Below are 55,521 nucleotides of genomic sequence, written 5' to 3'. Positions count from 1 at the left end.
TGACCATGTCAGAAAAAATTTACTGTGTTGCCGGTTTTAAGCCCAAACCTGGCAAAGAAGAAGCGGTATTCAAAGCGCTTCAGTCGTTAGAGCCGAACACCCACCGGGAAGATGCGTGCATTCACTACACCGTAACCCGGCAGATTGATAACCCCTTCGCCCAGGGCACCAGTTATCCGATTGTTTTTCATGAAATCTGGGCCAGTCGCGAAGAGTTTGAAGCCCATTGTCAGCGCAAAGAGATTCAAGACTTCTTTGCCAAGCACGTTGAAGCGCCGGATGGCGATATCGAAGATGCCAACGTGTGTGTTTATACCGACGAACCATGGAATTTTGACGCGCCCAAGGTTTAAGCGAATCAAGGTTTCAGTGAAAAAGGAGCCAACATGACCGATAAAAAGATGAACGTCGAGAGCTTTAACCTGGATCACACCAAGGTAAAAGCCCCGTACGTTCGGTTAGCCGATATTAAAGAAGGCCAGAACGGCGACCGTATTCATAAATATGACCTGCGTATCTGCCAGCCCAATAAAGAGCATATGGAGATGCCGGCGCTGCACTCCCTTGAGCACTTGATGGCTGAGCTGTCGCGCAATCACACCGATAAAGTGGTCGATATCAGCCCCATGGGCTGCCAAACCGGCTTCTACATCGCAATGATTAACCACGACGACTACGACGGTGTGATCACTATCATCGAACAAACCCTGAACGATGTGCTAGAAGCCACCGAAGTACCTGCCTGCAACGAGATGCAGTGCGGCTGGGCCGCCAGCCACAGCCTGGAAGGCGCTAAAGAATTGGCCAAAGGCCTACTGGCCAAGCGTAGTGAGTGGACTGAAGTGTTCGCCTAAGCGCTATGTGGCAGCAAAAGGTCGTTAGACGGCGCCTCCCCCTTGTTACATATAGCAAAGGGGAGGCGTTTTTATTGAGCGTGCTTTAACGAATGGAAAACGCCGACCAACAGTGACATGCTGGCGCATTGAAAGCATTTTTTCATGGGGGAGGCGTTACTATGCTGTTGGACACGTGGCTTTTATACCTAATCGCCTGCCTTGGCCTTTCGCTTTCGCCTGGGCCAAACGGCCTGCTGGCGCTGACCCACGGCGCGCTACATGGCAGCCGTAGAACCCTGTTTACCATCGTAGGCGGCGCCACAGGATTTATGCTGATTATTGCCCTGTGCATGTTTGGCATTGGTGCGCTGCTTAAGTCGTCGGTGGTGTGGTTAACAGTGCTGAAATGGGTCGGTGGGGGGTATCTTATTTGGCTGGGTATCCAGGTATGGCGCTCGCCGCCGATTACGGGCGAGGTGGATGTGAGCGCAAGCCAAGCGAGAGGGTGGCATCTGTACCGCCAGGGGGTGCTGGCATCGGTTACCAACCCCAAGGTACTGTTATTTTTTAGCGCTTTTCTACCTCAGTTTATCGACCCACAGCGCAGTTTGATGCTGCAATATTTCGTGCTGGCAGGCACCTTTGTGGCTATTGAATGTATGGTTGAAGGCCTGCTCGCCAATATGGCTAACCGCATTCGCCACTGGCTGAAGCGTGTTGGCCGCGGCTTCAATCGCACTTGCGGCGGCATCTTCGTTGCCATCGGGACTGCGTTGCCGCTGCGCCCATGAATGCGGCTTTGCGTGGTGGCGAGCGCACGATAGAGAACCATTGACTTCCGCTTATGATGCCCCTATAAACTGGGTACAACCCATCACTCTAGGCCCTCATGTTCCTCCTAATCACGATTGCTACCCTTTCAATCGCGTTCTCGTTTTTATGTTCCATCCTTGAAGCGGCGCTTCTTTCAATTACACCCAGCTATATTGCTAAGCAGAAAGAAGACAACCCCAAGCTGCACGCCTCGCTTACGCGCCTGAAGGCTAATATCGACCGGCCCCTAGCCGCTATTTTGACGCTCAATACGATTGCCCATACTGTGGGTGCAACTGCTGTGGGGGCTCAAGCGGCGGTCGTGTTTGGCGAAGCCTCTATTGCCATCGTTTCGGCAGTAATGACAATGGCGATTTTAATACTGTCGGAAATTATTCCTAAAACCATAGGCGCGACGTACTGGCGCGGCTTGTCACCGTATTTGCCACGCCTGTTAAACCCGATGATCATTGGCTTGCTGCCTTTTATCTGGATGTCGGAGCAGATCACCCGCCGGCTAGGTAAGTCAGAGCATGATGTCGATCTGCGTGATGAAATTAAAGTACTTGCCCGCGTCGGCCTGGAAGAGAAGGTTCTGGACGAGGACGAGTCGCGCACCATTATCAATATGCTCAACTTGCACGATATCGTCGTCAGCAAAGCGATGACGCCGCGCACGGTGTGTGAAACCGTTTTGCCTGACATGACCGTGAAAACGTTCGATGAGCAGTATGGCAAAGCACCGTTTACGCGCTTCCCAGTGATGGACAACGGTGAGCAGGCCTTTGGTTATGTGCATAAAGCAGATATGTACCACGCTGACGATGCCAAAACGATGCGCGAGTTGATGCATCCGATTGGCAGCGTGGACGTCTCACATAACATCGAGCAGGTATTCACCTCTATGCTAAAAGATCACCTGCACATGCGGGTTGTCTACGACGAGCATGGCACTTTTGTAGGTTTAATCACGTTAGAAGACATTATCGAAACCATTCTGGGGCAAGATATTGTTGATGAGACCGACAATGTGGCCAATCTACGCCACTATGCTAAACAGCAGTGGATCAAGCGGGTTAAACGGGAAGATAAAGCTGCCAAAGCAGCCGAGTAATCCCAAAGAAGGTGCTCTCTGTTGTTGATTTAAAGCGGCGCCTTGGGGCGCCGTTCTGCTTTTACAGGCATTTATATTCAGGCTTTTACGCCGTTAGACTACGCTTGGCAGAGCGAGTGAACGTTGTACTACGACTCGCTGTCTTAGCGCTAAATGATCTATAGTGAAGGTGTTGAAAGTCAAATAAGCTATTAGGGCGTCTAACGCCCATTAAGGAGGAAAGCATGTCATTACGTATTAATGCAGTCGTGCCCGATTTCGAAGCGGAGACGAGCCAAGGGCCGATTCGTTTTCATGACTGGATTGGCGACAGCTGGGCGATCCTGTTTTCGCATCCTAAAGACTTTACCCCGGTTTGCACGACAGAATTCGGTGCCGTCGCGCAGCTGAGCGCAGAGTGGAAGAAACGTGGCACCAAAGTAATCGGTGTTTCCGTGGATGGTGTTGAAGACCACAAACGCTGGGGCAATGACATCCAAACCGTCAGCGGCAGCGAAGTCGATTTTCCGATCATCGCCGACGACGGTCTTACGGTGTCAAAGCTGTATGACATGCTGCCGGAAGATGCCTACCTGCCCGATGGCCGCACGCCAGCAGACAGCGCAACGGTGCGCTCGGTGTTTATTATCGGGCCGGATAAGCAGTTGAAGCTTTCCATGACCTATCCAATGACCGTAGGGCGTAACTTTGCGGAAATCCTACGCGCCCTGGATGCATTGCAAACCACGACGAAACACGGCGTTGCCACCCCAGCCGATTGGACGATAGGTCAGGACGTGATTATTCCGCCTAGCGTTTCTGACGCCGATGCCAAGCAGAAGTATGGCGAGTATGAAACGGTTCTGCCTTACCTGCGTAAGACGCCACTGCGTTAATTGCGTTAGTAGAATAGTGTAAAAAGCGAAAAGCCAGCGCCTATGCGCTGGCTTTTGCATGGGCCATCAAGTGGACTCTATACAATGTTTTTGTCGGGCGTACGTAGGAGTTCGCTGACGGAGAAGCGAAGCAGGAGAGAGTAGTGGTTTGCAGCACTTAGCCGAAAAAGCTAATCGTCTAGCGTTTTGCGGGAAGAGATTCGCGAGGCGGGGTGGTGGTCGCTAATGTTGTGCAACAGATCGAATTGGCGGGCGCAGTGACGGCAATCCCGGCACATCGACAGGTGAAGACGAAGAGCCATCTTTTCACGCAATGTTAATATTTTGTCCTGTTTTAAAGACATCAACCTCGTGGCTTCGCGGCACATAAGCATATCAGGTTCCCCTCAGCTAATTTAACCAACCATGATCCAAGCACTCTCTTAGCCGTAAACGCGCACGGTGTAAGATGACCCAGCAGTTGGTTTCAGTAATGCCGGTTTCCTTACAGATCTCTGTGGTGGAGAGCCCCATGAGTTCACGCAAGGTAAATACGCGTGCGATATTCTCCGGTAAGGCTATCAAGCAGGCATCAAATACTTGCCAAAAACGCTGGTTTTCTAACACCTGCTCAGGCTCTCCCCAGTGGCTGGGGCGGGCAGCGCTTTGCCAGTGCCCATCCTGTTGAAATAGGCGGTCAAGGGTGTCGTCATCTAAGTCCAGGCCTAACGGTTGCCAAGTACCTTGACGGCGCTGTTGACGCAGTTGGTTCAGAATTTTGTATTTCAAAATGCCAAATACCCAGGTCTCGAACTCGGAGCGCCCTTCAAAGGTGGCGCTTTTCTCAAAGGCGGTGAGCAGGGTCTCCTGTACAGCATCTTCAGCGGCGGTAGAGTCGCGTAACTGCAGGCGCGCAAAGGCTACTAAGCGGGGGCGTAGCTGGGTAAAGTGGGCAGCGGCGAACGTAGCGGAATGAGGCACGAGAATCCCCTTTTAATGTTCCCAAGGCGCACTACTGACATCGCGCTAATGAAAACCATCGTTATTTATTCATTAGGCATTAATGCGTTAAAGTACGTGTTGATACCACGTTAGACAACAACGTGTCGTTCTCTTTGATGCCTTTCTGAATGCCAACCGAGTTTATGCTGTCCATGGAAAATACGTTGTTATTAGGGTTTTTGGGCAGCTTAATTGCTGGATTGTTGACGGCGGTAGGTGCGCTACCGGTGCTGCTAGGTAAAACGCCTAGCCGTGGCTTTCGTGATTTGGCGTTAGGTTTTGCGGCGGGGGTAATGCTGGCAGCGTCATTCTTTTCGCTGATTATTCCAGCGCTTGACGCTGCGGAAATCTATTATCCCGGTGGCCCAGTGCCCGCCGCGATTGTTTGTGCGGCTATTTTGTTAGGGATGGGCGCGATTGCGCTGCTTAACGAGCATCTGCCCCATGAGCATTTTGCCCAGGGCCGTGAAGGGCCGGAGGCTGCATCGCTTCGCCGGGTGTGGCTGTTTGTGTTTGCGATTACTATCCACAACCTGCCGGAAGGCATGGCAGTGGGCGTCGGCTTTGGGGCCAATGGGTTAGAGGGCGGTATGCCCCTGGCGATCGGTATTGGCCTACAGAACATGCCAGAAGGACTCGCCGTTGCGGTCGCCTTAATGGGCGAGGGCTACTCAAAGTGGCGCTCCTGGTCGATTGCTGCGCTAACCGGCCTAATCGAGCCCGTTGGCGGGCTATTTGGTGCCAGTATTGTCAGCGTTTCCCAAATACTGCTGCCCTGGGGCCTGGCCTTTGCCGCCGGCGCGATGCTGTACGTGATCAGCCACGAAATCATCCCCGAAACCCACCGCTGCGGGCACCAGAAAAAAGCCACCTTTGGCTTGGCGATGGGGCTGGTGATTATGCTGTTCTTGGATGTGTGGCTGGGTTAATTGCGCGTTAACCTATGACATCCGCGCCACCGTGAGGCCCCGTTTGATGGCACAACCGGTGGTCGCTGAGTACGTCAATAATATGGCACTGGCCAACATTGCCCCCCGCACATTGATTGATCATGCGTTTGAGCTCATCGCGTACCGAGGTGAGTCGTGCAAGTCGTGCCTCGACCTCGGCTAGGTGACGCTTCGCTAGCGTGTCTACCTCTTCGCAGGGCATAGTGGGGTAATCCGCCATTTGTAACAGCTCCCGGACTGCCTCCACCGAAAAGCCAAAATCCCGCGCATGGCGAATAAACGTCAAACGGCGGATAGCAGCAGTAGTGTAGCGCCGCTGATTGCCTTCGTTGCGCGGTGCTGAAGGCAGTAGCCCAATCTGTTCGTAGTAGCGCACCGTTTCTGGCTTGCAGCCGGACTCGCGTGCCAGCTCACCAATGCCGATATAACGCTCAGTGGCAGTTGGCTCAGGGGTTTGATCTTTCATTACTTGAACCTCTAGTGACTACAGGTATTACGCTGCTCCTAAGATAGACTAACTTGGAGCAAAGAGCGATGAGTACGACCACACCGGCTAAAACCTCTGCAGTTTCTCCGTCGCCGACCACCCTGCGCGTGCAAGGTATGGACTGCGGTGGCTGCGAACGTAAAGTTGAGGCGGCGCTAAATCGTTTAAACCATGTTGAACATGTTTCCGCGAGTTCTGTCACCGGCTCGGTGCGATTAACCGCACCGCCCGGTAAGACCCTGCCACATTCCGATATTGAGTCAACGATCACGGCTCTGGGCTACCAGGTAATCGATGAGTCGGTGAACACAACTGAATCGGAAAAGTCGTCCTCATGGTGGCAGTCGCCTAAAGGGCGTTTGGTGATTGTCAGTGGTGTATTGCTGGCGCTTGCCTGGGGGCTTAAATTCGCCTGGCCCACCCTGGGCAGTTGGCCGTTCATCGCCGCAACGGTCGTTGGTCTTGTGCCGGTTATTCAGCGTGCTTGGCAGGCGCTTAAGATGGGTAACCCTTTCACCATTGAAATGCTGATGAGCATCGCAGCCCTAGGGGCACTGGCGATAAACGCCGCCGCTGAAGCGGCAGTGGTGGTGTTTCTATTTGCAGTGGGGGAGATGCTGGAAGGCGTTGCCGCCGCTCAGGCGCGCCGCAGTATTTCGGCGCTTTCCAAGCTGACTCCCTCTACTGCGCGGTTGATGGAGCAGGGCGAAGCTCGGGAAGTTGCTGCCGCGTCTCTGGTGCCGGGGCAACGAGTGCAGGTACGCCCTGGCGACCGTCTGCCCTGTGACGGGCAAATTATTGCCGGTCACTCCTCGATTGATGAATCGCCTGTGAATGGTGAGTCGGTGCCACGGGAGCGTAGCGAAGGCGAGTCAGTATTTGCTGGCACCGTCAATCTGGATGGCGTGCTTGAAGTTGAGGTAACCCGCAGCGCTGAAAACAACACCATCGCCCGAGTGATTAAGCTCGTGGAGGAGGCTCAGGCGGCCAAAGCACCAGTGGCGCGTTTTATTGACCGCTTTGCGTTTTACTATATGCCTGCGGTCGTCGGGGTGGCGCTGCTGGTCGCTATCGTACCGCCGCTGGTATCGACGATGCTGTGGTCGGAATCCATCTATCGCGCCCTAGCGCTACTGCTTATTGCTTGCCCCTGTGCGCTGGTGATTTCGACGCCCGCGGCCATTGCAGCCGGGTTATCGGTGGGCGCTCGCAACGGTCTGCTGATGAAAGGCGGTGCGGTATTAGAGCAGTTAGGCAAACTCAAGCGGGTCGCGCTGGATAAAACCGGCACGCTAACCGCGGGCAAACCCTCCGTGACGGATGTAGAGAGCCTTGAAGCTGGTAGCCGTCTTGATAAAAGCCGTTGCGCTGAGATAGTGCGTCTTGCTGCCGCTCTGGAGCAGGGCTCGAGCCACCCCCTCGCTGTGGCGATCAGTGACTATTATGACCGGCAGGAGGGGGCTTCGGTACCTACTGTGCAAGGTGCTCGTGCGCTAGCAGGGCAGGGCGTTGCCGGACATGTCGAAGGACGTGAGTTAATGCTGGTGAGCCCGCGCTATTTACAATCTTTCACCCAGCACACCGGTGAGATAAAAGCCCGTATTGCGGCGTTGGAAGCGCAGGGCAAAAGCCTGGCCGTACTGATAGAAATAGGGATAGAAGGAGAGGACGGGATAGAAAGTGAGCGCCTATTAGGACTAATCGCTCTGCGTGATGAACCCCGTGAAGATGCTCGCGAAGGTCTTCAAGCGTTAGAGCGCCTAGGTGTGCAAGCCGTGATGCTCAGCGGTGATAATGCCCGCACCGTGGCGGCCATTGGTGAACAGTTGGGCATTGAAGCAGAAGGCGAGCTGATGCCGGAAGATAAAGCCCAGCGCGTGCGCGAGTGGCAGGCGCAAGGGCTTGGGCCAGTGGGTAAAGTGGGCGATGGTATTAACGATGCACCGGCACTCGCAGCGGCAGAAGTGGGTATTGCCATGGGTAGCGGTACCGATGTGGCGCTTGAAACCGCCGACGCCGCGCTGCTTAAAAACCGCGTAGGTGGGATAGCCGAGATGATCGCACTTTCCCGGGCGACCATGCGCAATGTAAAAACCAACGTGGCCTTGGCGCTTGGCTTCAAGGCGCTGTTTTTGGTCTCTACGGTGCTGGGGATTACAGGGATGTGGGTCGCGGTAATGGCTGACACTGGGGCGACCGTGCTGGTCACCCTCAATGCATTGTACTTATTGCGTTACCGCTTTAATGAAATTGGCTAGAAAGCGATCAGCTAGAAAGAGTCGACTAGTGGCTCTGTACGTACTCAACCAACGCCTGGGCGAAGGAGTCGGTAGAGCCAGTGCCGCCCATATCGGGGGTGACCATATCGCGGCGGGTTTCCAGCACGGTACGGATACCCTGGCGGATGGCGGTGCCTTTCTCTGTCATGCCCAGGTGATCAAGCATTTGTGCTGCGGCGAGCAGCAAGGCGCAGGGGTTAGCGATGTTTTTGCCTTCGATATCCGGCGCTGAGCCATGCACAGCTTCAAAGATCGCTGCTTTTTCGCCGATGTTCGCCCCTGGAGCCAAACCCAAACCGCCGACTAAGCCAGCGCAAAGGTCAGAGAGAATATCGCCAAACAGGTTGGTAGTGACCACCACATCAAACTGATGTGGGTTCATTACCAGCTGCATGCAGGCGTTATCGACGATCATCTCTTGGAATTCGATCTCGGGGTACTCTTTGGCAATCTCCCGCGCTACGTCCAGAAATAAACCCGAGCTGGTTTTGATAATGTTGGCTTTGTGTACCGCGGTGACTTTTTTGCGACCGTTGTTTTTGGCCAGCTCAAAGGCGTAGCGCACAATGCGCTCGGAGCCTTTGCGAGTCACTTTGATCACCGAAATGCCAGTATCGCCGTCGTCGATCATCTCCTGGCCGTCGGAAAGATACGCGCCTTCGGTGTTTTCGCGCACGGTGATCATATCAATATCGTCGTAGCGCGAACGAGTACCGGGGAAGCTAATCGCCGGGCGCACGTTGGCATAAAGGTCAAAGTGACGACGTAGCTGTACGTTAATCGAGGAGAAGCCCTTGCCAATCGGCGTGGTTAGCGGGCCTTTCAGCGCGATGCCGTATTTTTCGATGGCATCCAACGACTCTTGAGGAATCAGCGTGCCATGCTTTTCAAGGGCACCTAAGCCAGCATCGATGTGCTGGTAGGTTAAGCCACAATCCAAGGCGTCGAGTACTCGCAGCGTGGCCTCCATAATTTCGGGGCCGATACCGTCGCCCTTGATGACTGCAATAGATTGGCTCATTGACTGCTCCTCTTTAAATCGGCAGGCGTGTTCAGTAAAGAATAGCGTGCCGCTTCAACGTGCAAAGTTGGGATTTAATATCCTGTTAGTTAGCGGCGCAATGGTACTTCAGAAAGGGGGCAGAGGTCACTTTACCTATCGTAGTGGTCTATTACGTAGTGGTAGAACCTGACTAGCGGTGTTAGACGTGAGGTGCAATGCAGCAGAATTCCTGGTAGGATACGGCACTTTGTCGCACCTTGCTTGCCTACAATATGCTTTTTTGCGACACGTTTTATGCACGACTCTTTCTTTTCGCAACTGTAAAAGAATCTCTGCCAATGAATGTATTCAAACATTGCTTTTCAGGGCTGATGACTCCGCCCTAGCCCCTCGCTTCCCCTAAAGGTGCTGATAGTGCATTCATTGTGCTGTCATCGCTTTCTGGTACTTGTTTCTAGTGCCTTCTTTTAAAGTGCTTATGTTTTCAGTACTCAAGTTTTCAGTACCTGAATTTAGCGGCACCTAACGCTAGCTCACCACTATTTAAAATAAAAAGCTGATTATCCCAGCGTGCCAATGTGTTGGCGGTGCTTCCTCTTGTTGGCTGCGCTGTTTGACCGCTTTTGGCCTGTTATTAACCTAAAACCATGGATCCCTTGCATGTACGAAAAGTTTAAACAATCCTGGCTCTCCAACCTCAAGGGCGACACCCTTGCGGGGATTGTCGTGGCTCTTGCGCTAATCCCCGAGGCCATTGCGTTCTCGATCATCGCTGGCGTTGACCCGAAAGTCGGCCTTTACGCCTCCTTCGCTATCTGTGTGATTATCGCCTTTACTGGCGGCCGCTCCGGCATGATTTCAGCGGCAACCGGCGCCATGGCGCTACTCATGATTACCCTGGTGAAAGAGCACGGTTTAGAGTACCTGCTGGCCGCCACGCTGTTGACCGGTGTGCTGCAGATTGTGGCAGGATATCTAAAGCTTGCTGAGTTGATGCGATTCGTATCGCGCTCGGTGGTGACTGGGTTTGTCAACGCGCTCGCTATCCTGATCTTTATGGCCCAGTTGCCTGAACTGACGGGCGTCACTTGGCACGTTTATGCCATGACCGTTGCGGGCTTAGCCATCATTTACGGCTTCCCCTATGTGCCGGTAGTTGGTAAAGCCATTCCTTCGCCACTGGTATGTATTGTCGTGCTCACCGCTGTGTACATGCTGACTGGCATGGATATTCGCAGCGTTGGCGATATGGGCGAGCTGCCCGATAGCCTGCCGATGTTTTTGTGGCCTGATGTGCCGCTGAACGTTGAAACCCTAATGATCATCCTGCCCTATTCGCTAATGTTAACCGTGGTGGGCCTGCTTGAATCGATGATGACGGCGACCATTATTGATGACTTAACTGATACCAAGAGCGATAAAAACCGCGAGTGTAAAGGCCAGGGTATTGCCAACATTGGCGCGGGTTTGATTGGCGGTATGGCGGGCTGCGCCATGATTGGCCAATCGGTGATCAATATTAAATCCGGTGGTCGTCGTCGTACCTCGACGTTAATTGCCGGTATCGCACTACTGCTGATGGTGGTCTTCCTGGCGGATTGGGTATCCCAGATCCCCATGGCCGCGCTGGTGGCGGTAATGATTATGGTCTCTATCGGTACCTTTAGTTGGGAATCGATTCGCGATCTGAAAAAGCACCCCATGAGCACCAATATCGTCATGGTGGCCACCGTTATCGTTACGGTAGGTACTCACAACTTGGCGATTGGCGTGTTCGTTGGTGTGCTGTTGGCGGCGATGTTCTTTGCCAACAAAGTCGGCAACATCATGTATATCGGCTCCAAAGAAATAGAGCCGGGGAAAGAGCGTGAATACGAAGTCGTCGGTCAGGTATTTTTTGCTTCCTCCGAACGCTTTATCGGCGCGTTCGATTTCAAAGAGAGTATCGATAAAGTCACTATCAACCTCTCCCGGGCGCATTTCTGGGATATTACCGCCGTGCAGGCGCTGGATCGCGTGGTGATTAAATTCCGCCGTGAAGGTACCGAGGTAGAGCTTGTGGGCTTGAGCGAGGCCAGTGCGACGGTCGTGGATCGCTATGCGGTACACAACGACCCCGAAGCGGTTGAAAAGCTGATGGGCGGCCACTAACCAACGCAAGGAGAGCGACATGACAGATCAAGTATTAGCCGCTATTGACGGCTCCCAGTTTTCTGAAGGCGTCTGCGATTATGCTGCCTGGGCAAGCTTGGCTATGGATGCACCGTTAACCTTTGTGCATGTGGTCGACAACCACTCAGCAGTACCCGAAGAGCAGAACCTTTCCGGCAACCTGCGTTTCGGTGCCCGCGAAAGGCTGATGAAAGAGCTTTCCGAGCTTGATGAGCAGCGCGCTAAAGTGAATCGCGAGCATGGCAAGCTGATGCTGGAAGCAGCTAAAGAGCGCGCTATCGATGATGGAGTCAGCAACCCCACCACGCGCCAACGCAATGGCACCCTGGTGGAAAGCTTGTTAGAGCTTGAGGAAGACATACGGTTGCTGGTGGTGGGTAAGCGCGGTGAAACCGCCCACCAGGCCAGTGGCCACCTTGGCTCTAACCTTGAACGGGTGGCGCGTGAATTGCACCGTCCGATCCTGATGGTGCCGAAAACCTTCAAGCGACCTGAAAAGATATTGATGGCCTTTGACGGCAGCAAAACCGCCCGTAAAGGCGTCGAGATGCTGGCTCGTTCGCTGCTTTTTGCTGGCACTGAGTGCCATGTGCTGATCGTGGGTGCGGAAACGGCTGAACGCCGTTCCGAGCTTGAGTGGGCGTTAGGCATATTGCGCGATGCGGGCCACCAAGCCGAAGGCGCCATTCGTGCAGGCGAGGTAGATGAAGCCCTGCAAGCTTACGAAAAAGAGCATGGTATTGACCTGCTGGTGATGGGCGCTTATGGGCACTCGCGTATTCGCCACTTGCTGGTAGGTAGCACCACAACGGCTATGCTACGTGGTAGCCGCATACCGGTGCTGATTTTGCGCTAGGGCTCAATAAGCTAAAACTCAAAAAAAGCAGCAGCGCATAACCGTTTAGCTCGCTGTGCGTATTACCTTCGCAGCCGGCCCTCTTTCTTGAGTGAGCCGGCTTTTTAGTCTCTGCAGTGCATAAATGATCTCCATCAAATGATGCTAATGTTGCCATGCGCTTCTATGCTAGTAGTCAGGTTGTAACCTATTCACCCACTGGAATAGCGTAAGGAGCCTGCTGTGAACATGCCTATGTTGGAAAAAAAGCCTGTTGGCTTCGACGAAGCCTCTACTTCCCACCGTTTTGTTGCTGAGCTACTGGCCCAAGCCGATATTCATTTCGACGGGCACCGCCCCTGGGATATCCAATTGAATGCCCCCGGCGTTATTGATAGCGCTCTTTCGCGAGGCAATCTTGGGTTTGGCGAAAGCTACATGAAGGGGGACTGGAACGCCGATCGGCTTGATGAGCTGTTTTACCGCTTAATGCGTGCCCAGCTCGGGCAGCGTATCAAGCCCACTCAATTGATTTATCACTCTCTGCGTTCGCGCCTGCTGAATCGGCAAACGGTGAAGCGTGCCTGGGAAGTGGGCGAAAAGCATTACGATCTGGGTAATGACTTCTACGCGGCCATGCTCGATCAGCGCATGACCTACACCTGCGGCTACTGGAAAGATGCCAAAACCCTGGACGAGGCCCAGGAAGCCAAGCTCGATCTCGTCTGCCGTAAATTGCAATTAAAGCCAGGCATGCGCGTGCTGGATATTGGCTGCGGCTGGGGAAGCTTCATGGCCTACGCGGCTGAGCACTATGGTGTTGAGTGCGTGGGCCTGACTATCTCCAAAGAGCAAGCGGAGTTTGGGCAACGATTGATCAAAAAGGGCTTGCCGGTAGAGTTTCGACTGCAGGATTACCGCAATGAAAGCGAGCAGTTTGACCGTATTGTCAGCATCGGCATGTTTGAGCATGTGGGGCATAAAAATTATCGCGAGTATATGAACGTGGTTAACCGCTGCTTAAAGGATGACGGCCTGTTTTTGCTACATACCATCGGCAAAAACTTAAGCAACACGGTGACTGACCCCTGGATTGATAAATATATTTTCCCCAATGGCGAACTGCCCACCTTGGGGCAAATAGCTGATGCCGCCGAAGCACTGTTTGTGGTGGAGGATGTGCATAACTTTGGGGCTGATTACGACCGTACTCTGATGGCATGGCACAATAATTTCGAGAGGCACTGGCCCACATTCGAAAGCCAGTATGGCGAGCGTTTCTATCGCATGTGGCGCTACTACCTGCTGAGTTGCGCCGGTGCTTTCCGAGCCAGAGAAATTCATCTTTGGCAACTGGTGATGAGTAAGCAGGGGGTACTGGGCGGTTATTCCCGCGTTAGCTAATCGCTATCTAACACAAGCTAGGGATCTGGCAGTAGCTTATTGGGCACCCAGCGTAAGAGTGTCACCATACCAAATAGCTCTACCAGTGATTGAAACACCACCACCACAACCGCCGCCTGCCAAGCGCTGGGTAGCGTCAGGGCGATGGGCAACATCATAAAAGAGTTACGTGTACCAAAGCTAAACGCTAGCGTTCTAGCGCTGGCGGTGGGTAGCTTAAACAACTTGCCAAGCCCCTTACCCAATAGAGCTGCAAAGAGTAAAAAACCAATAAAAATAAACACCACCTGAACCAACACTTGGCTAAGGCCGAACACAGTGTTGACCTGGGAAGCGGCGATCATAAACACCACTAAGGCCAGTAAGGGCACTGGCAGTATTCCCAGGTAATACACGGTGCGTTTAACTGCCTTGTGACGCTGGGCTATGTACTCGGTTAACCAGGCGAGTGCTAAAGGCGTGAGAATAAGCCCTGCAAAAGCGCTCAATAGTTCTTTAGAGAGCGTTAGCTGAAACCACTCACTGCCCAGGAACAGCCACAAATAAACGGGTAACGCGACTAACTGCACCAGCAGCAGTAGTGGGGCGGCGGCAACGGCCCGAGCGCTATCGCCCTTGCCTAAATGCGTGAAGGTGATAAACCAATCGGTGCAGGGCACCAGCAGTACCAGTAAAACGCCTGCCAGCACGGCGGGGGAGAGTGGTAGCCAAATAACGGTAAGGGCTAAAAAGGCTGGAATGGCAATAAAATTACCGACCATCAACGCGGCCATAAAGCGTGTGTCAGCGAAGCTTCGGGCAATATGCAGCAAAGGAATTTGCGTAAAGGTGGCGTAAAGCAGCACCGCTAACAGCGGCCATAAAAAATGCGCTAGCGGCTCAGCGAATTGCGGTGCTCTGATGCCTAACGTTAGGCCTAAGCCAATGAAAATCAGGTAGAGCCAAGACTGATGCTTTTCCATCTGATCGCGCATGCTGGCACATCCTGTCGCTAACGGTTTTGCAATCGGGGCTGTTTACTAACGAAAAAGCGCCATGCGCTCACCCATCACGGCAGCGCCCAGCCAAAGGGGAAGGCTAACCACAATGTAAACCAGCGCAATCCCCGGGCGGTCTAACTGCACCAGATGTAGCGTCTCTAAGCTAAATAGCGAAAAGGTGGTAAAACCGCCGCAAAAACCGGCCACCAATAATGGCTGAAAACGCGCTAGCTGGCTGTGGGGGGAGCGCGAGAGGGTGGCGGCCAACCAACCGATTAAGCACGAACCCAGTACGTTAACAATGAGTGTTCCCCAGGGGAAATAGCCCCCTAGTGCTGCCTGGGATAATAGCGAAACGCCGTAGCGCAGCGCGCTGCCCACGCCGCTACCGACACCTACCGCAAGGTAAGCCTTCCAGGCGCTCATAAGGTCGCTCCTGACAGAGAAGCCCCTGATAACAACCAGCCCAGGGTGACCATGACTAAACCAAGCAGCAGCGTGGTGCCCACATTAATGCCTGCGCGGAGTTGCTGGCCGCCCTGCCATAGCTCAATGGTCTGCAAGCTAAAAGAGGAGACAGTGGTGTAGCCACCTAACACACCTCCGACGGTGAACAGCCATACAGAAGAGGGGGCGCTAGCGATACCTAGGCTGCCGAGCAGCCAGCCCGCTAGAAAGGCTCCGCTGGCGTTAACCGCCAGGGTTCCCCAGGGGAAGGCCTTGCCGAGATAGCGGGCGAGTAGATTTGAAACCGCAAATCGTCCCATCCCGCCCAGCGCGCCGCCTAGTGCGACTAACAGTACGCTTGTTAAGCCATGCCCCATGCTTTCCTCCGAGTCGCCAACTTCAATAGGCCGCTAAGTTTAGCATGTGCGTTTTATAGCGTCCGAAGCACGCAAGAACGTTTTAGGGTGTCGTGGGGTAATGAGTTCGTGTAGAAAAGGGTGAGAATATAAAAATAATGTTGATGCTCAAGGAGAAGTACCTCATGTCAGATCGCGTGTTGGCAGCTATTGATAGTTCTCAGTTTTCAGAAGGCGTGTGTGATTATGCGGCTTGGGCCGCCCAAGCCCTGGATGCTCCGCTCAGTTTTATTCATACCGTGGATAACCATGCCCAAGTAGCTGAGCCGGATTTAACCGGTAACCTGGGACTAGGTACTAGAGAGCACCTGCTGGAAAAGCTGTCAGCTATTGAAGAGCAGCATGCCAAAGTCTCCCGCGAGCGGGGCCGTCTGCTACTCGACGCCGCCAAGGAGCGCGCGGCCAACGCCGGTATTGCCGACCCGCAGTGTTTGCAGCGCAACGGCACTCTGGTGGAAACCCTGGTCGAGAATGAAAAAGATGTAAGGCTGTTAGTGGTAGGCAAGCGGGGCGAGACGGCGCACCAAGCCAGTGGTCATTTAGGTTCCAACCTAGAGCGCGTGGTGCGGGAAATGCATCGCCCGATTCTCATGGTGCCGAAAGAGTTTACTCAACCGCACAATGTGATGATGGCGTTTGACGGCAGTAAAACGGCTCGTAAAGGCGTGGAAATGCTGGCCAAAAGCCCGCTGTTTGAGGGCGCTACCTGCCACGTGGTGATTGTGGGCGCGGAAACCGCTGAAAACCGCTCGCAGCTGAGCTGGGCGCTGGAAACCTTACGCGAGGCCAGGCACACCGCCGAAGGGGCGATACGCGCGGGCGAGGTGGAAGAGACGCTGCGTACCTATAAGCAAGAGCATGATATCGACATGCTGGTGATGGGCGCCTACGGCCACTCGCGGATCCGTCACCTGCTGGTCGGCAGTACTACCACCACAATGTTGCGTAATGCCCAGTTGCCGGTGCTGATTTTGCGCTGATTTCTGCACTTTTATGGCTCAGCCGGGATAGTGGAGGTTTCCCGCAGTACACGCTGAGCCAGTAGCCAACCGGCGATGATAAACACCAGCATGCCCAACAGAAGCGCATGGAACGGAGCGCCTGCCCCAAGGGCTAACCCCAGCACCGCAGGCGCGACGCCGGTGGAGAACACCATGGCAGCGCTAAGCGCAGAGCGTACCCGGCCTAGATGTTCAGCTCCCCACAGCTTAATTAGCAGGCCTGAGGCAATCAGCTCTTGCGCGCCCATGGCCAAGCCGCCCCCTACCATCAATGCCCAAATGCTGATATGCCCGCCAATGGTGAGTGCCATCACCATGGCAAAGGCGTAGGGGAGTAGGTAAAGGCGGGCTAGCTTTACGGGGCCCAGTTTATCCACCCAGCGGCCTCCTAATAAGGCCCCCGGCAGTTTGGCGATTCCCATGCCGGTCAGCGCCAGGGCGTAAACCGCCAGGGAGCTCTCCAGAGACTCCGTTAATTGCGCTTGATAGATAAACAGCCCCGTCATGGTGATGGGGAGGGCCATTAATAGTGGCATTAGCAGCCAAAAGCGTTTTTCGCGAAAGGGACGAGGGCCATGGGGCGTCTGCCTGGTTGGTTTAACGCCCGGTGCGTCGGGCCAAGGTGCTTTTAACAGTAGCCACAGCCAAGGCAAGGCGATGACGCCACACAGTAGCCACCAGAAGGTTTGCCAACTGCTCCAGATAAGCGCAGCCGCCACTAACGGGGGCAGCAGCGCTTCTCCCAGCGGTATCCCTAGGTTAGCCAGGCCAATGGCACGGCCGCGCATGGTGGAAAACTCTCGGGCAGCGAGGGTGTTACCCAAATGGGTCAACATGCCCTGGCCGCATAGCCGCACTATGCCAAGGCCGACTATCCCCAGCCACCACCAGGGCGATAAGGTAAGCAGTACAATGCCGGTTAACAGCAGTGACAAGACGATTGCCGCAAAGCGCTGTGGGTTAATCCAGTCGATGGAGGGCCCAAAGCGCAGCATGCAGAAACCCGCTATCAGGGTAACCACGGCATAGGCGGTGCCAAACTGGCCGACGCTAAGACCCAGGTGGTCTGAAAGGGGCGCTTGAAAAAGACCAATAAAGTAGCTCTGCCCAAGGCTTGAGCTAAACATCGCTAGAAAAGCGATACTGAGTACGCTGCGGTGATCGCGCAGCAGGGTGCGATAGCCCATCGTAACGTTCCCTTCGCGATCAAATAATTAGTAGGTTAACGATTGTTGGTAAATGATTGTAGGCTAGTGGGAGGTGCAGATGAATCACCCTGAGGTGGATATAGTCGTTATCCGTGAGAAATTACTTGCTCTTGACGCCACGCTCCGCGAGGAGAGCGCCAGCAGTGAAGAGTCCCGGGATACGGTGATGCTGGATCAAACGTCGGTAGGTCGGCTGTCGCGTATGGATGCAATGCAAGGGCAAGCGATGGCCAAAGCAGGCGAGCAGCGACGTCAGCTGAAGCTGAAGCAGATTGCCGCTGCCCTGCAACGCATTGAGAGTGAAAGCTTTGGTGAGTGTATAGAGTGCGGCGAATGGATTGGGGCCAAACGCCTCACCTGGGACCCATTAGTGCTGAAGTGTATTGAGTGTGCTGATTAGACCCTGCTCCTTAGAGCCAAGCCGTTTACGCTTCGGCGGCAGCTTCTTGCTGCTGCTCAGTTGTCTGACCAGGATTAATCGTTGCATTAATACCTGACAACAGTGCCTTGAGCGATGCACTCACGGTGTCGCTATCTTCGGCCACTGCGCAAAGCCGTTGGCCATCGATATTGAGCTGAACGAAGGCGATGGCATTGGCTTCACTGCTGGCACCCAGCGAATGCTCGCTGTAATCGATAATCCCTACACTGCTGCCGGAGTGGCGTTGCCACGCATCGGTAAATGCCGACATCGCGCCGTTGCCCTTGCCAGAAAGGCGCAGCGTTTCGTCACCCTGTTTCAGCGTCAGCTCAATGCCTTCCTGCTGGCCTTTGGAGAGCTGATAATCCACAAGAGATAGGGGCGCTTCCTGGGTGAAATTGTCGAACATCACCTGGCGAATCATTTCACTGGAGAGTTCGCTGGCGCGCCGCTCGCTCTCTTGCTGAACAAAGGGGGCCAAAGCCAGCATCATCCAGCGCGGCAGGTTAATGCCGTAATCCCGCTCAAGCAGGAAAGCCATACCGCCCTTGCCGGACTGACTATTGACGCGAATTACCGCCTGATAATCGCGGCCGATATCATGGGGGTCGATGGGCAGATAAGCCACTTGCCAAGGCTCGTCGGGTTTTTGGTGCTTGAGGGATTTACGAATCGCATCCTGGTGGCTGCCCGAGAAAGCGGTGTAGACCATCTCGCCCACCCAGGGGTGACGCGGGTGTATAGCGATACCGGTGCACTCGTTGACCACCTGAATGATTTCATCAGGGTTGGATAGATCCAGTTCAGGATCGATGCCCTGGCTGTAGAGATTCATCGCCAGGGTGACGATATCCATATTGCCCGTGCGCTCGCCATTGCCCAGCAGGGTGCCTTCTACCCGCTCGGCGCCGGCCAGCAGGGCGAGTTCAGCAGAGGCTACCGCACCACCGCGGTCATTGTGGGTGTGCACCGAGATAATCACGCTGTCGCGGCGGCTAATGTGCTGGCAAAAGTACTCAATCTGATCGGCGTGATGGTGCGGCCCGGCCACTTCCACCGTGGTGGGCAGGTTGAGAATGCATTTATTCTCTGGCGTCGGCTGCCACACATCCATCACCGCTTCGCAGATTTCCAGCGAAAAATCGATCTCGGTGCTGGAGAAACTTTCCGGGGTGTACTCGAAACACCACTCAATCTCGGGGTATTGGTCGGCGTAGGTTTTGACCCAGGTGGCCCCTTGTACCGCAATATCGACAATCCCGGCACGATCCATCTCAAACACCCGCTCGCGCTGAATGGTGGAGGTGGAATTATATAGGTGAACAATGGCGCGCTTGGCACCCACCAGCGAGGCAAAGGTCTTCTCAATCAGGTGTTCACGGCACTGCACTAGTACCGCTATGGTGACGTCATCGGGAATTTGATTCTCTTCGATCAGCCAACGCACGAAGTCGTAGTCGGGCTGGCTGGCCGAAGGAAAGCCTACCATGACTTCTTTAATGCCCACTTTAACGATCTGCTGCCAGAAGCGTTGCTTTTGCTCAACGGTCATCGGCTCAAGCAGCGCCTGATTGCCGTCGCGTAGGTCTTCGCTCACCCAGATCGGGGCATGATCCAGGTCACGATCTGGCCATTGGCGATTGAAGGCAGGTACGCGGGGCGCAGGGCGATATTTGCGATGATCAAAAGCAGACATGGTGAGTTTCCTAAAGGCGGTGAGTTGTTAAAAGCGGCCGCTTGTGGCGTATGCCGCATTGCTGCAGTGCCAGGGTGAGGCACTTTAAGGGGCTGCTTGTGGCAATGACTCTTGTGGTACTGAGCTATCTCTTACTGGACTATCTTTTACTAGCTATCTCGTACTTGACATAGTGTATGCGGAGAGCGACGAAAGGTTATTGCGAAAATGTAGTGTTATCGCCAATAATTGACATTAAATATCGCATAATTCGCTTTTATTGGTAGGAGCTGCTTTCTATGGCCGTAATGCCGCTGTCGCTTGATCGATTTGATCGCCATATTCTGGATATTGTGCAGCAGGAGGGGCGCATCAGTAATCAGGAGTTGGCTGATCGAATCGGGCTTTCGCCTTCGCCCTGCTTGCGCCGGGTGCGGGCTCTGGAGGAGCACGGCCTAATACTGCGCTACCGTGCGGAGGTCGATTCCCGCCAACTGGGCTATCAGTTAATGGCGCTGCTGCATATTTCCATGGATCAGCATACGCCGGAGCGCTTCGATAATTTTGAGCGCCATATTCGTGAGATACCCAACGTTATCGAGTGCCTGATCATTACCGGTCAGGCGGCGGATTTTCAGCTCAAAATCCTGGTGCGGGACATGGATGACTACCAACACCTGCTGTTGCATGTGATTAACCGCATCGAGGGTGTTACCGGCGCGCATACCAGCTTTGTGCTGCGGCGGGTCTTTGAGCATCGGCCGGTACCTACGGATCGGCTTTGATAAGAAGGCATAGTCAAGGATAAGCCAAGCGGTTTAGACTGCTTTTCTTAAACCCACTAGGAGTTTTCCCTATGACCATTCAACGCCACGATACAAAAGCCCGCATGAGCCGTGCGGTGATTCACCAGGGCGTGGCCTATTTGTGCGGCCAAGTGGCTGGCCCGGAGGCCCGCGAGGGCGACATTACTGCCCAAACGGAAAGCATGCTGGCGCGGGTGGATGCGCTACTGAAAGAGATTGGTTCAAGCCGTGAGCAGCTGCTTAGCGCGACGATCTACCTGAAAGAGGGCAGTGACTTTGCCGCTATGAACGGGGTATGGGATGCCTGGATGCCCGCAGGCTACGCACCGGCGCGCACCTGCGTCTGCGCGCCCATGCCCGCCGATGAGCTTAAAGTGGAAATTACGGTGACTGCCGCAGTGAGCTAACTGCTTTCTATTCGCTACTCACCATTCACCCCTCACTATTTTCCATTCACTTGCTATTTATCATTCACTTACCGGGCTTTTCTACCGGAAAGCGGGTGTCGCGCAGGCTGTCTTTGATTTTCTTGAGGTGGGGTAAGAAGTCTTCACCACGCCTCAAGGTTACCCCAGTGGCCAGCGCATCAATCAGCGTTAATTGAATTACCCGCGAGGTCATCGGCATGTAGTGGTCGGTGTCTTCGGGGGTAGCGACATCCAGGGTGGCGGTGCATTCGTTGGCCAGTGGCGAGTTTGGCGCGGTTATACCAAGAACGACGGCCCCTGCATCCCTCGCCAAACGGGCGATATCCACCAGCTCCCGGGTGCGCCCGGTGTAGGAGATAATCACCACCACATCCCCCGTATGGCAAGCGGCGGCGACCATACGCTGCATCAGCACATCAATGTAGGCCATCACCGGCAGGTTGAAGCGGAAGAACTTGTGCTGGGCATCCTGGGCCACCGCGCCAGAGGCACCCAAGCCAAAAATATGGATCTGCTTGGCCTGGGTAAGGTAGTCGACCATGCGCTCGACAGCACCCATATCGATGTCGCGCTGGGCTTCATCGAGGGCGGCGATGGTGGCGCCAAAGATTTTGTGGGTGTACTGGGTGGCGGAGTCGCCAGGCTCTACTGCACGGGTTACATAGGGTGTGCCGCCAGCTAAGCTCTGGGCCAATTTGATTTTAAAATCGGGATAGCCCTTGGCGCCAAAGTTACGGCAAAACCGGTTAACCGTGGGTTCGCTGACGCTAGCTGCCTGGGCCAGGCTGGCAATGCTTAGGCTGGTGGCGACCGTTGGGTCTTCAAGAATTACATTGGCGACTTTACGCTCCGATCGGTTGAGTTCTTCTAAACGTTCGCGTAAGCGGTCAAGTAAGTCATGAGCCATTAACGGTCTCCGTGTCGTGTATGGAAAGCAGCAAATTTCCTATGCTTACAAAAGTTTTCCCACGAGTTTCAGTAAGCTGTTGCAAATGCTCAGGGCAGTTTCTGCTGTGCTTACGTGGGCTTTGTAGATAATTCCAACGTAGAGCGTATGTGAAATATATCATAAGGGCATTGTGAAAATTTGTTATTAGCAAACGATCATCAGTTCTTAAGCTTTAACCGACTCCTAACAATTTCATTAACCAGCGCCGATAAGGTGGATAAAGCAAGTGGCTCGAGGTGCGTTTTGATTGATAAAATACGCTGCGTAAGTGGCTAAAACGCTCAAAGCCGTGACGGCCATGGTAGGCGCCCATGCCACTCTCGCCGACGCCGCCAAAGGGCAGTGAAGGAACGGCGTGATGAAGCAGCGTGGCATTAAACACCAGTGCGCCAGAGCGTGTCGTTTGCAGCAACTGCTGCTGTAAGCCCTTATCATGTGTGAAGGCATACAGTGCCAGCGGGTGAGGGCGGGCATTCACATAACGTATTGCGGCCGACATATCGCTAATGCCAATTACCGGTAGGCAGCGGCCAAAAATCTCTTCGCGCATCACCTGTAGCCCCTGGTGGGGGTCGATAATCAGCGCTGGGGCATGAGTGCCGTGATCGATGACTCTGCAGCCGTGGTCTTGGGCTTCTTGCAGCATGGCATCTAGCCGCTGCTGGTGGGCCGCGTTAATCGCGTGGGTGGCCGCATGATCGTCGGGGCGCTGCCGTTGAATAGCCTCGCTCAACGCTTTAACCAAGGCATTAATATGGCGGCTCTCAACCAGCACGTAGTCGGGGGCGATACAGGTTTGCCCGCCGTTCATGCCTTTTCCAAAAATAATATCTGCTGCCGCTTTGTCGAAATCCGCATCGCCTGCCACGATGGCGGGCGACTTGCCGCCCAGTTCAAGCGTCGTTGGGGTCAAATTCGCCGCGGCTGCTTGGGCCACTTGCCGACCTACCGCGCTGGAGCCGGTGAACACCAGGTGATCGAACGGCAAACTGCTAAAACGACGCGCCACCTCTACATCGCCTTCTACTACCTTGAGTTCTTCAGGGGTGAAGTATTGCGGCACCAGTCGCTGCAGTAGGGCGCTGGTAGCGGGGGAGTGCTCGCTGGGTTTAAGCATCACCACATTGCCCGCAGCAAATGCATCCACTATCGGCATTAGCGCCAAACTCCAGGGGTAATTCCAGGGTGACATCACGCCGACAACGCCCAGCGGCTGCGGCGCGATGCGTGCCCGGGCAGGCATCAATCGCCACGGCATGCTGACCGACCAAGGGCGCATCCAGCGCCATAGATGCAGTCTGGCATGGCGAATGGCGTGGAGCACCGCGCTGATTTCAGCCATGCGTATTTCCACCTCGTTGCGCTGACCAAAATCCGTTTGAATCGCGCGGATAATCTCAAGCTGGTGATGCTTGGTCATACGAGCGAGGCGGGCCAGCCGGTCACGACGCACCGTTAGCGTCGGGTAGGGCATTTGATCGACAGCGTGGCGCTGCGTTTGAAAGTCACCCGTCATATCGCGCGTCATGGACTCTCCTCATATGCCGTTACCGGCGTGGCGTTAACGTTAAATACTGCAGTTCAATAGCCGTATCTGCTTTCGTTGGCATAGCCCGATGGCATAGCTCGTTGATTTAGCCAGTTGATTTAGACATCGGTGTAGATGGTTAGTGTAAACGGTTTATATAAACAGTTAGTGTAAAGTGACCTTTTAGCCCCCACACGTTCGGGAAGGTGCTATGCCGTTACCCCCACTATCGATCACCATTCTACCCACCATTGAGGCCGTTACGGCAAGCCAGTGGGATTCACTGGTCGATAATGATCAGCCCTTTTTGCGTCACGCGTTTTTACACGCCCTGGAGGCAAGCGGCTCGGTCAGTGAGGCCACGGGCTGGGAACCGTGCCATCTGAGTGTATGGCAAGGCGAGCAGTTGGTAGCGGCGCTGCCGATGTACCGCAAGCACCACTCTTACGGTGAGTATGTGTTTGATTGGGGTTGGGCGGAAGCGCTAGAGCGTGCCGGTGGTCGCTACTATCCAAAAGCCCTCAGTGCGGTACCGTTTACGCCAGTGCCTGGCGCGCGCACGTTAATCGCCAAGAATGTCGATGCCCGCGCCGTCCGTGGGCTGCTGGCTGGCGCCTGGCGCGGGCAGTGTGAAAGTCTCGGTCTGTCTAGCTGGCACTTGCTATTTGCCGACGAGGCCGATGTCACCGCCTGGCAGGCGCAGTGTCCTGAGCTTATTACGCGTGAAGGCGTACAGTTTCAGTGGCGTGATCGCGGCTTCGGCGATTTTGAGGGCTTTCTAGCCAGCATGACATCGAAACGGCGCAAGATGATCAAGCGCGAGCGTCGCTTGGTCGCCGAGCAGGGGCTACAGGTAGCGCACCTTGAGGGTGATGCAATTACATCAGCGGACATGGTGCATTTCTATCGCTGCTATGCAATTACCTACCATGAGCGCGGCAGGCCGCCTTACTTAAACTATGACTTTTTTGAGCGCCTGCGCCAAACCATGCCAGAGGCGCTGGTGCTGGTGCAGGCTTACGTTGAAGGGCGCCCGGTGGCGTCAGCACTCTATTTTCGTGGCAGTAGCACGCTCTATGGGCGCTACTGGGGGAGTGAAGTCGTCGCCGATTGCCTGCATTTTGAGGCATGTTACTACCAGGGTATCGAGTACTGTTTGCAGCGCGGCTTAACGCTGTTTGATCCGGGCACCCAGGGCGAGCACAAGCTGGTACGCGGGTTTGCGCCCCAGCGTGTGCGTTCGCTGCACTATATTAGCCACCCTGGGCTTGCCGCAGGTGTTGCCCAGTTTTGTCATGAAGAGGGCGAGCATGTCAGCGCCTACCGCGATGCGGCCCATCAAGCGCTGCCATTTAAGTAGTTATTTAAGCTGTCATTATAACGACGTGCGGCTCGCTGGTGCTGCCCCTTAATGGCATAATGCGCGCCGATAAGCACTCTTTAGTGTATCAACGCCGCTTTTGATCAAACCAGGGCTTTGAATAAAATCCAGCCGATATTTCCAAGGAGTGCCGTGATGCGTAAATGGTTAGTGATGACATTGCTCGCTGTCTTGGCGCTGCTTCAGTACGAGCTGTGGTTAGGCAACGGTGGCTGGCACGATTTGCAGCAAGTGGAGCAGCGGGTCGCGGTGCAAGAGGCGGCCAATGTGCCCATGCGCGAGCGCAATGCGCGGCTGGCGGCCGAAGTGACGGATTTAAAAAACGGTTTAGACGCCATTGAGGAGCGGGCACGTAGCGATATGGGCATGGTGCGCACCGACGAGCAGTTCTTCTGGGTGCCTGGTGTAGCGATTGAGAAGGAGCTTATCGGTATTAATGCAGGTCTGGTCGCTCCCCAGGAGCCGCCACAGTGAGCCAAACCTGGTTAATTGTGCCCGCGGCGGGTCAAGGGCGCCGTATGGGGGCCGATAAGCCCAAACAGTACTTAACCTTGGCCGATGAGCAGCCGGTGTTGGCGCATACTTTGGCACGCCTTCATAGCGCCTTTCCTAGCGCTCGCTTGGTGCTCTGTTTAGATGCCGACGACCGCTGGTTCTCGCCCCGCTGGGTGCCTTTTACTGTCTGGCAGCGCGTGACCGGGGGCGATGAGCGAATGGACAGCGTCTTAAATGCCCTGCACGCGATGGCCGCCGATGATAATGACGTAGTGATGGTGCATGATGTGGCCCGCCCCTGTATTACCGTGAGCGATCTCCAGGCGCTGTACCAAGCCGCCGCGACCCACCCCGCAGGCGCGCTTTTGGCGATGCCGGTGGCGGATACCATGAAGCGTGCCGATGATCAGTGCCAAAGCGCGCGAACCGAACCGCGGGATGACTTGTGGCACGCGCTAACGCCCCAAGGGTTTCGCTATGCGCTACTTCGGCGAGCCTTAGAAACCGCCCGCCAGCAACGAACCTTGGTAACCGATGAAGCCTCGGCGGTTGAAGCCTTGGGCGAATGCCCACAGTTGGTAAGCGGACGGCGCGACAACCTGAAAATTACCCACCCGGATGACTTGGCGCTGGCAGCCGCGATTATGGCGGCACAAACCGTTAACACGCCTGACAGGCTTTAATCACTAGGAGCTTATAATGCGTATCGGCCACGGATTTGATGTACACCGTTTCGGCCCCGGCGATCATTTAATGATCGGCGGCGTTAAGCTGCCGTTTGAACACGGCTTTGTGGCCCACTCCGACGGCGATGTGCTGCTTCACGCGATTAGTGATGCACTGTTGGGCGCCTGTGCGCTGGGCGATATTGGCCGCCACTTCCCCGATACTGACCCGGCGTGGGCGGGGGCTGATAGTCGCGAGCTGCTGCGTCATGTAGTCACGCTGACTCAAGGTCAAGGCTATGGGGTGGTCAATATCGACGCCACGCTAATGGCTCAAGCACCTAAAATGGCACCGCATATCGAGGCAATGCGAGAAGTCATTGCTGCCGATCTAGGCGTCGCGCTTGGTCAAGTCAACGTTAAAGCCACCACCACCGAACGATTAGGTTTCACCGGGCGCGGTGAAGGTATCGCCGCGGAGGCGGTGGTGCTGCTTAACCGTGCTGAGGCGCTTAATGATTAATATGCCTGAGTGGCAGCGCTGTCTCGATGCTCAATTTGGCTCTCCCAAACCGGGCCAGTACCGTGCCCAGCCGGAAGATTTTTGGGTCGATGAGCTGCTGGATTTCACCCCTGAAGCACACGGGGAACATTTGTGGCTGCGAGTTGAAAAGCGCAATCAAACCACGTTAGATGTCGTCAATACATTAAGTCGGCTTTGTGGCGTAACGCCCCGTGATATCGGTTACTCTGGCATGAAAGACCGCATTGCCGTCACGCGCCAGTGGCTGAGCGTGCATCTGCCCGGCCGCGACGCGCCCACTGAGCTTGAGCAGTCGCTTAATGCGCTGGGGATCACTGTCGTTGAGCAGGCGCGCCACCCACGTAAGCTGAAGCGTGGCGTTCACCGCACTAACCGTTTTGTATTACGCCTTAGCGGTGAGGCCATTGAAAGCGAAGATTTTGTCAGCCGCTGGGAAGCCCTTTGTCAGCATGGCGTGCCTAACTATTTTGGCCCCCAGCGCTTTGGGCCCGAAGGACGTAATCTTCAGCGTGCCGAAGCATTACTTAACCGAGGTTGGCGAAAACGCGACGATCGCCAGGGTATGATGCTCTCCACTGCGCGCAGTTTTTTGTTTAACGAACTGCTCAGCGCGCGCATTGCGGATGGCACCTGGTCGCAGCCGCTGGCGGGAGACACGTTGATGCTGGACGGCACCCAAAGTGTGTTTCGTATCGACGCTTCTGATCCGACGTTTCAGGCCCGCGCCGCTGAACTGGATGTGCATCCCACTGGGGTGCTTTGGGGCGTTGGTGAAGCTGACCAGGGCGACGCCGCTGGCTATGAAGCCCGTTTGCTGGAGCACTACCCTGGGCTATGCAGTGGCTTACAACGCAGCGGAGTAAAGCAGGCACGCCGTGCACTTCGTATGCGGCTGCTGGAACCCCAGTATGCTTGGGAGTCAGGTGCTGTCCGGCTTTCGTTTTCGCTGCCGCGGGGCAGCTTTGCCACCGCTGTGCTGGGTGAGCTGATGTTAGCGAACTGATTTAGCTATTAGATTTGAGATTAGCATACAGAAAAGTTAGTAAAAGAGAGGGATATGAGCGGCCGCGTTTCGTGCATATGCTTTTGCGCTCACGTCTCTTGTGGCTATCACTCTTGGCTTACGACTCTTGTGCTTATAACTTTTGTGGTTAAGAACAGGGAGACCCACTATGCGGCGACTGCTGCTTTCCAATGATGATGGTGTGTACGCGCCCGGACTGCGTGCGCTGCACGATGCGCTGTTGGCCCATGCCAATATTCGCGTAGTGGCGCCTGATCGAGACCGCAGTGGTGCTAGCAACTCGCTTACTCTGTCACGGCCTCTCTCGTTGACGCCTCTGGATAACGGCTTTTATAGCGTCGATGGTACTCCCGCGGACTGCGTTTATTTGGGCGTTCACGGCGTATGGGATGAAAAACCCGATTTAGTCATCTCCGGCATCAATCACGGCAGTAATCTGGGCGATGACGTGCTCTATTCAGGTACTGTCGCGGCGGCGATGGAGGGGCGTAATTTAGGTATGACGGCGATTGCCATGTCGCTGTGTGGCGAGCGTCATTTCGCCACCGCTGCCAGGGTCGCTGCCACCTTGATTGGTGCTGCTGATCAGCTCTCTCTGCCGCCGAGAACGCTGCTGAATGTCAATGTGCCCGATGTGCCCTGGGAGGAGGTTAAAGGCGTAAAAGTGACTCGCTTAGGCTATCGTGGGCCAGCCGAGAAACCGTTAGCGGTAAAAGACCCGCGGGGGCGTACGCGCTACTGGATTGCGCCGGTAGCGGCCAATGCCGATGACGGTGATGATACCGATTTTGCTGCCGTCGAGGCGGGCTATGTGTCGATTACTCCCTTACAAACAGACCTAACGCGGCACCCCGCGCTTAACGATGTGCAGGAATGGTTGGATGTTTTTGCCTGATATCTCTCCAGGAGAGCTGCGCGGTCGCGGCATGACCTCCCAGCGTACTCGTGACCGCATGGTCGAGCGCCTCATGCAGCAGGGCATCAGCGATGCCCGGGTGCTGGAAGTCATGGCCAGAGAGCCGCGTCATCTATTTGTTGATGAAGCGCTGGCCCATCGCGCTTACGAAGATACCGCGCTACCGATTGGCTTTAGCCAAACGCTGTCGCAGCCGTTCATCGTGGCGCGCATGACGGAGCTTGTGTTGCGCGCCGAGCCGCGCAGGGTATTGGAACTGGGGACAGGGTCTGGCTATCAGACGTTAATACTGTCGCGCTTGGTCGAAGAGCTCTACTCCATTGAGCGCATCAGTGCGCTACACGAGCGTGCGGCGGAGCGGTTAAGACGGCTAGCAGCACCTGCCAGACTGGCGGTGGCGGACGGCGGCTATGGTTGGCCAGACGTTGCGCCGTTTGACATTATTTTGCTAACCGCCTGTGCCCAGACGCTACCCACACCGCTACTAGAGCAATTGAGCCACGACGGGGTGCTGATTGCTCCGTTGGAAGAGCCCGATGGCAACCAGTGGCTTACTCAAGTAAAGCGCATTGGCAGTGCCTTTGAAAAACGTCGGCTTGAGCCCGTGCGTTTTGTACCCTTACTGCAAGGAGTAGTGGATTGAAGCGGCAACCCTTGGGAATATTTTTACGAGGCGCAGGGATGGGCGCCGCCGACGCAGTGCCTGGCGTGTCGGGAGGAACGATTGCATTTATTAGCGGTATCTATGAAGAGCTGATCAATACGATCAAACAGTTTGGCCCCGGTGCCATCGGCGCTTGGCACCGCGGTGGCTGGCGGGCTCTTAGCAACCATTTGAATCTCGCCTTTCTGGTGCCGCTATTGGCGGGGGTCGCGGTTAGCCTGTTTAGCGTAGCGCATTTAGCGCTCTGGTTGATGGAAGCGCACCCGCTGCTGCTGGATGGCTTCTTTTTTGGCCTAGTGGCAGCCTCTGCTCTGGTGGTCGGACAGGCGAGTAGCGGCTGGAAGCTTTGGTATCTATTGCCGCTACTGGTGGGGCTAGTGCTCGCCCAGGCGTTACCGGGCATGATGCCGCTGGTGTTATTAATTGGTAATGAAGCGCTGGTAGTCATGGTGGCAGGCTGCATCGCGATTAGCGCCATGCTGTTACCGGGCGTGTCAGGTAGCTTTCTATTGCTGACTATGGGCCTCTACGGCACCATTATGGGTGCAATTCGCAGTTTGGATCTGGGCATTATCGTGCTGTTTGGCATGGGCTGCATAGTCGGCTTAGCGCTGTTTTCACGACTTCTGTCCTGGCTGTTACGGCGTCACCATACCCCAACGATGCAACTGCTATTGGGGTTTATTGCCGGTTCGCTGCCGGTTCTCTGGCCATGGCGCGAGCTGTTACGCTACCAAATCGGGCCAGAAGGGCAAATGATTCCTCTGGAGTACCGCTATTTATTGCCCGCTGACTATGCCGTATTGACCGGCGCTTCGGCACAAGTGGCCGGTGTTGTTGCGCTAATGGCCGTGGGTGCCCTCATTGTCGTGTTACTCAACCGACATGCAGATCGTCGGCCAATCGATACCCAGCTTGGCGCTGAAAAGGAGTAGGTTTGAATGCGTAAAGGTCATATACCTAAAGTACTCATGATGTCGGCGCTGGCATTAGCCATTGCTGGCTGTGCCAGCCAGCAAGGCGGAAGCCCCCAGGTGCGCGATTTAAGCCAAGCACGCCAGGCGGTGGAAAACTCGCCCCAGTACACGGTGAAAGCGGGTGATACTTTGTATGGCATTGCTTGGCAGCACAATTTGGATTATCGCCAGCTCGCGGCAATCAATAACATTGATCCGCCCTACCAAATTCGGCCAGGGCAAACGATTGCCCTGCGTGAAGGCGCTGGGTTGGCATCAACGGCCAGTAACCAGCCCACGACGAATACCTCAAGTGGCGCAGTGGCGACCGGGCTGAGCCCACAGACGGCCTCAGTGGCCAGCGACGACCAGGAGTTGGATTGGCTACTGCCCGATGAATCCGCGATTCAACGCAACCAGCGCCTTACCGCTGAACGCAATGCAGCAGAGCAAGAGGCTGATGAATCGTCCTCAACACCTCAGCCTGAAGTCGTCGCGGCGGCTGAGCCTGAGCCCGCCGAGCAACCTGAACCACAGCCATCATCAGAACCCGAACAAGCTGAGCCACAGCAAGCGCCGGCACCGCAGCCCGAATCTGAGGCCGAATCTGAGCCCGAACCACAGCCTGAAGCAGCGTCTGCCACACAAAGTGCCAGCGTAGACCGTTCATCGCGTACCTATACGCCCGCCGAAAACATCGACTGGCAGTGGCCTGCCGATGGTAATGTGGTCGGGGCATTTGGTCAGGGTGATAGCATCACCGCCGGGATTGATATCGCTGGTGAAAAGGGGCAACCTGTTAAAGCAGCAGGCCCCGGCATTGTGGTTTATGCGGGCAGTGGCGTCAGGGGGTACGGCAACCTCATCCTTCTCAAGCACAACGATCAGTTCCTGAGCGCGTATGCTCATAACGACAGCTTACGGGTCAGTGAAAATGACGTAGTAGAGGCTGGTGAGGTGATTGCCACAATGGGGGATAGCGATGCTGAAAACGTCAGATTACACTTTGAAGTTCGCCGTGATGGGCAGCCGCAAGATCCCATGGACTTCCTGCCTTCTCGCTAATGCACTCACCGGGATAGTGAGCAGTCAGCGCATAACTTGGACGTTGCCCGAATCGCAGCATTCGAGCGTCATATAACAATCGTCACATAACAATATGGTGTGCGTCTTAGAACGCACCCTTTGACTTTCTAAATGGCGGGTAGGCGACAAACGAGGGGTAAGGCCATGAGTATGTTGGAGAAAGATCTACAGGAGGTTGACCTGGACGCTGCTGAGGAGGCACTTGATGATACCGATGACGATGTCACGATAGAAGAAGATGCCTTTGAGAAAGCGCTAGGGCGTGAGGATCGTCAATCGACCCAAAGCTTGGATGCGACGCAAATCTACCTCAACGAAATCGGCTTTTCGCCACTGTTAACGCCAGAAGAGGAAGTTTACTACGGCCGCTTAGCGCGTAAAGGCGACCCCTTGGGTCGCTCACGAATGATTGAATCCAACCTGCGGCTGGTAGTGAAAATTGCCCGCCGCTACCTAAACCGCGGCTTGACGTTGCTGGATTTGATCGAAGAGGGCAATTTAGGTTTGATTCGCGCGGTAGAGAAGTTTGACCCCGAACGGGGCTTTCGTTTCTCGACCTACGCCACCTGGTGGATTCGTCAAACCATTGAGCGGGCGCTGATGAACCAGACGCGGACGATCCGCTTGCCCATTCACGTGGTCAAAGAGCTCAATATTTACCTGCGTGCGGCGCGTGAATTGACTCAAAAGTTTGACCATGAAGCCACCGCCGAAGAGATCGCTGATCACCTTGATAAACCGGTCGATGTGGTCAAAAAGATGCTCGGCCTTAATGAGCGCGTATCGTCTGTCGATTACCCCATGGGGGGTGAGAGTGATAAACCGCTGATCGATACATTGGCTGACGATGAAGTGCAGGGGCCTGAGGCACGGCTAGTGGATGGCGATGTCAAAGAGCATGTGGATCTTTGGCTGGATGAGCTGAGCGAAAAACAGCGCGAAGTGGTTGTGCGCCGTTTTGGCTTACGCGGCCACGAGTCGGCCACTCTGGAAGAGGTGGGCGCTGAAATCGGTTTAACCCGCGAGCGAGTTCGCCAGATTCAGGTCGAAGCACTCAAGAAACTGCGCCGTGCATTGGAAAAACAGGGCCTTTCTTTAGAGGCGCTGTTTGAAACCTGAGTGAAACTTAGGCGAACGTAAATCGCGTTATCTCTCTAAGCCGGGCGAGTGCCAGTGAGCGCTTACTCGGCTTTTTATTGCTGGCAGTTTTATTAATAAACTTTTATTGCTAAATCAGGTAAGTGAGAAAGCACATGCGCCCTCTTGTGGCCGATATTGATCTGGACGCGCTGCGTCACAACTATCAATTGGCGTGCCGCTGCGCGCCGCAAAGCCGATCAGTGGCAGTTATCAAAGCCGATGGGTATGGGCATGGCGCGCTGGCCTGCGCTCAGGCGCTGGAAAGCCAGGCTCCCGCGTTTGCCGTTGCCTGTATCGAAGAGGCGCTTACCCTGCGCCAAGGCGGCATTACCCAACCCATTATCCTGTTGGAAGGCATCTTCAGCGCCGACGAGCTAGCGCTGGTGGATTCCCACGGCTTCTGGATTGCGGTACACAGCCAATGGCAGGTCGATGCCCTGCTAGCCGCTTCACCTATAAAGCCAATTCCTGTCTGGTTGAAAGTTGACTCCGGCATGCACCGCCTGGGCTTTGCCATCGACGAGGCCGCCGCTATCTGGCGTCAGCTAAGTGCCACGCCAAGCGTGGCCTCGCTCCACCTTATGAGTCATTTTGCCAGCGCCGATTCCCGCGATAACCGCTATTTCAACCAGCAAATGACCCGGCTGCAAGGTCTTGCTAGCGAGCTAGAAGCGCCGCTGTGCCTGGCCAACTCACCGGCTACCCTGGCGTGGCCGGTGGCCCATGGTGACTGGAACCGGCCAGGTGTGATGCTCTACGGCAGCGACCCCTTGGAAGTTGCCAACGAAATCACTCAGCAACTGCAGCCGGTGATGACCCTACGCTCAGAAATAATTGCCCTGAGGGAGCTGGAAGAGGGCGAGCCCGTGGGCTATAGCGGGCGCTGGCGCGCACCGCGGCGTTCACGCATTGCCGTGGTCGCCTGCGGCTACGGTGATGGCTATGACCGTCATGCCCGCGATGGCACGCCGGTACTGGTCAACGGCCAGCGCTGTGCGATTGCCGGAAAAGTCTCCATGGATATGTTGACCGTTGATGTGACGGACGTACCCGACGCCGCGATTGGCAGCGACGTTGTATTGTGGGGCAGGGCCAGCAACGGCGAGGTGCTGTCGGTGGATGAAGTGGCCCGCTACTGCGATACCATCAGCTATACGCTGCTAACAGGGGTACTGCCTCGGGCGCCGCGGCGTTATCATGGGCGTTCTGCTTAAACGGTTGTTTGCATGTCGAAATCACGTTACCCGCGCTCATTCGCCCACCCGCGTTACTGGCCCACATGGCTGGCTATTGGTGCCATGTATATCGCTGCCTGGTTGCCTTGGCGATTAAAAATGGCCATTGGCAAAGGGCTTGGACTGCTCGCCTGGCGCTTTGCCAAACGGCGGCGCCATATTACCGAAACCAATATAGCGCTCTGTTTTCCCGAAAAGAGTCCCCAGCAACAGTATCAGCTCGTTAAAGATACCTTTATTGCCAATGGTATTGGTCTTATTGAAACCGCAACCGGCTGGTGTCGGGATGGCGAAAGCCTACGCCACCGGGTCGCTTACATCGGCGAAGAGCATATGGCCCGCGCCGAGGCCCGGGGTAAAGGCGTGATCATTGTGGGGGTTCACTTCTCTTCCCTCGATTTAGGGGGTGCCCTGCACGCGCTGTTTTTCTCTGCCGATGCGGTCTATCGACCGCATAATAACCCGCTGTTTGAGCGTTTTATGACCCGCGCCCGCGGGCGCAATTTTGGTGTTGCCCTCGACCGTTATGACTTGCGTGGCGCGGTGCGTCAGCTCAAGGATGGACGTATGGTGTGGTACTCACCGGATCAGGATTTTGGCCGCGATGTGAGCGTATTTGCGCCGCTATTTGGTCAGCAGGCCGCGACTATACGCTTAACGGCCAAGCTTGCGCGTATGACCGGCGCGTCAGTGGTGCCGATGATGTTTCACCGCAACCCGGATAACGCCACCTATACCATTGAAAGCCTGCCTGCCCTGGAAGGTTTTCCCAGCGGCGATGAAGTTGCCGATGCCACACGAATCAATCAGTTTATTGAACTGGCCATTCGCAAGCATCCCGAGCAGTACCTCTGGCTACACCGACGTTTTAAGACTCGCCCTGAAGGCGAGCCAAGCGTTTATTAAACGGCGATAGCCCTTCCTGTCATCGCGAGCGAAGCGCGGCGATCTCGGCTTGAGTGCCCACCGTAGGTAGAGATTGCTTCGTCGCAGGCTCCTCGCAATGACAGATAAGCCAGGCTCCTAATGCCCTTCCTGTCATCGCGAGCGAAGCGCGGCGATCTCGACTTGAGTGCCACCGCGGGTAGAGATTGCTTCGTCGCAGGCTCCTCGCAATGACAGGATAAGCCAGTATATTTAGTTGATATGAAAAAAAGCCAGCGTTCGCTGGCTTTTTGGTGTTTCGGTGCTGCGTTGAGACCCGTTTGGGGGCTTAATCCAGATTGCGGGAGTAGAAAATTTCCAGCATCTCTTTACGCAAACGGCCCTCGATATCCCGGGCTTCTTCAAAGGTAATATCGCGACGCGACGTGCCGAACAGGTAGTTATCCAGTTCGAAGTCTTTGAGCAGCATCTTGGTGTGGAACATATTCTCCTGATACACGTTGACGTCCATCATCTGATACGCATTCTTGGTGTCTTCAGCGAGGTAGTCTTGAATGGAAGTAATACCGTGATCGATAAACAGTTTTTTGCCATCCACATCGCGAGTAAAGCCACGCACCCGGTAATCCATGGTGACGATATCGGAGTCGAAGCTGTGGATCAGGTAGTTCAGCGCTTTTAATGGGCTGATATGACCACAGGTGGAGACATCAATATCCAGGCGGAAGGTGCTAATACCGTTGTCGGGGTGCGACTCGGGGTAGCTGTGCACCGTCACGTGGCTTTTATCCAGGTGGCCAACCACCGTCTCCGGTAGCGGGCCGGGACCTGGCTCAATTTGTTCAGGCGCCGCCTCATCAAGCTCATGTTCGGCAATCAAAATCGTCACGCTCGCGCCGTGGGGCTCGTAGTCCTGGCGGGCGATATTGAGCACATGGGCGCCGATGATATTGGTGACGTCTTTAAGAATCTGCGTCAAACGTTCGGCGTTATACAGCTCATCGATATAGTCGATGTAAGCCGCCGTCTGCTCTTCGGTTTTGGCATAACAGATATCGTAAATGTTGAAGCTCAGCGAGCTAGTCAGGTTGTTAAACCCGTGGAGTCGGAGATTGTCTGTCACGTCCGAGCCTCCTCCATAATCTCAAAGGAATGGGTGATCTCAACGCCGCCGTTAACGAGCATGATCGAGGCACTGCAGTATTTTTCAGCGGAGAGCTCAACCGCGCGGGCCACCTGCTTCTCTTTCAGCGCGCGACCGGTCACCACGAAATGGACGTGGATCTTGGTAAAAACGGCGGGCACTTCATCGGCGCGTTCGGCGTCTAGCTCAGCAACGCAGTCGGTCACATTGGCACGCGCTTTATCAAGAATATTCAAGATATCAAAAGCGGTGCAGCTGCCCATGCCCATTAGCAGCATTTCCATTGGGCGAGGCCCTGTGTTGCGACCACCGTGGTCGGGCGGGCCGTCGATCACAACGCTGTGCCCGCTACCGGATTCCGCCACGAATTGGCGGCCTTCTGTCCATTTTACCCGTGCTTTCACGTTGCTCTCCTCATCTAGGCGACGAAAGGTAAGTCGCGCAGCATAACATTTCTTGGCCTGCGCGCCTCTTCTCAGCGCCGCTGTTGAACATTGCTAATGTTCGGCATGCGCCAGCCACTTTCATAAATAGCTGTTTTACCTGTCACACTCGGATTGTAAAGATACACCCAGGCGAGACCAAAACAGGTGGTTATCTGCTGGCGGTCATACTCACCCTCTGACGGCGCATCGATGCGGTAATCCTCTAACCAGTCTAGCTGGGCCAGATGGTCAATACTGATCTGATAGACTTCAATCGTCACCCCTTTTGACCGCTGCCATTTGGCACCGGGGTAGGGGCCAATATCGTAAAGCGTGAGCGCTTTAGTAACGTCGCTCCCGAGCAGAGTGGCTCCGTTTAGCCAGTGGGCATTGTTGAAACCTTGCTTGAGCGTGCCGTAGACCGCTACCCGTGGAGTGTTGGCGATTGCCTCACGTAAGTGGTGCGGATGCATAGGCTAACCCCTTTCGCTCTGTAGCTGGCGTTCCAGCGCCGCCAGTCGTTCAGGGGTTCCAACGTCGACCCAATGCCCTTTATAGTGCTCGCCGCTTACCCGGTTGTTATCGATAGCAGTTCTCAGCAGTGGCGCCAAGGCAAAGGTGCCCTGGGGTTGTCCGGCGAGCAGCCCTGGGTGAATCACGCTGATACCTGAGTAGGTCAAACGCTCAGTGCTGGTTTGATTCACGCGCCCTCCTGCTAGTCCAAAATCCCCACTGGCGTGATGAGAAGGGTTTTCCACCAGCATCAGGTGGGCCAGATCATTGCCTTGCAGCGCGTGCTGGGTGGGGAGCGCTGCGCACCAAACATCGCCGTTAATCAACAGAAACGGCGCCTCGCCAAGCATCGGCAGCGCTTGCTGAATACCGCCTCCGGTTTCCAACGGTTCGGTTTCGCGACTCCAGTGAATGTGCAGTCCATAGGCGTCACCATCGCCGAGCGCTGCGATAATCTGCTCTGCACGGTAGCTGACATTGATGACGACCTCATGAATACCTGCCTGGCGAAGACGCGCCAGGTGGTGCACGATTAGCGGCTTGCCCGCCACGGGCAGCAGCGGTTTGGGGCAGTGGTCGGTGAGCGGGCGCATTCGCTTGCCTAGGCCTGCGGCTAAAATCATCGCTTTCATGACGGTATTTCCGCTAGTCGTTTCATAATGGCAGGTCGTAAGGTGAGTTGGAGCCACTCAGCGAACTCAGCCTGCTCGGTCAGAAACGAAAAGCTATCTTCCAGATGATCCAGAAAGTGGGGTAAGCGCTCGAGATAGCCACTTTTTTGATCGCGCAGGGTTAAGCGGCAGAAAATCCCCAGCACTTTTAGTGAGCGCTGGGCAGCCATCGCGTGGCACTGGAGCAGAAAAGTGGCAAAATCGACACTGCTGGGCAGTCGACCATCATGGCGGGCCTGGTGATAAAAAGCCTCGACAAAGCCAGCGAACTGCTCATTGCTAAAGCGGCAGTATCGCCCCCGTAACAGCGAGATCACATCGTAGCTGAGCGGGCCAGCCACGGCGTCCTGAAAGTCGATCATAAACAGACGCTGATCGTGCAGCATCAGGTTCATGGCATCAAAATCACGGTGCACAGTCACTACCGGCTGCGCTAAGGCATGCTGGATAAGCTGCTCACGAACAACGTGCCAGCTCTCTGGCGATGGCAGCGTTAACCAAGCGCTGAGACACCACTCGGGAAACAGGTCGAGTTCGCGGCCCAACAACGCCGTATCATACACGGGCAGCGAGTCAGGGCCTGCGCGATTTTGCAGCTCGGCGATCAGCGTGAGAGCCTGCTGATGGTAAGCCTGTATGCTAGCGTCGTCGCTAAACAAACACTGTAGGGGGGTGTTACCCAAGTCTTCAAGCAGCAGAAAGCCGTCCGCCAGGTTGGTGGCGTGCACCTTGGGTACTGGCAGTCCGGCGCTTCGCCAGCGCTTGGCAATGGTTACAAACGGCTGGGAGTCCTCTTGCTCAGGCGGGGCATCCATGACCACCTGGGTGGTGCCGTCGGGTAGTGTGAGGCGAAAATAGCGCCGAAAACTCGCATCGCCCACGGCGGATGAAAGCGAAATATCGGTCTCAGAGAGACCGTTTTGTTGGGCGGCCCACATGGTGAGGGCGTTAATCCGATATGAGGACATGCAAGCTCCTTGCTGGTCGGGCATCATGCGGGCTGTATAATACCGATTCTGGATGCCAAGGATAACGAACATGGGCAAGCGATTTTCGCGCACGTTGCCGGTTGCGCATACGCTGATGGGCAGTTTGCTTGCTGGCGCCTCGTTTACAGCGGTGGCTCAGGGTCAAACCATGTCCGCTGAAGCGTTGGATTGGCAACCCTGGGGGGAAGAGGAAGCGGCTAACCAACTGTGCCGGGGCCGCTATGTAATGCCCAGCTACCGCTTGCCAGCGGAAGATAACCCGGAAACCGTCTCGTTGGAGGCCCGGGAAGTCGATTACGCTGCCGATGGCGAAGCATTGCTACGCGGCGATGTGGTACTGCGCCGCGGCAATGAAGAAGTGGAAGCGGAGCGTATCTTTTTACCCGCTGACCGTCAGCAGGTCGACGCAGAAGGTAATATCGCCATCCGCGATGGGCGCGCTTTGGTGCGTGGCGAACAGGCGATGCTCCGGCTAAACGAAGATCGGGCCACCCTGGGTGACAGCCACTATGTGCTCTACGAGCAGCATCTGCGCGGTCAGGCTAGTCAGCTAGAGCAGACTGGGGAGGGCGAGTACCGCCTGCAAGACGCAAGCTTCACCACCTGTGATCCAGGCGCCAATAGCTGGCAACTGGTCAGCAGCGATATTCGTTTGAACCAAGCCGAAGGCTTTGGCACAGCGCGTCATGCGCGCCTGGAAGTGAAAGATGTGCCGGTATTTTACTGGCCATGGCTGCGCTTTCCCATCGACGATCGCCGCCATACAGGCTTGCTGTCTCCGTCGATTGGCTTTTCAACGGACGGTTTTGACTACGCCCAGCCGTTTTATTGGAATATTGCCGCAAACCACGATGCGACGATCACGCCGCGCTGGATGAGTGACCGCGGGCTGTTGATGAACGGTGAATACCGCTACCTGTTTGAGGAGAGCTCGGGCATCGTTGAAGGCGGCTATTTAAACAGTGATAACGGTGGCTCTGGCGGCGGAGAAAATCGCTTTGAGGGTGATGATCGCTGGTATGTGGATGCCCGCCATGCGGGGCGGGTAAATGAGCGCAGTAATTATCGGCTGCGCTACGGGGCTGCCAGCGACGGTCGCTATTTCGATGACTTCGGCGGTGAGTTTGGCGAGAGCGAGCGCGCCAGTATGGAGCGTTTGGCCCAGGTCGATTACCGCGGCCAGCGCTGGCAGTTGGATGCCCGCGCCCAGGGTTTCCAGCGCTTGGAAGACCCGCTTAGCGATAGCGATAAACCTTTTTATCAACTGCCGAGCCTGAGCGCGAATGCCAACTGGCAGTTCGACAACGGGCTATATACCCAGTGGCGATCAAACGCGACCTATTTTTGGCGCGACGTGGATGAGCGCCGCGTGCCGGAGCGCGAAGCGGCCACCGGTAGCCGTTTGCACCTAATGCCTGCGGTTGGCTGGCGTTTCGAGCGCCCTTGGGGCTACCTGGAGCCGCGTACCGAGCTATGGAACACTGCTTACGAGCTGGATTACGGCGAGCGCGATACACAGCGTAGCGACTCACCCAGCCGCAGTGTTGTGCTGACCTCCATCGACAGTGGGCTCGTCTTTGAACGTGAGCTTGCACTGGGTGGGCGGGACTACCGCCAAACCCTAGAGCCGCGTTTGAACTACGCCTATGTGCCGCGCACCGATCAGAGCGAACTGCCCGACTTTGACAGCCGCGAACGCGCTTTCTCCTGGGATCAGCTTTGGTCAGCGCAGCGCTTTTCCGGTACTGACCGCGTTGGCGATCTCAACCGGCTCTCTTACGGCGTGCAGTCACGCTTATTGGAAGATGCCTCCGGTCGTGACCGGCTCTCGTTTGGGGTAGGTCAGAGCGTTTACTTTGATGACCGCCGTATCGATAGCGAGGGCGATGCCGATACGCTGCCGGATCGGCCGGAAGACAACCCAAGCGTCAATCCGGAAAGCCGCTATCAGGCCACCCGAGATCGTTCGCCGCTGGTTACCCGCCTTGACTGGCAGATTAATGATCGCTGGAGCAGCGGAGCAGAATGGCTCTACGATGACCACCGGGAACGCACCGAACGATCAAGTGTTGATGTTAGTTACCGGCATCCCGAAGGGCACGTAGTGAACCTTGGCTACCGTTGGGAGATCGAAGGGTTCGATCCAGGCGTATTGCCGGGCGATAACGGCTTTCGCGACTATAACCGCGAAGAGTGGGATCTCTCATTTGCCTGGAAAGCCAGCACCAACATTGATTTGATTGGCCGCTACCTGCACGATCAAACCAATGAACGCTCACTGGAGCAATTGGCAGGCGTGCAGTGGAACAACTGCTGTTACGGTCTGCAGTTGGTGTGGCGCGAATGGGTAGATGACAATGACACCGCACCCATTAATGATGACTTTAATGATCGCGGGCTATTTTTACGCTTCGTATTCCGTGGCTTAGGCGGCGTTGGCCAGGATGCGGATAGCTATTTTGAACAGACCATTCCTGGCTATCGTCCGACTGCCCTGTAAATGACTTCCATCGAATGGCTAATGAAAGAGACGTTTGTTATGAAAATGAGAAAGCCCCTGCTAGGCCGTATGAAACAGCTATCGGCTGGTAGCCTGCTCGCTTTGTGTGTAGGCGCAGGCCTTGCATTGGCCCCGCTAGCCCTTCAGGCGCAGAACTTCCAGTCCACCCAGCGCCAAGTGCTGGACAGCGTCGTGGCCGTGGTCAATAACGATGTGATTATGCGCAGCGAGTTAGATGATCGCATGACGCAAATCGAGCAGCAGGCGCAGGCCCAGGGTGGTAATCTCCCTCCGCGCTCCCAATTGGAGCGTCAGGTGCTTGAGCGCATGGTAATGGAAGAGATTCAACTGCAGATGGCGAAAGATGCCAACTTGAGCGTCGATGATACCGAGCTCAATGGGCAAGTGCGCTCGATTGCCGAATCCAATGGCATGACGCTTGACCAGTTTGCCGATGCCGTGGAAGCTGATGGTATGACGCTGGCCAGCGTGCGCGAAGATATTCGCCGCGAAATGCTGATGCGTCAGGTGCAGCAGCGCCAAATTAGCAACCGCGTATCGGTCAGCGATCGCGACGTTGAGCGCTTTCTAAACCAGCAGCCCGGCCAGTCCGGCGAGCAGAACTTTATTGAAGAGACCCGTGCCCGCCACGTGCTGATTGCACTGACCCCTAATCGCGATGAAAACCAGGCCCGCGCGCGAGCAGAAGAGGTACGTCAGCGCCTTTCACAAGGCGAGGATTTTGCTTCGGTGGCGCGTGAGATGAGCGACGACAGTGGCACTGCCCTCAACGGCGGCGAGCTTGGCTGGGTTCGCCCAGGGCAAACCGTACCCGCCTTTGAAGAGGCGATGCGCGACCTGGATGTTAACCAGATATCTCAGCCGGTTCGCTCTCAGTTTGGCTACCACGTGATTGAGGTGGAAGAGCGCCGTCGTCAAAACGTTACCCAAGAGAGCCAGCGTGAGCAGGTGCGCCAGGCGATCTTCCAGCGTCGCGCGAACGAAGAGTTAGAGACATGGCAACAAGAGATTCGCTCCCAGGCCTTTGTTGATATTCGACTCTAATGGTAGTGGGAATGGTAGCGGGCACTTTATCTTCCGATAGCGAGCTGCCGGTAGTAGTGACCACCGGCGAGCCGGCGGGCATTGGCCCCGAGCTAATGCTGTTGCTAGCGGCCCAGGGCATCCTCCCCGCGGGTACAGTAGCGATTGGCGACCCGGATATGCTGCGCCAGCGTGCAGCAGCGCTGGGACTAGGTGTCACGGTGATTGAGTGTTCGCCTGGCGAGTACCCAAGTAGCCCCCATGGTTTGCCGGTCTGGCCGGTTGCGCTGAACCAACCGGCCACGCCGGGCGTTCTCAATCCGGCCAACGCTGACTATGTGCTGGCTACCTTGGCGCTGGCGGTGGATGCCTGCCAAAAAGGTCAGGCGGCCGCTATGGTTACGGCGCCACTTCATAAAGGCGTCATCATCGAAGGTGGTCACCCAGCCTTTACCGGCCACACTGAGTGGTTGCGCGATGCCTGCGGCGTCGATGAGGTGGTAATGATGCTCGCCACCGATACGGCGCTGCATGCTGCGTCACCAAGCTGGCAGGGTGGCGGCGATCTGCGTGTGGCGCTGGTGACCACCCATTTGCCGCTGCGCAATGTTGCCGACGCCATCACCTTTGAGCGGGTAACCCGTATTAGCCGACTGCTTGCGGCTGATTTACAGCGCCAGTTTGGGATTGCCCAGCCACGTATTGCGGTATGTGGCTTGAATCCCCACGCCGGTGAAGATGGTCACCTGGGGCGCGAGGAGCTGGATGTTATTATTCCCGCCCTTGATGCACTGCGCGCTGAGGGAATGGATATACTTGGCCCCTTGCCCGCCGACACGCTGTTTACCCCCAGACATTTGGCTGGTGTCGATGCGGTGCTGGCTATGTACCACGACCAGGGTTTAGCGGTGTTAAAATACGCAGGCTTTGGTCAAGCCGCTAACATTACTCTGGGCTTGCCATTGGTACGCACTTCGGTCGACCATGGCACCGCGCTGGATCTGGCAGGCAGAGGCGTGGCAGATCCCGGCAGCCTAAACGTCGCTATCGCCCTTGCGCGCCGTCTAGCTGCAAGGCGGTTGTCTGCTGAGATATAACCTGCTCTGGCACCGATTCGTGCAAACGACCAGTTGCAACAGTGCTGGCTACTACATACTCCCGATTGAATCCGCACCCCAAGGAACACCGTTTGATGTCTACTGTGCCCCAACACCGCGCTCGTAAACGCTTTGGTCAGAATTTTTTACGCGACCTTGGCATTATCTCGCGGATCGTTCGCGCCGTTGGCCCGCGCTCGACGGATCGCCTCGTCGAAATTGGCCCAGGCCAGGGGGCGCTGACCGAGCCGTTGCTGGAAGCCGCGGGGCACTTGGAGGTGATCGAACTCGACCGTGATCTGATTCCCGGTTTGCGGGTACAGTTTTTCAACTATCCCGATTTTGTGATTCATGAAGGCGACGCACTGAAGTTCGATTTTGCTGCGCTGAAAGGCGATGGGCCCGCGCTACGCGTGGTAGGCAACCTACCCTACAACATCTCCACACCACTGATAATACATCTGCTGGCTGCAGGAAGTGCCATACAAGATATGCACTTTATGCTGCAAAAAGAGGTGGTTGAACGCTTAGCCGCAGAACCCGGCGGTGCTGATTGGGGGCGTCTGTCGGTTATGGCTCAGTACTACTGCCAGGTCGAACAGCTGTTTATCGTGCCACCGGAAGCCTTTGTGCCACGACCCAAAGTCGACTCCGCCATTGTGCGCTTAACCCCCCATGAAACGCTGCCCCATACGGCGGATGACCCAGCGATGCTGTTTGAGCTGGTGAAGCTCGCCTTTGGTCAGCGGCGCAAAACGCTGCGCAATAACTTCAAAGGGCGGGTGAGTGCCGACACCCTGGAAGATCTGGGCATTGACCCCATCCGCCGTCCGCAAACGTTGACCGTGGCGGAGTACGTGGCGATTGCCAACCGTGTCGCCGCCGATGAGCAGGCAAGCGGTGAGCGGGGCAGCCAAACGTGAGTGGCCTAGCAATCAAAGTGAGCGTCGTCCCTAGCTATCGCGCTGATGAGTCTAACGATGGAGAGTCGCGCTATGTGTTTAGCTACACCGTGACTGTCCACAATCAGAGCCCCCATAGCGTTCAGCTGATGGCGCGCTACTGGAAAATCACCCAGGGCAGCGGCGACTGCCAGGAAGTCCGCGGCAAAGGCGTCGTCGGCCAACAGCCGCTAATTGGCCCCGGCCAGAGTTTTCGTTACACCAGTCGCGCCATTCTGCAAACCCCGGTGGGGGTGATGGAGGGTGCCTATACGCTGTTGGATACCTCTACTCAGCGTGTTTTTGAGGTAGCCATTACTCCTTTTAGGTTAGCCGTACCGCTTCAGCTCCATTAGACAGTTTGGGTTAGCCTGCTCTCCAGGTGATCGCAAAGCCGCAGGGCCAGCTGTACTAGCGTTAACGTCGGGTTGGCGTGCCCGGCGCTGGCAAAAACGCTGGAACCCGCCACATAGAAGTTATCCTGGGCAAACAGTCGGCAGTCGGGGTTAACAATGCCTTCCTCGGCATTAAGGCTCATACGCGTGCCGCCCATATGGTGACGGCCAGCCAACTCGCCCTCGGTAGGCAGTTGTACCGGCGTATCGGCCAGCCAGTCAGCCATTTGCAGCCTTCCCACCTCGTGGTCGCGCAGATACTCCCCTAATAGCAGCATGCTCTCGCGGATCGTATGGCGATCCAGCTCGGACTGCTGCCACACCAATCGGCTGCGGGGTACGTCCAGATCATCCAGCTCTTCGCTTAACTCTATGCGATTGTCAAAGCGCGGCTCTTGCTCCCAGGCGGCTCTGAGTACCGCGCCGTGTATCACCCGTCCCTGGGCCTGCCAGACACGCAGTCGTCCCGCCAGCGTGGGGGCCTGATCCGCGAGCTCGTCAATCAGTTCCTGGGTGGCTTCAGCGTTCATGCGGTGCAAGCGCAGCCCACAATTCAGTATTTGGCGTGAGCTGATGGATTGAGCGGTGGGGGAGAGGAACACGTTGTAATCCTCGTCCAGCCCCAGTGCCGCTGGCTCAAAAATTAGCGCCTGACCCACCGTGGCGTGGGGGTGCTCCATCCAGTAATGCCCTAGGGTGTCGGCTTGAGGTATAAGCTGGCCATTTAACTGTTGGTTGCACCACAGCAGCAAGCGCGAGTTTTCGATGCCGCCACAGGCCAGCACAAAGTAGCGCGCCTGAACCTTTCGGTAATCGCCTTGGTAGTTTTTGAAGATAGCGCCGGTGACTTTGCCATTCTGGCTTTCCAGCGCCACCAAGTTGGCCGTTAGGCAGCACTCCAACGTGTTCGATTCGCTTAGCGTGGTGGCATATTTCTCCTTCAGACGCGTCGGGTGGCCCAGTGAGAAATAGATGCGCTTGAGCCCAGAATCCGTGATCGGCTGATCAGCAGGCGTAGGCGCCAAGTCGAGCACGCTGGCCGCGGCGCGGTAGTAGGGCGATAACGCATCCCGGCCAATAGGCCAGGCCGTCTCACTGGCAGCGCTTTTGGCGGTAAAGTCATAGCGATCAAGTGGTCGGCAGATGCCGCCCCAGTGGTTGGTTGACCCGCCCAAGTGGCGCAGGCGAGCACCATAGAGGGGAATATACGGGTCGCCGATAACTTCGCCCCGGTAGCACTCTTGGGAGCGTTCGCTGTAGTCCGCATCGCCACCTTCGCAGAGCAGTACGCGGTGGCCCCGCTCCGCCAGGGTAACGGCCATGGAAATGCCCGCCGCACCCGCGCCGATAATGCAGACATCCACTGCATGGCTGTGTTCGCTAATGTCCTCAAAAGCGATATACATCAGCAGTCACTGCTGCGCAGGAGCCAACCATTAACCGTCACCGCAGCGGGCGGTGGGTCAAGCTTGGGCGCGGCGGCTCGTGCGACAGGAAGAAGCGTGGTGCCGGGGAGGATTAGTGCGCCAATGCCTGCCAGCGTTGCCGCTCGCAGTAGCCCGCGTCGAGAGTAATCCATTGTCATAAGCGTACCGTTTTCCTTAACAGTTGTTGCGAAGTGGCTACTCGAGTGACTAACTATTCATTTGACCAACTACGCGATTGAGTGGCTAAGCTAGCGAGAAGCGCAAGAGTGCCAAAGCGTATTTTTATAGTGATCCAGGTTTGTACTTTTCACCAGTGTTAATCATCAACATAAGCCACCAACATAAACCACCGACGACAGGCATAGGATGTCGGTGAAGTGGTAGTATTTAGCCTACTCATTTTACTAAAAAGGCCTCGTGCATGAGCACCTATGCGATCGGCGATCTGCACGGCTGTCACGCCGAATTTGTAGCCCTTCTTGAAAAGCTTCGCTTCAACCCCGCGCGGGATACGCTATGGCTGGTGGGCGATTTGATTAATCGTGGGCCTGGTTCATTGGAGTGTCTGCGAGAAGTGCGCGCACTGGGTAGCTCGGCACGCAGCGTATTGGGCAACCACGATTTTCATTTGCTGGTCGTAGCGCGCGGCGGCGGCAAGCTGAAAAAAAACGATACCCTGGGCGATATTCTGGGCGCGCCTGATCGCGAAGTGTTGCTGGATTGGCTACAGAGCCAACCGCTTAGCGTGTTTGAAAACAGTACGCTAATGACCCACGCCGGGCTGCTTCCCCAATGGAGCGTAGCCCAGACCGAGTCTCTGGGGCGTGAAGTGCAGATGGCGCTAGGCAGTGAAGCATCCGGTAAGTTTTTAACCCAGCTGTTTGGCAACCAGCCAGACAGCTGGCACGACGAGTTAGACGGCATTGATCGGCTGCGCCTGACTGTCAATGTGCTGACTCGGATGCGCTTTATTGATGCCCAGGGCCGTTTGGACTTTGCGGCCAAAGAGGGATTGGACAGTGCCCCAGAGGGCTTTCTGCCCTGGTTTCAATACCCGCGTGACGATGACACCCGCCTACTCTTCGGCCACTGGGCGGCGCTGGAGGGGAATACCCCCCAGGCGCGGGTACCCGTTGAGGCGTTGGATACGGGCTGCGTGTGGGGCGGACGTCTAACCGCGCTCAATCTGGACAGCGGCGAGCGAACCAGTGTAGCTAGCCTTCAGCAGGAAAAACGACAGTGAAAGAAACAAACAGTGATCCCCGCTTAGCAGGCTTGAACGTGTATCGGGTAGGCGGCGCCGTGCGCGATGAGTTACTCGGCTGGCCGGTATATGACAATGACTGGGTCGTGGTGGGCACTACGCCAGATGCCATGCGCAAGCGCGGATTTAAGCCCGTGGGGCGCGACTTTCCAGTTTTTCTGCATCCCGAAACCGCTGAGGAATACGCCCTGGCCCGCACCGAACGCAAGTCTGGCCACGGCTATGGCGGGTTTGAAGTGCATGCCAGCCCCGATGTCAGCCTGGAAGAGGATCTATTGCGGCGTGATTTAACCATTAATGCCATTGCCCAGAGTACTGAGGGCGAATTAACCGATCCGTTTAATGGTCAAGGCGATATCGAACGGCGCGTGTTGCGGCATATCTCCGCGGCGTTTAGCGAAGACCCGCTGCGAGTGCTGCGTACCGCACGTTTTCTGGCCCGCTATGCGTCACTGGGCTTCACCATTGCCCCTGAAACCCAGGCACTAATGCGTAAGGTGAGCCACAGCGGCGAACTTGAGCACCTGGCCGCCGAGCGGGTGTGGGTCGAAACGGAAAAAGCGCTGGGTGAGCCAAGCCCAGAGGTCTATTTCACCACCCTTGAACGTTGCGACGCGCTCAACGTCTGGTGGCCAGAATTGGCGGGCGAAGCGTTAGTGAAGGGCTTGGCAGCGATGGCTGAGGTACCTGATAGCGATATGTTCCCATTGGCTCATTGGCGCCATGCGCAGTTGGTATCGCCGCTAAGCGCTGAGCAGCGCGATGCCTTGTCGGAACGACTCAAACTGCCCAATGCCGTTGCCCAATTGGCTCGCCATACCGCGCTTACCTATTCTTTAATAAACCATTCGCTAAAAAACCATGCGCTGCCTTCCGGCGCATTAGAGGGCCCCAGCGTGCTACGTTGGCTGGAACGTTTGGATGGTTGGCGTAAGCCTGAGCAGGTCGAGGGACAGCTGGCGTTAGTCAAAGTGTTGGCGCCTGAGCAGGTTGGCCCGCTCGAAAACGCCTGGCAGGCTGCTCGGGAGGTAAGCCCCCAGGCACTGATAGCTGAGGGATATCAAGGCGCAGCGCTGGGCGAGGCCTTGCGAGCGCGCCGCGGGCAGGCCGTGGAGGCGGCGCTAACCAAGTAATTTACCGGCGTGCCGCCGCCAGCAGGGGCTGTTCATCCGCTTGGGAGATCCAGCGGCCGCGCCAGCTGAAATCCACCGCCCAAAGGCGCTGGCTGCCTAGCTCGAAGGCGCTCCATAGCGCGGCATAGGACGTGCCGCAGCGGGGGTGGCACTGATTGGGGAGCAGCTCAGCAAGCGGCTGTAGCACGAACGCATTATGGGTAATTTCGCTACGCGGTAAGGCGATTTCGTCAACCGTGCCGCAAAGGCTGCCCACCGTGAGCAAGTCGATATCCAGCGCGCGGGGACTAAATTTGGCAAGACCAGGCAGGCGGCCATGCTCTATTTCCAGTTGCTTCCCCCATGCCTGAAGTTCGCCGGGTGTCCAAGCACTGTGAAACGCCACCACCAGGTTGTAGAAATTGCGGCTGTCGGCGAAACCGACCGGCTCGCTTTCAAACACACGGGAGATCTGCAGGGGGCCGAAGGTATCAGCAAGCGCATCCAGGCAGCAGCGAATATGCCGAGTAGGGTGAATATTGCTGCCTAAGCTGACGGTCACCAGGTTCATGCGCTGATCTCCTGGGTTGCCTCCGGCAGGTTGCCGCGGGTGATTTCCAGGCCGACGCTAACGACGTTGGCAACCGCGCCCGGTTTACGTACCGTCAAGCGCAGCCAAGTGATAGGGAATTCCGTACGCAGGCACTCAGCGAGGCGTTCGGCAAAAGTCTCTACCAGGGCGAACTGATGGGCATCGGCAAACTGCTGAATGCGCTGGCAGATAGCAGCGTAATCCAGGGTGAGGCGCAGATCGTCGGTGGCTGCCGCCGAGCGAATATCGGTCGCCAACACCAAGTCTAAGCTTAGCGACTGTTGAATCGAGCGCTCCCAGTCGTAGACACCAATCACGGTGTCGACGCTTAACGCTTCAATCAAAATGCGATCCATCCAGCTTCCCCCTACGGTAACAAGCGGGCGATTGTACGTTAGGATGGGGCTAAACGACAGTATATCGGGCCACAAAGCGAGCATGGCGCCATGGTATGGATAGTGGTGGGTTATTTAAGTGGCAGTTGGCTGGCAGCGCTGAGCGTTTGCCGCCTGGCGGGTGTGGGCGACCCCCGTCAACACGGTTCATTTAATCCCGGCTTTTCCAACGTACTGCGCCTATATGGCCCCCGCTTAGCGGCAGCCACCCTGCTGTTAGACGCCTTAAAAGCCATGCCTGCTGTTTTGGGTGCCAAGCTGATGGGCTATCCGGTCTGGCTGCAGGGGCTTGTGGGATTGGCAGTATTGCTAGGCCACAGCTTTCCACTGTGGCATGGCTTTCGTGGCGGTAAAGCGGTCGCCAGTGCCTTCGGTGTGTTGTTGGTGTTGGTGCCCCAGGTGGCGCTACTGAGTGCAGCGATATGGGCACTGCTGGCGTGGCGATTAAAAACGGCGGCATTGGCTTCGTTAGTGAGTGCACTCGTGGCGCCGCTGGCCTGTGGCTGGCTGGCGCCGGAGTACGTCATGGTGGTGGGTGGATTCAGCCTGCTGGTGCTGGCCCGTCACGGGCTTAATATTCGCCGACTGCGACGCGGTGAAGAGCCGCCGTTTCGTGGTTCTTAGCGTGAGACAGGCGGTGTCAGCTGATTCAGCGGCCAGCGGGGCGTCGCCTGCATCATGCCAGGGGTGTCGCACTCTCCCGCTGCCAGGCGTTGAGCACCGACATAAGCAATCATGGCGCCATTGTCGGTACAGAATCGCCCGCGCGGGTAGTAGGCGCGGGCCTGGCGTTTTTCGCACTCAGCCTGCAGTCGTTCACGCAGGCGATGGTTGGCGCTGACCCCGCCCGCCACCACTAAGCGCTTCAAGCCGGTTTGATCCAGCGCTCGACGGCACTTAATCACCAGCGTATCGACAACGGCCTCTTCAAAGGCGCGGGCAACGTCGGCGCGGGCCTGGGCGTCGAATTCGTCGGCTGTTTCCAACTGGCGAATGGCCGTCATGGTGTGGGTTTTTAGGCCCGAAAAACTGAAGTCTAGCCCTGGCCGGTCGGTCATGGGGCGCGGGAAGCGAAAACGCTTGGGGTCACCCTGTTCCGCCAGCTTGGCGACCTGAGGGCCGCCTGGGTAGGCCAGTCCGAGCATCTTGGCAGCTTTATCAAACGCTTCACCAGCCGCGTCATCCACCGATTCGCCGAGCAGTTGATAGCGACCCAGCCCCTGAACTTCGACGAGCTGGGTATGGCCGCCGGAGACCAGCAGCGCCACGAAAGGGAACTCGGGTGGCTCGTCTTCCAGCATCGGTGCCAGTAAATGGCCTTCCATATGGTGTACGCCGAGCACGGGGATGTTCAAGGCCCGAGCCATGCCATGGGCGGTACTGGCACCCACCATTAATGCGCCGACTAAGCCGGGGCCTGCGGTGTAAGTGATGCCATCCAGGTCGCGGCGCGTTAGCTTGGCGTCGCCGAGCACTTGCTCGATCAGCGGCAGCAGTTTGCGGGTGTGATCGCGAGAGGCGAGTTCGGGCACTACGCCGCCAAATTCTGCATGCATGGCGATTTGGCTATACAGCGCATCGGCAAGCAGCCCCTGGCCGCCGGTTAACGAGGTGTCGTAAAGCGCGACACCCGTTTCGTCGCAGGATGTTTCAATGCCCAGAACTCGCATAAAAAGGGACTCTCAAAGGCTATTCAAAAGATGTAAAGGTGAAAACAGAAGGGCGCTAGTCTAGCATTATCGCCGTGGATCAGCGTAAGCATTTGCAAAGATGGTCAACGGCGACTAAACTACTGTGCGCTGTAAAACTGGGTCGTACACCGTGTTCTAAAATGTAATATCGCAGTGTACGTACTATCCGAACTCAAGACTCCTTAAGGTAGGTGAGTGCTTAATGCCTTCTGTAAAAGTACGTGATAACGAGCCGTTTGACGTCGCCCTGCGTCGCTTCAAGCGTTCTTGCGAAAAAGCCGGTGTTCTTTCTGAAGTACGCCGCCGCGAGCACTATGAGAAGCCGACTGCTGAGCGTAAACGCAAAGCGGCAGCTGCCGTAAAACGCCACGCTAAGAAAGTTCAGCGTGAGCAAAAGCGTTTCGAACGGCTCTATTGATCCGTACCCGAGGGGGCCGGAGCAGTTAGCTGGTCGTCTCAAGAGGGATGCCAAGCGGCCGCCACTAGGTGGCCGTTTGTTTTTGACTGTTGTTCTTCAAAGCTGTCGTTGCTAAAGGCCGTCGCTGTTTATGATGATCTGATCTGGCAATGGGTCTGATGACCTTAGGCAGTGTTTTAAAAAACTGGTTTTGAAAACTGGTTTTAAAAAACAGGGCTTTTAAAAACAGTCTCGAAAGTTAGCGCTTTGCGCGAGGATGCCCGTAGTTCATGGCAGGCCAAATTCCACAGCGTTTCATTGATGATCTGTTAGGCCGCGTTGACGTGGTCGAGGTGGTTGGTGAGCGCGTGCAGCTTAAAAAGGCTGGCCGTAACTACTCTGGGCTGTGTCCCTTCCATCAAGAGAAAACCCCATCGTTTACCGTCAGTGCTGATAAGCAGTTTTATCACTGCTTTGGCTGCGGAGCTAATGGTAATGCACTACGCTTCTTGATGGAGTACGACAAACTACCGTTTCCTGAGGCGGTAGAGCAGTTGGCCGGTCGCCTGGGTATTGAAGTGCCGCGTGAAGGCGCTGATGACCCGCGTGCCCAGCAGCGTGAAAAGAAGCGCAAAGAGGGCGTTAACCTGCTCGAACTCGCCGCCAGTTTTTATCGCGAGCGATTAAAGATGCAGGAGGGCCAGCCTGCCCAACGCTATTTGTCGGGCCGTGGGCTCTCGGACGAGGTGATCAAGACCTATGGCATTGGCTATGCCCCGGCGGGTTGGGAGGCGCTAAAACAGCATCTCAGTGAGCGTGGTATCGGTGAACCAGTGCAGGTGGAGTATGGCCTGCTGATTCATCGTGAGGATACCGGGCGTACCTACGACCGTTTTCGTGATCGGGTAATGTTCCCCATTCGCGATTTGCGCGGTCGTACGATTGCCTTTGGTGGTCGAGTGATGGGCGATGACCAGCCCAAATATCTCAACTCGCCGGAAACGCCCGTATTCCATAAAGGTCGTGAGCTTTACGGCTTGTATGAGGCGCGCCAAGCCTCGAACAAGCTTGAGCAGTTGATCATGGTCGAAGGCTATATGGATGTGGTGGCACTGGCGCAATACGGTATTCATAATGCTGTGGCGACGCTGGGTACCGCCACCACAGAAGACCATTTGACCCGCCTGTTTCGACTGGTGAGTCGCGTAGTGTTCTGTTTCGACGGTGATCGTGCAGGGAGGCAGGCGGCTAGCCGGGCATTGGAAACCGCACTGCCGCAAATGATTGATGGCCGTGAAGCGCGCTTTCTGTTTCTGCCCGAAGGTGATGACCCGGACACCCTGGTGCGTCGTGAAGGCACCCAGGCATTTCAGGATCGCGTGACCTGTGCCATGCCTCTGTCGGAGTTTCTATTCGAACAGGCGGCCCAAGGGCGCGACTTGAATACCGTGGAAGGGCGCGAGCGGTTTGCCAGTCAGGTGCTCGAAGCATTGAACAAAGTGCCTGAAGGCATGCTCAAATCGCTACTGCTGGAGTCATTGGCAAAGCGTAGTGGGCTGGCGCAAGAGCAGTTGAAAGTGCTGCTCGAAAAGCGTTCCCAGGCGTCGCAGCGATCCGTCACCCAAGGTGATGTTTCGCAGGAGCCGGCAGAGCAGTTGGAGTCCGAATCGGCCTCATCCGCCATGAACGGCGCTGTTTTGGCAGCGCCAGCCCGCTCATCGCGCTCACGTTCTCAGGCGCTCTCCCCGGTTGGGCGTATCGTGCAGCTGTTATTGCATGAGCCCAATCTGGTGGTCACGCTCCCTGATCATTTGGAGTGGTTGCCGGAAGATGGCGATGCGCCGCTATGCCGCGAGCTGATTGAACTGCTCAAGGCAGGGCGCTACCGCAGCCCACAAGTGGTGTTGGCGCATTTTCAAGGCAGCCAGCAGGGGCATGCCTTGGCGGCTTTCGCCAAGCGCGAACTGTTGATTCCCAAGGCAGATCGGGAAGCAGAGCTGAAGGGATTGGTGGAACACTTGCAGTACGTTCAGCGCCAGCGTTCTCCTCAAGAGGAGTACACGGCGTTGCTGGCGCAGGAGCGCGCCGGGCAAAAGTTGGATAAGGAGCAGCGCCAGCGTTTGGCAAGCTTGGTAATGGAGCTTGCTCAGCGCCAATGAGGCGGTGTCTTGGGCGATGGGGGTTGAATTCCTAGCGTTTCAGCACCAGATATAGGGTCAGCTACCGAGCGTTGGCCTAACCGAACAAACTAACACACCTGAATTACCGCGCAAATACGTCGAGCTGGAAAATTTCTTGCTTTTTACGCTATACTGTACGGCTTGTTGAGTTTAATCGATTCAGCGCTCCAGGTGTTTCATTCTTCTTCGTCGAGATAGGGTTTCTATGGCTGGAAATGCGCAGCAGCAGTCGCGTCTGAAGGAGTTGATCGCTCGAGGCAAGGAACAGGGTTACCTGACCTATGCCGAGGTCAACGACCATCTACCTGAGGATATCGCCGACCCGGATCAAGTGGAAGACATCATTGGCATGATCAACGACATGGGTATAAGTGTCGCTGAAGAAGCGCCAGATGAAGACACTTTGATGATGTCGGATCAATCCACGGACGAGTCCGCTGCGGAAGAGGCCGTAGCGGCCCTTGCCGCCGTGGAAAGCGATGTAGGCCGCACCACTGACCCCGTACGCATGTATATGCGTGAAATGGGCACGGTTGAGCTTTTGACCCGTGAAGGCGAAATCGAAATCGCCAAACGGATCGAAGAGGGTACCCGTGAAGTGATGTCGTCTCTGGCCTATTTGCCCGGTGCCGTCGCGTCTATTTTGGACGCCTATGACGCTACCCAGGATGAAGAAGCGCCGGGGCGTCTTTCGGATCTGTTTTCTGGTTTCATCGATCCCGATGAGGGTATCCCCGGCGTTGCCGAAGCAGAGGTGCCCGAACCGGAGCCTGAAGCCGAGATTGACGACGACGTTGAGAGCGACGGCGACGATGAGGACGAGGATTCTACGGCCAGCGAGGGCGGCCCAGATCCCGAAGAGGCGCGTGCACGTTTCGAGCAGATTCGCGAGCAGAACGCCTTGGTGGAAGAGGCGTTTGCCAAGCATGGCCGCGGCAGTGCTGAGTTAAAGGCCGAGCAAGCCCGCTTGGCGGTGCTTTTCTCGCCTATCAAGCTGGTGCCTAAGCACTTCGAGCGCTTGGTCGGTCAGGTGCGTATCAGTGTTGAGCAAGTGCGTGCCCAAGAGAAAGCGGTCATGCAGCTGTGCGTGAAAAAAGCCAAGGTGCCGCGTAAGACGTTTATCAAGTCGTTTCCTGGTAATGAGTCGAGCAAAACATGGCTGGATGAATTCCAGGCAGCGCAGAGCAAGTACGCAGACCGCCTTGAGCCGTTGCGCGCCGATATTGCTCGTGCTCAGCGCAAGATCGCCTTCGAAGAGGATATGGTGCAGCTCTCGGTTGCCGACCTTAAAGAGGTGAATCGCAAGCTCTCGATTGGTGAGGCGAAAGCTCGCCGTGCCAAGAAAGAGATGGTTGAGGCTAACCTGCGCTTGGTGATTTCGATCGCCAAGAAGTATACCAACCGTGGTTTGCAGTTCTTGGATCTCATCCAGGAAGGCAACATCGGCTTGATGAAAGCGGTCGATAAGTTCGAATACCGCCGTGGTTATAAGTTCTCGACTTACGCCACCTGGTGGATTCGTCAGGCAATTACCCGCTCGATTGCCGACCAGGCACGCACCATCCGTATCCCGGTACATATGATTGAGACGATCAACAAGCTCAATCGCGTATCGCGCCAGATGTTGCAGGAAATGGGCCGTGAGCCAACGCCGGAAGAACTCGGCGAGCGTTTGGAAATGCCGGAAGATAAAGTACGCAAAGTGCTCAAAATCGCCAAAGAGCCGATCTCCATGGAGACGCCGATTGGTGACGATGATGATTCACACCTGGGTGACTTTATCGAAGACGGTACCATGCTGCTGCCCATTGATATGGCTACCGGTGAAGGTCTTATCGAAGCAACGCGCAACGTGTTAGGCGGCTTGACCGCCCGCGAAGCGAAGGTACTACGCATGCGTTTCGGTATCGATATGAACACCGATCATACGCTGGAAGAGGTGGGCAAACAGTTTGACGTAACCCGTGAGAGAATTCGTCAGATTGAAGCCAAAGCGCTGCGTAAGCTGCGTCACCCCAGCCGCTCCGAGCCGCTGCGCTCGTTCCTTGACGAGTGAATGTCGTAAGTGGTGAGTGGTAAATAGAAAGTCGTAAGTGGTGAATAGAAATCAGTCGCCGCTAAGACCAAAAAAGCCCGCCGTTCTCT

58 protein-coding genes are annotated in these 55,521 nt (G+C 56.0%); 37 read left to right on the top strand and 21 right to left on the bottom strand.

Going from position 1 to position 55,521, the window contains the following annotated elements; genetic code table 11:
• Positions 1-5 precede the first annotated feature (5 nt).
• From HALTITAN_RS12675 to HALTITAN_RS12655, 5 genes are all read left to right on the top strand, one after another.
• Positions 6-353 (top strand): putative quinol monooxygenase, encoded by a 348-nt coding sequence (locus tag HALTITAN_RS12675; RefSeq protein ID WP_022522330.1) that lies wholly within the window; start codon positions 6-8, stop codon positions 351-353.
• Between the two features lie 33 nt (positions 354-386).
• The gene (locus tag HALTITAN_RS12670; protein ID WP_022522331.1) at positions 387-854 is read left to right on the top strand and encodes an S-ribosylhomocysteine lyase; all 468 of its coding nucleotides are present in this window, start codon (positions 387-389) and stop codon (positions 852-854) included.
• A gap of 161 nt (positions 855-1,015) precedes the next feature.
• Entirely contained in the window at positions 1,016-1,627 is a 612-nt protein-coding gene (locus HALTITAN_RS12665) for a LysE family translocator (protein ID WP_039859375.1), read from the top strand.
• A 98-nt stretch (positions 1,628-1,725) separates the two neighbouring features.
• Positions 1,726-2,763, top strand: a complete 1,038-nt coding sequence (locus tag HALTITAN_RS12660; RefSeq protein ID WP_009287346.1) for a CNNM domain-containing protein — start codon at positions 1,726-1,728, stop codon at positions 2,761-2,763.
• 224 nt (positions 2,764-2,987) lie between these two features.
• Entirely contained in the window at positions 2,988-3,638 is a 651-nt protein-coding gene (locus tag HALTITAN_RS12655; protein WP_022522333.1) for a peroxiredoxin, read from the top strand.
• Between the two features lie 170 nt (positions 3,639-3,808).
• Here the strand turns inward: HALTITAN_RS12655 and HALTITAN_RS24870 are convergent, their stop codons facing one another.
• Both HALTITAN_RS24870 and HALTITAN_RS12650 read right to left on the bottom strand, forming a co-directional pair.
• Positions 3,809-4,006, bottom strand: a complete 198-nt coding sequence (locus tag HALTITAN_RS24870; RefSeq protein ID WP_223828130.1) for a zf-HC2 domain-containing protein — start codon at positions 4,004-4,006, stop codon at positions 3,809-3,811.
• A 22-nt stretch (positions 4,007-4,028) separates the two neighbouring features.
• Complete coding sequence (locus tag HALTITAN_RS12650; protein WP_039859374.1) at positions 4,029-4,598, bottom strand: sigma-70 family RNA polymerase sigma factor; 570 nt, start codon at positions 4,596-4,598, stop codon at positions 4,029-4,031.
• 149 nt (positions 4,599-4,747) lie between these two features.
• Between HALTITAN_RS12650 and HALTITAN_RS12645 the strand changes: the two genes are divergently transcribed.
• The gene (locus HALTITAN_RS12645; protein WP_009287345.1) at positions 4,748-5,548 is read left to right on the top strand and encodes a ZIP family metal transporter; all 801 of its coding nucleotides are present in this window, start codon (positions 4,748-4,750) and stop codon (positions 5,546-5,548) included.
• A 7-nt stretch (positions 5,549-5,555) separates the two neighbouring features.
• On the opposite strand, the gene HALTITAN_RS12640 is transcribed toward HALTITAN_RS12645, so the two are convergent.
• Positions 5,556-6,035: a MerR family transcriptional regulator gene (locus tag HALTITAN_RS12640; RefSeq protein WP_022522335.1), complete on the bottom strand. Its 480-nt coding sequence runs from the start codon at positions 6,033-6,035 to the stop codon at positions 5,556-5,558.
• A 68-nt stretch (positions 6,036-6,103) separates the two neighbouring features.
• On the opposite strand from HALTITAN_RS12640, the gene HALTITAN_RS12635 reads away from it, so the two are divergent.
• Positions 6,104-8,314 (top strand): heavy metal translocating P-type ATPase, encoded by a 2,211-nt coding sequence (locus tag HALTITAN_RS12635; protein ID WP_039859373.1) that lies wholly within the window; start codon positions 6,104-6,106, stop codon positions 8,312-8,314.
• Between the two features lie 25 nt (positions 8,315-8,339).
• Here HALTITAN_RS12635 and HALTITAN_RS12630 read toward each other — a convergent pair whose 3' ends face one another.
• A complete protein-coding gene (locus HALTITAN_RS12630) occupies positions 8,340-9,356 on the bottom strand; it encodes an isocitrate dehydrogenase (protein ID WP_009287343.1) in 1,017 nt (338 codons plus the stop codon).
• 642 nt (positions 9,357-9,998) lie between these two features.
• On the opposite strand from HALTITAN_RS12630, the gene HALTITAN_RS12625 reads away from it, so the two are divergent.
• From HALTITAN_RS12625 to cfa, 3 genes are all read left to right on the top strand, one after another.
• Positions 9,999-11,489, top strand: a complete 1,491-nt coding sequence (locus HALTITAN_RS12625; RefSeq protein WP_039859372.1) for a SulP family inorganic anion transporter — start codon at positions 9,999-10,001, stop codon at positions 11,487-11,489.
• Between the two features lie 19 nt (positions 11,490-11,508).
• Positions 11,509-12,366 carry a universal stress protein gene (locus tag HALTITAN_RS12620; protein WP_039859371.1) on the top strand — a complete coding sequence of 286 codons (858 nt, stop codon included), beginning with the start codon at positions 11,509-11,511 and terminating at the stop codon, positions 12,364-12,366.
• A gap of 222 nt (positions 12,367-12,588) precedes the next feature.
• Positions 12,589-13,749 (top strand): cyclopropane fatty acyl phospholipid synthase, encoded by a 1,161-nt coding sequence (gene cfa / locus HALTITAN_RS12615; protein WP_009287341.1) that lies wholly within the window; start codon positions 12,589-12,591, stop codon positions 13,747-13,749.
• 17 nt (positions 13,750-13,766) lie between these two features.
• Here the strand turns inward: cfa and HALTITAN_RS12610 are convergent, their stop codons facing one another.
• Genes HALTITAN_RS12610 through HALTITAN_RS12600 form a run of 3 tightly spaced genes read right to left on the bottom strand, consistent with a single transcriptional unit; the run spans position 13,767 to position 15,553 of the window.
• A complete protein-coding gene (locus HALTITAN_RS12610; protein ID WP_009287340.1) occupies positions 13,767-14,723 on the bottom strand; it encodes an arsenic resistance protein in 957 nt (318 codons plus the stop codon).
• A 45-nt stretch (positions 14,724-14,768) separates the two neighbouring features.
• Positions 14,769-15,155: a fluoride efflux transporter CrcB gene (crcB, locus tag HALTITAN_RS12605; protein ID WP_039859370.1), complete on the bottom strand. Its 387-nt coding sequence runs from the start codon at positions 15,153-15,155 to the stop codon at positions 14,769-14,771.
• Positions 15,152-15,553 carry a fluoride efflux transporter FluC gene (locus tag HALTITAN_RS12600; RefSeq protein ID WP_027958039.1) on the bottom strand — a complete coding sequence of 134 codons (402 nt, stop codon included), beginning with the start codon at positions 15,551-15,553 and terminating at the stop codon, positions 15,152-15,154. Before HALTITAN_RS12600 ends, crcB begins: the two co-directional genes overlap by 4 nt.
• 164 nt (positions 15,554-15,717) lie before the next feature.
• Here HALTITAN_RS12600 and HALTITAN_RS12595 point away from each other — a divergent pair, with 164 nt between their 5' ends.
• The gene (locus HALTITAN_RS12595) at positions 15,718-16,572 is read left to right on the top strand and encodes a universal stress protein (RefSeq protein ID WP_039859369.1); all 855 of its coding nucleotides are present in this window, start codon (positions 15,718-15,720) and stop codon (positions 16,570-16,572) included.
• Between the two features lie 11 nt (positions 16,573-16,583).
• Here HALTITAN_RS12595 and HALTITAN_RS12590 read toward each other — a convergent pair whose 3' ends face one another.
• Entirely contained in the window at positions 16,584-17,780 is a 1,197-nt protein-coding gene (locus tag HALTITAN_RS12590; RefSeq protein ID WP_009287339.1) for an MFS transporter, read from the bottom strand.
• 79 nt (positions 17,781-17,859) lie between these two features.
• Between HALTITAN_RS12590 and HALTITAN_RS12585 the strand changes: the two genes are divergently transcribed.
• A complete protein-coding gene (locus HALTITAN_RS12585; RefSeq protein WP_027958037.1) occupies positions 17,860-18,201 on the top strand; it encodes a TraR/DksA family transcriptional regulator in 342 nt (113 codons plus the stop codon).
• Between the two features lie 25 nt (positions 18,202-18,226).
• Here the strand turns inward: HALTITAN_RS12585 and HALTITAN_RS12580 are convergent, their stop codons facing one another.
• On the bottom strand, positions 18,227-19,918 hold the full coding sequence (locus HALTITAN_RS12580) for a 2-isopropylmalate synthase (RefSeq protein ID WP_009287338.1): 1,692 nt from the start codon (positions 19,916-19,918) through the stop codon (positions 18,227-18,229).
• Positions 19,919-20,196: 278 nt separating this feature from the next.
• Here HALTITAN_RS12580 and HALTITAN_RS12575 point away from each other — a divergent pair, with 278 nt between their 5' ends.
• Both HALTITAN_RS12575 and HALTITAN_RS12570 read left to right on the top strand, forming a co-directional pair.
• The gene (locus tag HALTITAN_RS12575) at positions 20,197-20,682 is read left to right on the top strand and encodes an Lrp/AsnC family transcriptional regulator (RefSeq protein WP_022522347.1); all 486 of its coding nucleotides are present in this window, start codon (positions 20,197-20,199) and stop codon (positions 20,680-20,682) included.
• Positions 20,683-20,753: 71 nt separating this feature from the next.
• Entirely contained in the window at positions 20,754-21,110 is a 357-nt protein-coding gene (locus tag HALTITAN_RS12570) for a RidA family protein (RefSeq protein WP_022522349.1), read from the top strand.
• A gap of 64 nt (positions 21,111-21,174) precedes the next feature.
• On the opposite strand, the gene HALTITAN_RS12565 is transcribed toward HALTITAN_RS12570, so the two are convergent.
• Together HALTITAN_RS12565 and HALTITAN_RS12560 are read right to left on the bottom strand one after the other, a co-directional pair.
• On the bottom strand, positions 21,175-22,038 hold the full coding sequence (locus tag HALTITAN_RS12565) for a MurR/RpiR family transcriptional regulator (RefSeq protein ID WP_009287337.1): 864 nt from the start codon (positions 22,036-22,038) through the stop codon (positions 21,175-21,177).
• Positions 22,039-22,252: 214 nt separating this feature from the next.
• A complete protein-coding gene (locus tag HALTITAN_RS12560; protein ID WP_009287336.1) occupies positions 22,253-23,608 on the bottom strand; it encodes an aldehyde dehydrogenase family protein in 1,356 nt (451 codons plus the stop codon).
• 211 nt (positions 23,609-23,819) lie between these two features.
• On the opposite strand from HALTITAN_RS12560, the gene HALTITAN_RS12555 reads away from it, so the two are divergent.
• The 12 genes from HALTITAN_RS12555 (at position 23,820) to lpxL (ending at position 34,620) form a co-directional block, all read left to right on the top strand.
• Positions 23,820-24,968, top strand: a complete 1,149-nt coding sequence (locus HALTITAN_RS12555) for a GNAT family N-acetyltransferase (protein WP_009287335.1) — start codon at positions 23,820-23,822, stop codon at positions 24,966-24,968.
• Positions 24,969-25,124: 156 nt separating this feature from the next.
• Positions 25,125-25,463 carry a cell division protein FtsB gene (gene ftsB / locus HALTITAN_RS12550; RefSeq protein ID WP_022522352.1) on the top strand — a complete coding sequence of 113 codons (339 nt, stop codon included), beginning with the start codon at positions 25,125-25,127 and terminating at the stop codon, positions 25,461-25,463.
• Positions 25,460-26,167, top strand: coding sequence for a 2-C-methyl-D-erythritol 4-phosphate cytidylyltransferase (gene ispD / locus HALTITAN_RS12545; RefSeq protein ID WP_009287334.1), 708 nt, complete (start codon positions 25,460-25,462; stop codon positions 26,165-26,167). Before ftsB ends, ispD begins: the two co-directional genes overlap by 4 nt.
• 16 nt (positions 26,168-26,183) lie before the next feature.
• Positions 26,184-26,672 (top strand): 2-C-methyl-D-erythritol 2,4-cyclodiphosphate synthase, encoded by a 489-nt coding sequence (gene ispF / locus HALTITAN_RS12540; RefSeq protein WP_022522354.1) that lies wholly within the window; start codon positions 26,184-26,186, stop codon positions 26,670-26,672.
• Positions 26,665-27,696, top strand: coding sequence for a tRNA pseudouridine(13) synthase TruD (truD, locus tag HALTITAN_RS12535; RefSeq protein ID WP_039859367.1), 1,032 nt, complete (start codon positions 26,665-26,667; stop codon positions 27,694-27,696). Before ispF ends, truD begins: the two co-directional genes overlap by 8 nt.
• Positions 27,697-27,865: 169 nt before the next feature.
• Positions 27,866-28,612 carry a 5'/3'-nucleotidase SurE gene (gene surE / locus HALTITAN_RS12530; protein WP_022522356.1) on the top strand — a complete coding sequence of 249 codons (747 nt, stop codon included), beginning with the start codon at positions 27,866-27,868 and terminating at the stop codon, positions 28,610-28,612.
• On the top strand, positions 28,599-29,276 hold the full coding sequence (locus tag HALTITAN_RS12525; RefSeq protein ID WP_039859365.1) for a protein-L-isoaspartate(D-aspartate) O-methyltransferase: 678 nt from the start codon (positions 28,599-28,601) through the stop codon (positions 29,274-29,276). The genes surE and HALTITAN_RS12525 overlap by 14 nt, the downstream gene beginning before the upstream one ends.
• Positions 29,273-30,232 carry a DUF368 domain-containing protein gene (locus HALTITAN_RS12520; RefSeq protein ID WP_009287330.1) on the top strand — a complete coding sequence of 320 codons (960 nt, stop codon included), beginning with the start codon at positions 29,273-29,275 and terminating at the stop codon, positions 30,230-30,232. The genes HALTITAN_RS12525 and HALTITAN_RS12520 overlap by 4 nt, the downstream gene beginning before the upstream one ends.
• 6 nt (positions 30,233-30,238) lie before the next feature.
• A complete protein-coding gene (locus tag HALTITAN_RS12515; RefSeq protein WP_083868793.1) occupies positions 30,239-31,318 on the top strand; it encodes a peptidoglycan DD-metalloendopeptidase family protein in 1,080 nt (359 codons plus the stop codon).
• A gap of 165 nt (positions 31,319-31,483) precedes the next feature.
• Positions 31,484-32,458 (top strand): RNA polymerase sigma factor RpoS, encoded by a 975-nt coding sequence (gene rpoS / locus HALTITAN_RS12510; RefSeq protein WP_022522360.1) that lies wholly within the window; start codon positions 31,484-31,486, stop codon positions 32,456-32,458.
• Between the two features lie 134 nt (positions 32,459-32,592).
• Positions 32,593-33,693 carry an alanine racemase gene (alr, locus tag HALTITAN_RS12505; protein WP_039859364.1) on the top strand — a complete coding sequence of 367 codons (1,101 nt, stop codon included), beginning with the start codon at positions 32,593-32,595 and terminating at the stop codon, positions 33,691-33,693.
• Between the two features lie 12 nt (positions 33,694-33,705).
• Positions 33,706-34,620, top strand: a complete 915-nt coding sequence (gene lpxL, locus HALTITAN_RS12500; RefSeq protein ID WP_009287327.1) for an LpxL/LpxP family Kdo(2)-lipid IV(A) lauroyl/palmitoleoyl acyltransferase — start codon at positions 33,706-33,708, stop codon at positions 34,618-34,620.
• A 307-nt stretch (positions 34,621-34,927) separates the two neighbouring features.
• Here lpxL and speD read toward each other — a convergent pair whose 3' ends face one another.
• The 5 genes from speD to HALTITAN_RS12475 all read right to left on the bottom strand — a co-directional run bounded on the left by speD (position 34,928) and on the right by HALTITAN_RS12475 (position 38,320).
• Positions 34,928-35,722 (bottom strand): adenosylmethionine decarboxylase, encoded by a 795-nt coding sequence (speD, locus tag HALTITAN_RS12495; RefSeq protein ID WP_022522363.1) that lies wholly within the window; start codon positions 35,720-35,722, stop codon positions 34,928-34,930.
• A complete protein-coding gene (locus HALTITAN_RS12490) occupies positions 35,719-36,147 on the bottom strand; it encodes an OsmC family protein (RefSeq protein ID WP_022522364.1) in 429 nt (142 codons plus the stop codon). The genes speD and HALTITAN_RS12490 overlap by 4 nt, the downstream gene beginning before the upstream one ends.
• Positions 36,148-36,218: 71 nt before the next feature.
• A complete protein-coding gene (locus HALTITAN_RS12485) occupies positions 36,219-36,641 on the bottom strand; it encodes a gamma-glutamylcyclotransferase family protein (RefSeq protein ID WP_027958028.1) in 423 nt (140 codons plus the stop codon).
• 3 nt (positions 36,642-36,644) lie between these two features.
• Complete coding sequence (gene murU / locus HALTITAN_RS12480) at positions 36,645-37,313, bottom strand: N-acetylmuramate alpha-1-phosphate uridylyltransferase MurU (RefSeq protein WP_039859362.1); 669 nt, start codon at positions 37,311-37,313, stop codon at positions 36,645-36,647.
• The gene (locus HALTITAN_RS12475; protein ID WP_022522367.1) at positions 37,310-38,320 is read right to left on the bottom strand and encodes an aminoglycoside phosphotransferase family protein; all 1,011 of its coding nucleotides are present in this window, start codon (positions 38,318-38,320) and stop codon (positions 37,310-37,312) included. The genes murU and HALTITAN_RS12475 overlap by 4 nt, the downstream gene beginning before the upstream one ends.
• Before the next feature lie 70 nt (positions 38,321-38,390).
• Here HALTITAN_RS12475 and HALTITAN_RS12470 point away from each other — a divergent pair, with 70 nt between their 5' ends.
• The 5 genes from HALTITAN_RS12470 (at position 38,391) to apaG (ending at position 44,279) form a co-directional block, all read left to right on the top strand.
• The gene (locus HALTITAN_RS12470) at positions 38,391-40,841 is read left to right on the top strand and encodes an LPS-assembly protein LptD (RefSeq protein ID WP_027958026.1); all 2,451 of its coding nucleotides are present in this window, start codon (positions 38,391-38,393) and stop codon (positions 40,839-40,841) included.
• A gap of 39 nt (positions 40,842-40,880) precedes the next feature.
• Positions 40,881-41,906 carry a peptidylprolyl isomerase gene (locus tag HALTITAN_RS12465; RefSeq protein WP_027958025.1) on the top strand — a complete coding sequence of 342 codons (1,026 nt, stop codon included), beginning with the start codon at positions 40,881-40,883 and terminating at the stop codon, positions 41,904-41,906.
• A gap of 11 nt (positions 41,907-41,917) precedes the next feature.
• The gene (gene pdxA / locus HALTITAN_RS12460; RefSeq protein ID WP_039859360.1) at positions 41,918-42,982 is read left to right on the top strand and encodes a 4-hydroxythreonine-4-phosphate dehydrogenase PdxA; all 1,065 of its coding nucleotides are present in this window, start codon (positions 41,918-41,920) and stop codon (positions 42,980-42,982) included.
• Positions 42,983-43,077: 95 nt separating this feature from the next.
• Positions 43,078-43,905, top strand: coding sequence for a 16S rRNA (adenine(1518)-N(6)/adenine(1519)-N(6))-dimethyltransferase RsmA (rsmA, locus tag HALTITAN_RS12455; RefSeq protein ID WP_027958023.1), 828 nt, complete (start codon positions 43,078-43,080; stop codon positions 43,903-43,905).
• Positions 43,902-44,279: a Co2+/Mg2+ efflux protein ApaG gene (apaG, locus tag HALTITAN_RS12450; RefSeq protein WP_022522372.1), complete on the top strand. Its 378-nt coding sequence runs from the start codon at positions 43,902-43,904 to the stop codon at positions 44,277-44,279. The genes rsmA and apaG overlap by 4 nt, the downstream gene beginning before the upstream one ends.
• Here apaG and HALTITAN_RS12445 read toward each other — a convergent pair.
• Positions 44,276-45,724 (bottom strand): FAD-dependent oxidoreductase, encoded by a 1,449-nt coding sequence (locus HALTITAN_RS12445; protein ID WP_039859355.1) that lies wholly within the window; start codon positions 45,722-45,724, stop codon positions 44,276-44,278. The genes apaG and HALTITAN_RS12445 overlap by 4 nt on opposite strands.
• On the bottom strand, positions 45,724-45,903 hold the full coding sequence (locus tag HALTITAN_RS12440; RefSeq protein ID WP_039859354.1) for a twin-arginine translocation signal domain-containing protein: 180 nt from the start codon (positions 45,901-45,903) through the stop codon (positions 45,724-45,726). The genes HALTITAN_RS12445 and HALTITAN_RS12440 overlap by 1 nt, the downstream gene beginning before the upstream one ends.
• A gap of 263 nt (positions 45,904-46,166) precedes the next feature.
• On the opposite strand from HALTITAN_RS12440, the gene HALTITAN_RS12435 reads away from it, so the two are divergent.
• The gene (locus HALTITAN_RS12435; RefSeq protein ID WP_009287324.1) at positions 46,167-46,988 is read left to right on the top strand and encodes a symmetrical bis(5'-nucleosyl)-tetraphosphatase; all 822 of its coding nucleotides are present in this window, start codon (positions 46,167-46,169) and stop codon (positions 46,986-46,988) included.
• Positions 46,985-48,142, top strand: coding sequence for a tRNA nucleotidyltransferase/poly(A) polymerase-related protein (locus tag HALTITAN_RS12430; RefSeq protein WP_009287323.1), 1,158 nt, complete (start codon positions 46,985-46,987; stop codon positions 48,140-48,142). Before HALTITAN_RS12435 ends, HALTITAN_RS12430 begins: the two co-directional genes overlap by 4 nt.
• 1 nt (position 48,143) lies before the next feature.
• Here HALTITAN_RS12430 and folK read toward each other — a convergent pair whose 3' ends face one another.
• Together folK and folB are read right to left on the bottom strand one after the other, a co-directional pair.
• Positions 48,144-48,692, bottom strand: a complete 549-nt coding sequence (gene folK / locus HALTITAN_RS12425; RefSeq protein WP_009287322.1) for a 2-amino-4-hydroxy-6-hydroxymethyldihydropteridine diphosphokinase — start codon at positions 48,690-48,692, stop codon at positions 48,144-48,146.
• Positions 48,689-49,069, bottom strand: a complete 381-nt coding sequence (gene folB / locus HALTITAN_RS12420; protein WP_039859353.1) for a dihydroneopterin aldolase — start codon at positions 49,067-49,069, stop codon at positions 48,689-48,691. The genes folK and folB overlap by 4 nt, the downstream gene beginning before the upstream one ends.
• 90 nt (positions 49,070-49,159) lie before the next feature.
• Between folB and plsY the strand changes: the two genes are divergently transcribed.
• Entirely contained in the window at positions 49,160-49,732 is a 573-nt protein-coding gene (gene plsY / locus HALTITAN_RS12415) for a glycerol-3-phosphate 1-O-acyltransferase PlsY (protein WP_009287321.1), read from the top strand.
• Here the strand turns inward: plsY and tsaD are convergent.
• Positions 49,729-50,778, bottom strand: coding sequence for a tRNA (adenosine(37)-N6)-threonylcarbamoyltransferase complex transferase subunit TsaD (tsaD, locus tag HALTITAN_RS12410; protein WP_009287320.1), 1,050 nt, complete (start codon positions 50,776-50,778; stop codon positions 49,729-49,731). The two genes, plsY and tsaD, sit on opposite strands and share 4 nt — an antisense overlap.
• Positions 50,779-51,001: 223 nt before the next feature.
• Here tsaD and rpsU point away from each other — a divergent pair, with 223 nt between their 5' ends.
• The 3 genes from rpsU to rpoD all read left to right on the top strand — a co-directional run bounded on the left by rpsU (position 51,002) and on the right by rpoD (position 55,432).
• A complete protein-coding gene (rpsU, locus tag HALTITAN_RS12405) occupies positions 51,002-51,217 on the top strand; it encodes a 30S ribosomal protein S21 (RefSeq protein WP_008956349.1) in 216 nt (71 codons plus the stop codon).
• A gap of 269 nt (positions 51,218-51,486) precedes the next feature.
• Positions 51,487-53,355, top strand: a complete 1,869-nt coding sequence (gene dnaG, locus HALTITAN_RS12400) for a DNA primase (RefSeq protein WP_009287319.1) — start codon at positions 51,487-51,489, stop codon at positions 53,353-53,355.
• Between the two features lie 226 nt (positions 53,356-53,581).
• Positions 53,582-55,432: an RNA polymerase sigma factor RpoD gene (gene rpoD / locus HALTITAN_RS12395; RefSeq protein WP_027958016.1), complete on the top strand. Its 1,851-nt coding sequence runs from the start codon at positions 53,582-53,584 to the stop codon at positions 55,430-55,432.
• Positions 55,433-55,521 lie beyond the last annotated feature (89 nt).

This window comes from Vreelandella titanicae BH1 (assembly GCF_000336575.1).
In the GTDB taxonomy this organism is placed as follows: domain Bacteria; phylum Pseudomonadota; class Gammaproteobacteria; order Pseudomonadales; family Halomonadaceae; genus Vreelandella; species Vreelandella titanicae.
The sequence above is the reverse complement of the archived record's forward strand: the minus strand, read 5'-3'. Positions and strand labels throughout refer to the sequence as shown.

Coding starts and splice junctions, on each gene's coding strand:
- HALTITAN_RS12675 (WP_022522330.1), top strand. CDS start 6: ATGTCAGAAAAAATTTACTGTGTTGCCGGTTTTAAGCCCAAACCTGGC.
- HALTITAN_RS12670 (WP_022522331.1), top strand. CDS start 387: ATGACCGATAAAAAGATGAACGTCGAGAGCTTTAACCTGGATCACACC.
- HALTITAN_RS12665 (WP_039859375.1), top strand. CDS start 1,016: ATGCTGTTGGACACGTGGCTTTTATACCTAATCGCCTGCCTTGGCCTT.
- HALTITAN_RS12660 (WP_009287346.1), top strand. CDS start 1,726: ATGTTCCTCCTAATCACGATTGCTACCCTTTCAATCGCGTTCTCGTTT.
- HALTITAN_RS12655 (WP_022522333.1), top strand. CDS start 2,988: ATGTCATTACGTATTAATGCAGTCGTGCCCGATTTCGAAGCGGAGACG.
- HALTITAN_RS24870 (WP_223828130.1), bottom strand. CDS start 4,006: ATGTGCCGCGAAGCCACGAGGTTGATGTCTTTAAAACAGGACAAAATA.
- HALTITAN_RS12645 (WP_009287345.1), top strand. CDS start 4,748: ATGCCAACCGAGTTTATGCTGTCCATGGAAAATACGTTGTTATTAGGG.
- HALTITAN_RS12640 (WP_022522335.1), bottom strand. CDS start 6,035: ATGAAAGATCAAACCCCTGAGCCAACTGCCACTGAGCGTTATATCGGC.
- HALTITAN_RS12635 (WP_039859373.1), top strand. CDS start 6,104: ATGAGTACGACCACACCGGCTAAAACCTCTGCAGTTTCTCCGTCGCCG.
- HALTITAN_RS12630 (WP_009287343.1), bottom strand. CDS start 9,356: ATGAGCCAATCTATTGCAGTCATCAAGGGCGACGGTATCGGCCCCGAA.
- HALTITAN_RS12625 (WP_039859372.1), top strand. CDS start 9,999: ATGTACGAAAAGTTTAAACAATCCTGGCTCTCCAACCTCAAGGGCGAC.
- HALTITAN_RS12620 (WP_039859371.1), top strand. CDS start 11,509: ATGACAGATCAAGTATTAGCCGCTATTGACGGCTCCCAGTTTTCTGAA.
- HALTITAN_RS12610 (WP_009287340.1), bottom strand. CDS start 14,723: ATGCGCGATCAGATGGAAAAGCATCAGTCTTGGCTCTACCTGATTTTC.
- crcB (WP_039859370.1), bottom strand. CDS start 15,155: ATGAGCGCCTGGAAGGCTTACCTTGCGGTAGGTGTCGGTAGCGGCGTG.
- HALTITAN_RS12600 (WP_027958039.1), bottom strand. CDS start 15,553: ATGGGGCATGGCTTAACAAGCGTACTGTTAGTCGCACTAGGCGGCGCG.
- HALTITAN_RS12595 (WP_039859369.1), top strand. CDS start 15,718: ATGTCAGATCGCGTGTTGGCAGCTATTGATAGTTCTCAGTTTTCAGAA.
- HALTITAN_RS12590 (WP_009287339.1), bottom strand. CDS start 17,780: ATGGGCTATCGCACCCTGCTGCGCGATCACCGCAGCGTACTCAGTATC.
- HALTITAN_RS12585 (WP_027958037.1), top strand. CDS start 17,860: ATGAATCACCCTGAGGTGGATATAGTCGTTATCCGTGAGAAATTACTT.
- HALTITAN_RS12580 (WP_009287338.1), bottom strand. CDS start 19,918: ATGTCTGCTTTTGATCATCGCAAATATCGCCCTGCGCCCCGCGTACCT.
- HALTITAN_RS12575 (WP_022522347.1), top strand. CDS start 20,197: ATGGCCGTAATGCCGCTGTCGCTTGATCGATTTGATCGCCATATTCTG.
- HALTITAN_RS12570 (WP_022522349.1), top strand. CDS start 20,754: ATGACCATTCAACGCCACGATACAAAAGCCCGCATGAGCCGTGCGGTG.
- HALTITAN_RS12565 (WP_009287337.1), bottom strand. CDS start 22,038: ATGGCTCATGACTTACTTGACCGCTTACGCGAACGTTTAGAAGAACTC.
- HALTITAN_RS12560 (WP_009287336.1), bottom strand. CDS start 23,608: ATGACGCGCGATATGACGGGTGACTTTCAAACGCAGCGCCACGCTGTC.
- HALTITAN_RS12555 (WP_009287335.1), top strand. CDS start 23,820: ATGCCGTTACCCCCACTATCGATCACCATTCTACCCACCATTGAGGCC.
- ftsB (WP_022522352.1), top strand. CDS start 25,125: ATGCGTAAATGGTTAGTGATGACATTGCTCGCTGTCTTGGCGCTGCTT.
- ispF (WP_022522354.1), top strand. CDS start 26,184: ATGCGTATCGGCCACGGATTTGATGTACACCGTTTCGGCCCCGGCGAT.
- truD (WP_039859367.1), top strand. CDS start 26,665: ATGATTAATATGCCTGAGTGGCAGCGCTGTCTCGATGCTCAATTTGGC.
- surE (WP_022522356.1), top strand. CDS start 27,866: ATGCGGCGACTGCTGCTTTCCAATGATGATGGTGTGTACGCGCCCGGA.
- HALTITAN_RS12525 (WP_039859365.1), top strand. CDS start 28,599: ATGTTTTTGCCTGATATCTCTCCAGGAGAGCTGCGCGGTCGCGGCATG.
- HALTITAN_RS12515 (WP_083868793.1), top strand. CDS start 30,239: ATGCGTAAAGGTCATATACCTAAAGTACTCATGATGTCGGCGCTGGCA.
- rpoS (WP_022522360.1), top strand. CDS start 31,484: ATGAGTATGTTGGAGAAAGATCTACAGGAGGTTGACCTGGACGCTGCT.
- alr (WP_039859364.1), top strand. CDS start 32,593: ATGCGCCCTCTTGTGGCCGATATTGATCTGGACGCGCTGCGTCACAAC.
- lpxL (WP_009287327.1), top strand. CDS start 33,706: ATGTCGAAATCACGTTACCCGCGCTCATTCGCCCACCCGCGTTACTGG.
- HALTITAN_RS12485 (WP_027958028.1), bottom strand. CDS start 36,641: ATGCATCCGCACCACTTACGTGAGGCAATCGCCAACACTCCACGGGTA.
- murU (WP_039859362.1), bottom strand. CDS start 37,313: ATGAAAGCGATGATTTTAGCCGCAGGCCTAGGCAAGCGAATGCGCCCG.
- HALTITAN_RS12475 (WP_022522367.1), bottom strand. CDS start 38,320: ATGTCCTCATATCGGATTAACGCCCTCACCATGTGGGCCGCCCAACAA.
- HALTITAN_RS12470 (WP_027958026.1), top strand. CDS start 38,391: ATGGGCAAGCGATTTTCGCGCACGTTGCCGGTTGCGCATACGCTGATG.
- HALTITAN_RS12465 (WP_027958025.1), top strand. CDS start 40,881: ATGAAAATGAGAAAGCCCCTGCTAGGCCGTATGAAACAGCTATCGGCT.
- pdxA (WP_039859360.1), top strand. CDS start 41,918: ATGGTAGCGGGCACTTTATCTTCCGATAGCGAGCTGCCGGTAGTAGTG.
- rsmA (WP_027958023.1), top strand. CDS start 43,078: ATGTCTACTGTGCCCCAACACCGCGCTCGTAAACGCTTTGGTCAGAAT.
- HALTITAN_RS12445 (WP_039859355.1), bottom strand. CDS start 45,724: ATGTATATCGCTTTTGAGGACATTAGCGAACACAGCCATGCAGTGGAT.
- HALTITAN_RS12440 (WP_039859354.1), bottom strand. CDS start 45,903: ATGACAATGGATTACTCTCGACGCGGGCTACTGCGAGCGGCAACGCTG.
- HALTITAN_RS12435 (WP_009287324.1), top strand. CDS start 46,167: ATGAGCACCTATGCGATCGGCGATCTGCACGGCTGTCACGCCGAATTT.
- folK (WP_009287322.1), bottom strand. CDS start 48,692: ATGAACCTGGTGACCGTCAGCTTAGGCAGCAATATTCACCCTACTCGG.
- folB (WP_039859353.1), bottom strand. CDS start 49,069: ATGGATCGCATTTTGATTGAAGCGTTAAGCGTCGACACCGTGATTGGT.
- plsY (WP_009287321.1), top strand. CDS start 49,160: ATGGTATGGATAGTGGTGGGTTATTTAAGTGGCAGTTGGCTGGCAGCG.
- tsaD (WP_009287320.1), bottom strand. CDS start 50,778: ATGCGAGTTCTGGGCATTGAAACATCCTGCGACGAAACGGGTGTCGCG.
- rpsU (WP_008956349.1), top strand. CDS start 51,002: ATGCCTTCTGTAAAAGTACGTGATAACGAGCCGTTTGACGTCGCCCTG.
- dnaG (WP_009287319.1), top strand. CDS start 51,487: ATGGCAGGCCAAATTCCACAGCGTTTCATTGATGATCTGTTAGGCCGC.
- rpoD (WP_027958016.1), top strand. CDS start 53,582: ATGGCTGGAAATGCGCAGCAGCAGTCGCGTCTGAAGGAGTTGATCGCT.